The sequence below is a fragment of the Bradyrhizobium nivariense genome (assembly GCF_029846695.2).
In the GTDB taxonomy this organism is placed as follows: domain Bacteria; phylum Pseudomonadota; class Alphaproteobacteria; order Rhizobiales; family Xanthobacteraceae; genus Bradyrhizobium.
Genome location: NZ_JARWCR020000015.1, coordinates 115344 through 156970, shown reverse-complemented (window position 1 = coordinate 156970; position 41627 = coordinate 115344). Strand labels below are relative to the sequence as shown.

Annotated in this window: 39 protein-coding genes (1 of these 39 only partly in view); 25 read left to right on the top strand and 14 right to left on the bottom strand. The window is 64.5% G+C overall.

The window, feature by feature from the left end:
• Positions 1 to 183 precede the first annotated feature (183 nt).
• The 7 genes from QCM77_RS15245 to QCM77_RS15215 form a co-directional block, all read right to left on the bottom strand.
• A complete protein-coding gene (locus tag QCM77_RS15245) occupies positions 184 to 912 on the bottom strand; it encodes an SDR family NAD(P)-dependent oxidoreductase (RefSeq protein ID WP_279659758.1) in 729 nt (242 codons plus the stop codon).
• A 26-nt stretch (positions 913 to 938) separates the two neighbouring features.
• On the bottom strand, positions 939 to 2555 hold the full coding sequence (locus QCM77_RS15240) for an ATP-dependent acyl-CoA ligase (RefSeq protein ID WP_279684112.1): 1617 nt from the start codon (positions 2553 to 2555) through the stop codon (positions 939 to 941).
• Between the two features lie 7 nt (positions 2556 to 2562).
• On the bottom strand, positions 2563 to 3039 hold the full coding sequence (locus QCM77_RS15235; RefSeq protein ID WP_279659760.1) for an aromatic-ring-hydroxylating dioxygenase subunit beta: 477 nt from the start codon (positions 3037 to 3039) through the stop codon (positions 2563 to 2565).
• The gene (locus tag QCM77_RS15230) at positions 3036 to 4376 is read right to left on the bottom strand and encodes an aromatic ring-hydroxylating dioxygenase subunit alpha (RefSeq protein WP_279684111.1); all 1341 of its coding nucleotides are present in this window, start codon (positions 4374 to 4376) and stop codon (positions 3036 to 3038) included. The genes QCM77_RS15235 and QCM77_RS15230 overlap by 4 nt, the downstream gene beginning before the upstream one ends.
• Before the next feature lie 18 nt (positions 4377 to 4394).
• Positions 4395 to 5345 (bottom strand): PDR/VanB family oxidoreductase, encoded by a 951-nt coding sequence (locus QCM77_RS15225; RefSeq protein WP_279684110.1) that lies wholly within the window; start codon positions 5343 to 5345, stop codon positions 4395 to 4397.
• 354 nt (positions 5346 to 5699) lie between these two features.
• Positions 5700 to 7016: an NAD(P)/FAD-dependent oxidoreductase gene (locus QCM77_RS15220; protein ID WP_279684109.1), complete on the bottom strand. Its 1317-nt coding sequence runs from the start codon at positions 7014 to 7016 to the stop codon at positions 5700 to 5702.
• An 11-nt stretch (positions 7017 to 7027) separates the two neighbouring features.
• A complete protein-coding gene (locus QCM77_RS15215) occupies positions 7028 to 7213 on the bottom strand; it encodes a hypothetical protein (protein ID WP_279659764.1) in 186 nt (61 codons plus the stop codon).
• Positions 7214 to 7519: 306 nt separating this feature from the next.
• Here QCM77_RS15215 and QCM77_RS15210 point away from each other — a divergent pair, with 306 nt between their 5' ends.
• The gene (locus QCM77_RS15210; RefSeq protein ID WP_511337197.1) at positions 7520 to 7657 is read left to right on the top strand and encodes a hypothetical protein; all 138 of its coding nucleotides are present in this window, start codon (positions 7520 to 7522) and stop codon (positions 7655 to 7657) included.
• Between the two features lie 37 nt (positions 7658 to 7694).
• Here the strand turns inward: QCM77_RS15210 and QCM77_RS15205 are convergent, their stop codons facing one another.
• Positions 7695 to 8456: a GntR family transcriptional regulator gene (locus QCM77_RS15205; protein WP_279684107.1), complete on the bottom strand. Its 762-nt coding sequence runs from the start codon at positions 8454 to 8456 to the stop codon at positions 7695 to 7697.
• 77 nt (positions 8457 to 8533) lie between these two features.
• Between QCM77_RS15205 and QCM77_RS15200 the strand changes: the two genes are divergently transcribed.
• The 7 genes from QCM77_RS15200 to QCM77_RS15170 are packed head-to-tail and all read left to right on the top strand — an operon-like array spanning position 8534 to position 17180.
• Positions 8534 to 9850 carry a M20 family metallopeptidase gene (locus tag QCM77_RS15200; RefSeq protein WP_279684106.1) on the top strand — a complete coding sequence of 439 codons (1317 nt, stop codon included), beginning with the start codon at positions 8534 to 8536 and terminating at the stop codon, positions 9848 to 9850.
• 18 nt (positions 9851 to 9868) lie between these two features.
• The gene (locus tag QCM77_RS15195) at positions 9869 to 11416 is read left to right on the top strand and encodes an ABC transporter substrate-binding protein (RefSeq protein WP_279684105.1); all 1548 of its coding nucleotides are present in this window, start codon (positions 9869 to 9871) and stop codon (positions 11414 to 11416) included.
• Between the two features lie 15 nt (positions 11417 to 11431).
• Positions 11432 to 12379, top strand: coding sequence for an ABC transporter permease (locus QCM77_RS15190; protein WP_279659769.1), 948 nt, complete (start codon positions 11432 to 11434; stop codon positions 12377 to 12379).
• Positions 12372 to 13202: an ABC transporter permease gene (locus tag QCM77_RS15185; protein WP_279684104.1), complete on the top strand. Its 831-nt coding sequence runs from the start codon at positions 12372 to 12374 to the stop codon at positions 13200 to 13202. Before QCM77_RS15190 ends, QCM77_RS15185 begins: the two co-directional genes overlap by 8 nt.
• Positions 13199 to 14773 carry a nickel ABC transporter ATP-binding protein NikE gene (gene nikE, locus QCM77_RS15180; RefSeq protein WP_279684103.1) on the top strand — a complete coding sequence of 525 codons (1575 nt, stop codon included), beginning with the start codon at positions 13199 to 13201 and terminating at the stop codon, positions 14771 to 14773. The genes QCM77_RS15185 and nikE overlap by 4 nt, the downstream gene beginning before the upstream one ends.
• A gap of 18 nt (positions 14774 to 14791) precedes the next feature.
• Positions 14792 to 16012: a M20 family metallopeptidase gene (locus QCM77_RS15175; protein WP_279684102.1), complete on the top strand. Its 1221-nt coding sequence runs from the start codon at positions 14792 to 14794 to the stop codon at positions 16010 to 16012.
• 46 nt (positions 16013 to 16058) lie between these two features.
• Positions 16059 to 17180 (top strand): M24 family metallopeptidase, encoded by a 1122-nt coding sequence (locus QCM77_RS15170; RefSeq protein ID WP_279659774.1) that lies wholly within the window; start codon positions 16059 to 16061, stop codon positions 17178 to 17180.
• On the opposite strand, the gene QCM77_RS15165 is transcribed toward QCM77_RS15170, so the two are convergent.
• The 6 genes from QCM77_RS15165 to QCM77_RS15140 all read right to left on the bottom strand — a co-directional run bounded on the left by QCM77_RS15165 (position 17171) and on the right by QCM77_RS15140 (position 22493).
• Positions 17171 to 17683 (bottom strand): flavin reductase, encoded by a 513-nt coding sequence (locus tag QCM77_RS15165; protein ID WP_279684101.1) that lies wholly within the window; start codon positions 17681 to 17683, stop codon positions 17171 to 17173. The two genes, QCM77_RS15170 and QCM77_RS15165, sit on opposite strands and share 10 nt — an antisense overlap.
• On the bottom strand, positions 17680 to 18954 hold the full coding sequence (locus tag QCM77_RS15160) for a Zn-dependent hydrolase (RefSeq protein WP_279684100.1): 1275 nt from the start codon (positions 18952 to 18954) through the stop codon (positions 17680 to 17682). The genes QCM77_RS15165 and QCM77_RS15160 overlap by 4 nt, the downstream gene beginning before the upstream one ends.
• A gap of 7 nt (positions 18955 to 18961) precedes the next feature.
• Complete coding sequence (locus QCM77_RS15155; protein WP_279659777.1) at positions 18962 to 19843, bottom strand: alpha/beta fold hydrolase; 882 nt, start codon at positions 19841 to 19843, stop codon at positions 18962 to 18964.
• Between the two features lie 11 nt (positions 19844 to 19854).
• Positions 19855 to 21000: a pyridoxal phosphate-dependent aminotransferase gene (locus QCM77_RS15150; protein WP_279684099.1), complete on the bottom strand. Its 1146-nt coding sequence runs from the start codon at positions 20998 to 21000 to the stop codon at positions 19855 to 19857.
• Between the two features lie 7 nt (positions 21001 to 21007).
• A complete protein-coding gene (locus QCM77_RS15145; RefSeq protein WP_279684098.1) occupies positions 21008 to 21787 on the bottom strand; it encodes an SDR family oxidoreductase in 780 nt (259 codons plus the stop codon).
• Positions 21788 to 21854: 67 nt separating this feature from the next.
• A complete protein-coding gene (locus QCM77_RS15140; protein ID WP_279684097.1) occupies positions 21855 to 22493 on the bottom strand; it encodes a GntR family transcriptional regulator in 639 nt (212 codons plus the stop codon).
• Positions 22494 to 22795: 302 nt separating this feature from the next.
• Between QCM77_RS15140 and QCM77_RS15135 the strand changes: the two genes are divergently transcribed.
• From QCM77_RS15135 to QCM77_RS15055, 17 genes are all read left to right on the top strand, one after another.
• Entirely contained in the window at positions 22796 to 23659 is an 864-nt protein-coding gene (locus QCM77_RS15135; protein ID WP_279684096.1) for an ABC transporter ATP-binding protein, read from the top strand.
• The gene (locus QCM77_RS15130; protein WP_279684095.1) at positions 23656 to 24447 is read left to right on the top strand and encodes a class II aldolase/adducin family protein; all 792 of its coding nucleotides are present in this window, start codon (positions 23656 to 23658) and stop codon (positions 24445 to 24447) included. Before QCM77_RS15135 ends, QCM77_RS15130 begins: the two co-directional genes overlap by 4 nt.
• A gap of 23 nt (positions 24448 to 24470) precedes the next feature.
• On the top strand, positions 24471 to 25487 hold the full coding sequence (locus QCM77_RS15125; RefSeq protein ID WP_279684094.1) for an ABC transporter substrate-binding protein: 1017 nt from the start codon (positions 24471 to 24473) through the stop codon (positions 25485 to 25487).
• The gene (locus tag QCM77_RS15120) at positions 25484 to 26299 is read left to right on the top strand and encodes an ABC transporter permease (protein ID WP_279659784.1); all 816 of its coding nucleotides are present in this window, start codon (positions 25484 to 25486) and stop codon (positions 26297 to 26299) included. Before QCM77_RS15125 ends, QCM77_RS15120 begins: the two co-directional genes overlap by 4 nt.
• Positions 26296 to 27054, top strand: coding sequence for an ABC transporter permease (locus tag QCM77_RS15115; RefSeq protein WP_279659785.1), 759 nt, complete (start codon positions 26296 to 26298; stop codon positions 27052 to 27054). Before QCM77_RS15120 ends, QCM77_RS15115 begins: the two co-directional genes overlap by 4 nt.
• Before the next feature lie 4 nt (positions 27055 to 27058).
• Positions 27059 to 28363: an LLM class flavin-dependent oxidoreductase gene (locus QCM77_RS15110; protein ID WP_279684093.1), complete on the top strand. Its 1305-nt coding sequence runs from the start codon at positions 27059 to 27061 to the stop codon at positions 28361 to 28363.
• 366 nt (positions 28364 to 28729) lie between these two features.
• Positions 28730 to 29980 (top strand): ABC transporter substrate-binding protein, encoded by a 1251-nt coding sequence (locus QCM77_RS15105; RefSeq protein ID WP_279684092.1) that lies wholly within the window; start codon positions 28730 to 28732, stop codon positions 29978 to 29980.
• A 131-nt stretch (positions 29981 to 30111) separates the two neighbouring features.
• Positions 30112 to 30939 carry an AraC family transcriptional regulator gene (locus QCM77_RS15100; protein WP_279659788.1) on the top strand — a complete coding sequence of 276 codons (828 nt, stop codon included), beginning with the start codon at positions 30112 to 30114 and terminating at the stop codon, positions 30937 to 30939.
• A gap of 200 nt (positions 30940 to 31139) precedes the next feature.
• On the top strand, positions 31140 to 32150 hold the full coding sequence (locus QCM77_RS15095) for a branched-chain amino acid ABC transporter permease (protein WP_279659789.1): 1011 nt from the start codon (positions 31140 to 31142) through the stop codon (positions 32148 to 32150).
• A gap of 1 nt (position 32151) precedes the next feature.
• A complete protein-coding gene (locus QCM77_RS15090) occupies positions 32152 to 33249 on the top strand; it encodes a branched-chain amino acid ABC transporter permease (RefSeq protein ID WP_279684091.1) in 1098 nt (365 codons plus the stop codon).
• Positions 33242 to 34024, top strand: coding sequence for an ABC transporter ATP-binding protein (locus tag QCM77_RS15085; protein ID WP_279659791.1), 783 nt, complete (start codon positions 33242 to 33244; stop codon positions 34022 to 34024). Before QCM77_RS15090 ends, QCM77_RS15085 begins: the two co-directional genes overlap by 8 nt.
• Positions 34017 to 36230 (top strand): ABC transporter permease, encoded by a 2214-nt coding sequence (locus tag QCM77_RS15080; protein WP_279684090.1) that lies wholly within the window; start codon positions 34017 to 34019, stop codon positions 36228 to 36230. Before QCM77_RS15085 ends, QCM77_RS15080 begins: the two co-directional genes overlap by 8 nt.
• Before the next feature lie 3 nt (positions 36231 to 36233).
• A complete protein-coding gene (locus QCM77_RS15075) occupies positions 36234 to 37067 on the top strand; it encodes a phosphoenolpyruvate hydrolase family protein (RefSeq protein ID WP_279684089.1) in 834 nt (277 codons plus the stop codon).
• 25 nt (positions 37068 to 37092) lie between these two features.
• Positions 37093 to 39996, top strand: coding sequence for a flotillin family protein (locus tag QCM77_RS15070; protein ID WP_279684088.1), 2904 nt, complete (start codon positions 37093 to 37095; stop codon positions 39994 to 39996).
• 9 nt (positions 39997 to 40005) lie between these two features.
• Entirely contained in the window at positions 40006 to 40443 is a 438-nt protein-coding gene (locus tag QCM77_RS15065) for an SRPBCC family protein (RefSeq protein ID WP_279659795.1), read from the top strand.
• A 5-nt stretch (positions 40444 to 40448) separates the two neighbouring features.
• The gene (locus QCM77_RS15060) at positions 40449 to 40898 is read left to right on the top strand and encodes an SRPBCC family protein (protein ID WP_279684087.1); all 450 of its coding nucleotides are present in this window, start codon (positions 40449 to 40451) and stop codon (positions 40896 to 40898) included.
• A protein-coding gene (locus QCM77_RS15055; RefSeq protein ID WP_279659797.1) for an FAD binding domain-containing protein crosses the window boundary here: on the top strand, positions 40895 to 41627 show its 5' portion. It continues 86 nt past the right edge of the window; 733 of the gene's 819 nt are visible here — the first part of the coding sequence; the start codon lies at positions 40895 to 40897; its stop codon lies beyond the right edge, outside the window. The genes QCM77_RS15060 and QCM77_RS15055 overlap by 4 nt, the downstream gene beginning before the upstream one ends.

The window sequence follows — 41627 nt, the reverse complement described above, 5'->3', positions numbered from 1 at the left end:
CGCCCCGCCACCACCCCCATCGGCCGCGAAAACGGACCTGCCCACTTCGCGCCCGGCGCCTGAGGTCGTTCAAAAAAGCCCGAAATCGAACTTCACTCCCGCACAAGACATTGCGCAAAGCCCTCGCTTGCGGGAGAGGTGAACGAGCCCGCGGCTGGTTGATTCAGCCTAAAACCATTCCGCTTACGGACCGAGACCCACAAGGCTGGTGCCGCCGCAGACATAGAGCACTTGGCCGGTCACGAAATCCGACCGCTCATCGAGGAAGAACTCGATCGCATGGGCCACATCCTCACGCGAGCCGAGCCGCCCGACCGGCACGTTACGTGCCATCCGCTCCAGTTGCTCGGACCCCTTTGGGATGATGCCCCAAAAATTGTCGGTCAGGATCGGTCCCGGCGCCACGACATTCACGGTGATGCCGCTCGAGGCGAGCTCCAGCGCCCAGGTTCGCGCCATGCCATGCACGCCAGCCTTCGTGGCGGAATAGGCCGAGCGCGTCGCCGCGCCCATGGCGGCACGCGAGCTGACGAAAACGATGCGCCCGAACCGGCGCGACCGCATCCCGTCCATCGCAGCCTGGGTCAGCAGCATCGGCGCACCGAGATGCAGTTGCGCCAGCGTCAGAATGTCCTCCGGCTTCGCATCGGGCAGCAGGTTCGGCAGAATGATGCCTGCGTTGTGCACGAGGCAATCGATGGCATGATCCCGGCAGATCTCCTGCGCGACGGTCCGCGTCTCCTCGATGCTCGTCAGGTCCGCGCGATAGGCCGCGAGCAGATCATGGGTCCAGCCTGGCTTGTCGAGGCCCACCGAGACCACGCGCTGCCCCTTGTCGACAAGCGCCCTGGCGAGCGCCTCTCCAATCCCGGAATTGCCCCCGGTGACGAGCGTGGTGCGGATCTGGCTCATGATTGGTCTCCCCCCAGCAGCATGCGTCAGACCTGCCGTCGCTTGAGGTCGCGGAGATCAAAGAACGCACCTTCCCGCATCAGCTTGGCGACATAGTCCTTGAGCCCGCCGCGCTGGATCTTCTCGGTCGCGGTGAGCGGCAGGCTGTCGGCGAAGCAGATCCAGCCCGGCGCCTTGTAGTAGGCCATCTGTTCCAGGCTCCAGCGGACGATGTCTTCGGCGAGCGCCCGGTCGGCACCGGCCTGCTCGGCGATGATGACCGCTGCAACCTCGTCTCCGCGCACCGGATCGGGCGTCGCCGCAACCGCAGCCTGCCGGATCGCGGGATGGCGGTTGAGGACGGATTCGACCTCGACGGCGGCGATGTTCTCGCCGGATCGGCGGATGACGTTCTTCTTGCGATCGACGAAATGCAGGTCGCCGTCCGCATCGCGCGACACGATATCGCCGGTGTGCAGCCATCCGCCGTCCCACGCCTCGGCGGTGGCTTGCGGGTTCTTCAGGTACTCCCGGAAGAAACCGTAGCGCGGGTCAGCGCCGGCCCGCCGCACCAGCAGCTCGCCCGGCGTCCCGACCGGCGCGTCATGTCCGCTATCATCGACGATACGAACGTCAACCTCGGGGGCCGGGCGTCCGAAACAGCTCGTGCCGATCTTGCGCGGCTCGACATTGGCGGCGATCACGCCGCCGCTTCCCGTCTCGGTCATGGCCCAGGCTTCAATCAGCGGAAAGCCGAAGCGCTGCTCGAACGGCGCGTGCAGGAGCTTGTCGACGCCGGCGCCAAATCCAAACCGCACGGTATGGGCCTTGTCCTGCTCGGATGCCGGCGCGCTCATCAGCATCGAGGGCATGACGCCGAGATAGTGCAGGCAGCTGGCGCGGCTGTCCCGCACCGACTGCCACCAGCTGCGCGGATGGAAGCGATCGAGCATGGTCAGGCTGCCGCCGACCGACAGCATCGCCATCAGCGACACCGCCATCGCGTTCATGTGGAACAGCGGCAGCGGCGTGATCATGCGCTCGCCGTCTGGCTTGAGATCGATCAGACCGCCGACGTTGCGATACCAGTTTCCGGAATGCAGGAAGTACTCGTTCGTCAGCACACAGCCCTTGGGCTGCCCGGTCGTCCCCGACGTGTAGAGCAGCGCGCATTCGGTCGTGCCATCGCCCGCGGTCGCCGGCCGTGCGTCGCCGAGCGGCGCGGGAATGTCGTCGCCGTCGGTCACGACCGGGATCGGCCTGCCGGCCTGGCGGGCTGCCATCTCGACCTCGCCGCGCCGCTCGGCGAGCACGAACGCCGCGTTCATCTCGGAATGCGCGATGATGTATTCGAGCTCGCTCATCCGCAAATCCGGATTGATCGGCACGACGGAGACACCGAGCGCGTTCAGCGCGAACCACAGCTCGACAAACGCCGGCCGATTCTGGAGCAACAGCCCGACCCGGTGGCCGTCGCCATAGCCGCGACTGGCGAACGCCGCCCGCCGGTGCTCGACCCGATCGTACATGGTGCGGTAGGAGATTTCGCCGGGCGTGATGCCATAGATGTCAGCCGTCTCCCTCAGAACATTGAGGAAGCTCGCCTGCCCTCGGCGGAGGGCAGTTTCCCGGAAACACTCGTAGACGGTGGTGGCTGCGGTCAAGATCGTCTCACATGAAGAGCTGGATGTTGCCGAACGGCGCGTCGAAATTGACGAGATCGACGCGCTTGAGCTTGATCTTCAGGGCATCGCCGACCCGGACGAAATCGTGCGACGCCCATCCCGAATAACGCTCCAGCATGTCGCCGCGCGTCTCGGTGTAGATGTAGGAGGTCCGCGCCTTGAACACGCCAGCCGCAGCGTCGTACGCGACGATGCGTGGCGCCTGCAGCAGGTGATGGCAGCGGCTCTTCGGCTTCTGGCTGAAGGTGCGCTCGCCTGACAGTCGCTCGACCCGCACCTTCAGCAGCAACAGGTCCTCGTACATCAGCGACGGCTGGAGCACCGGGTCCTGCTGCTGCCATTCCAGTGGCATCCAGTAGCGCCCCTCCGGATGAAACAGATCAAGCCAGGCCTGCCATTGCATCGTGTCGAGGAGCTCGGCTTCCCGATAGATGACGTCCGTGATGGCTTTCTCGTTGATCATTCCGCGGCCTCGACATGCTTGTCCATGTCCATGGTCATGAATTTCGCCCAGGCATGAAACTGGTTTCGCATCTGGCGCTCAGAGGTGCCGTTAATGACGGCAGTCGTGTCCGATTGCTCGCCGGCCTCATAGAGCCGCCGCAAATTGACCCAGTGATTGCCGTTGGACTTCAGCCCTTCCTGCGCCCGCTCATACATCTCAAGGTCGTCGTGGCCGACGATCGAGGTCGGCGCGTTGATGAAGCGGTTGTACATCAACGCGCGCTCGTAGAGCTTGTCGGGCGCGCCGACGAGACGATACACCCAGCTTTCGACCAGCGTCCTGTCGACGGCGATCGGAATGAAATTGCGCAGGATCTGGACCGCACCCTTGACCATGATGTTCGGGAAATAGACCGTGTTGTGCCTGACCTCGCCGAGAATCTCGTGCGCCCGCTTTTCACCATGGGCCGCGACCATCTGGCCGAGATAGCCTTCGATGTCCGAATAGTTCGAATGGATCGAGTTAGCCACGCCCGTGTGGCCATGGCCGTTCGGCCAGATCCTGATGCCGCTTTGCTCGTAGAACTCGTACGGGCTCATGAAGGGACCGTAGAGCTGCACCGCCATCGGCGTCTCCGTGGAATCGCCCTGCTCGCGCTTCCAGACCTTGACCGCAGTGCCGGCCGAGCTCTCATGCGCCACCATCGGATGGCAGGTGTCGGTCTGGTTCTCGACCAGCATCTTCCAGTTGCAGGTATGCATGTAGCGGATCGGCGTCGCGACGACGGCGAGCTTTCCCTCCGGCGAGCGATCGACCATGTTGTCGATCGTCGAGAGGCTTTCGCCGAAATACTCTTCGAAGGACACGCCGTTGTCGTTCAGTCGCGCGAAAATGAAATCGCGATAGATCACGACATTCCCGACTTTCGACAGCCCCTCATTCGCCTGCGTGTCGCCGAAGCCCGTCCCCTCATAACCCTTCTTCAGGGGAATCGCGAGCAGCGAGCCGTCGGTCTTGAACGACCAGGCGTGATAGGGACAGCGGAAGAACTTTCCGGTATTGCCGCAGGGCTCGGAGGCGACCTTCACGCCCTTGTGCGGGCAGCGGTTGTAGAAGACGTGGATGGAGCCGTCGGTGTGGCGGCTCGCCATCACCGGCTGGCGACCGATATTGGCCGTGATGAAATCGCCGGGTTTCGATAGCTGGCTCGCATGCCCGACATAGACCCAGCTATTCGGGAACAGGTGCTCCATCTCGAGCTCGAAGACCTCGGGGTCGACATAGACGTCGCGATGCACCTCGGCGTCGCGCACCAGCGCCGCAATCGCGTGTGCCTTCCTCCCATATTTCGTCATGGCGCCCCTTGCCTCCCGTCAGAGATCCAACACTAGCCGTTGCGATTTCGCGCGTGACACGCAGATCTGCATGATCTTGTTCGACGCCTTCTCGTCTTCGCTGAGAATGACGTCGCGATGGTCGGGCGTGCCCGAGATCACGCCACACTGGCAGATGCCGCAATCGCCGCGCTGGCAGTCGTAGAGCACGTCGAGACCCGCAGCCTCCAGCGCCTGGATGATGGTCTGCCCGGCTGTGACGGTGACGACCTGCCCGGTCGATTTGAGCTCGACCTCGAACGGCTTGTCGGGCGAGGATGGCTGCTCCGCCTTGAAGAGCTCGTAGTGGATGCGGTCCGCCGGGACGCCCGCGGCAAGGGCGGCCGCCTTCACCGCTTCGATCAACCCCGCCGGACCGCAGATATAGATGTGGGAATTTGCGGCCGCATCACCGAGCGCCGCTGCAATGTCCAGACGGGACGCGTCGTCGTCGCAGTGGATGGACAGATCCTTGGCGCAAATCGCCTGAAGATGCGGCAGGAACGCCAATAGTCCTTGTGTGCGGCCCGCGTAGTGCAGGCGAAACGGATTTGCGCGGGCCGTCAGCTCCGCCGCCATCGACAGGATCGGCGTAACGCCGATGCCGCCGGCAAACAACAGCGCGGGCGCTGTCCCCTCATGCAGGTGAAAATTGTTCACCGGCATGCTTGCCTTGACGACATCGCCGATTTTCAGCGCGTGCATGAACTGCGAGCCGCCAGTCGAAACCTCCTCGCGCAGCACCCCCAGCGCCAGCGCACCCTCGGGGTGGCCCGGGAGGGTCATCAGCGAGTACGGCCGGTCTCCTCCATTCGGGAGCGCCACGCGGATATGTGCGCCGGCCTGCCATCGCGGTACGACGCCGTCCTCCACACCAAGCACAAGGCTCCGTATGAACGGTGTCTCCGCGGCATACGACCTCACCTTGAGCTTGAGCGGATGCGCGTCCATTCAGGCATCTCACAAGTTATATGAATTTGCATATTTTTAGACATGTAATAATTGGCTGTCAATCGTCAGTAGGAGGACAGGCTCGGATTGCCGTCCGAGGCACGCCGCATTGCTGCAGGAAGCACCGTCAGTCACGCGTGCTGTAACGCGTACTATCCAGGTCCGGATTTGGGCGCGGATGGTCCAACAGCTCAATAGACGGTGAACGGCCGGCTCAAATCAGACGAGCCGCCGGGCGCCGCCTCGGATGCGCCGGGCGGGAGCCTGGCGAGATAGTCCGAGATAGTCGAGGTCGCGGCTAAGGCTGGAGACAGAAGCGGCCAACTTGATCCTGTTTGGCATGGGTGCGGAAAATCAGGCGGCTCTCTTCAGGCGCTTGAAGCGCTCCATCCGGAACGGGGCAGGATCGACACAGGGGGGCGATCCGGTCACCAGATCAGCCATCAGCGCGCCCGCGCCAGGGCCAATACCAAAACCGTGACCGGAGAAACCTGTCGCGAGATAGAAGCCCGGAACGGAGCTGACCGGCGCGATCACCGGTACAGCATCGGGCGTAACGTCCATGAGACCAGCCCATATCTTGGTGATCTTTGCGTCGCCAAACGCTGGGAAGGCCTCGCGCAGATGGCTGACGCCGCCCTGAACGAAGCGCCGCGACGGATCTGGATCGAGAATGCGGACCTGTTCGAAGGGCGTAACCTCGTCGCTATTCCAGCGTCGAGCCATCGACAACTCACGAAAGAACTGGCCGCCGATGCGAAGCGTCAGTTCATTCCAGCTCTTGATCAGCGTCGGCGTATAGTCGCAGAACAAGCGGAAGCTGTCCGGCGTGATCGGGGCGATGTTTGCGTTGCGTTGAGCGACGGTAAAGCCGCCGTCCATACGGCGACGGAAAGCGAAGTTGCCTGCACCGACGGCAAAATTCGGCACGCCGTCGACCGAGGACAGGCGGACGACGCTGCCAAGGATCTTCAGGACGGGAAGATCGATGCCCAGATTGCCGGCGAAGAGGCGCGACCAGGCTCCTCCCGCCAGAACCACGGACGAACAGCGGATCTCACCGCGTTCGGTCACGCAACCGCTGACCCGGCCCGCCGATCGCTCGATGGAACGGACCGCACAATTGGTGAGGATATGCGCGCCCTTGGCGGCCGCTCCTCGCGCAATCGCCGAAGCCGCGATGAACGGCTCGGCCTTGCCATCGCTCGCCGTGTGCAACGCCGCGCGGAACGGCTTCGCCGCACCGGGAATCAGGGTCTTTAGCGCCTCGCCACTCACAAGGCGGGAATCGAGACCAAGCGGAGTGGCGTGCTTCAACCACGCTTCATACGTCGCAACGTCGGCATCGGTGTCGCAGAGATAGGCGATGCCGGCCTGTCGAAAACCCGTTTCACCGTCGATGCGCGCGTTCATGCCGCGCCAGAGCCGAAGACTCTCGATGGCAAGCGGTAACTCGGCCGGGTCGCGCCCCATCTGGCGCACCCAGCCCCAGTTTCGCGACGATTGCTCCGCCGCGATCAATCCCTTCTCGCATAAGGCAACGCTGACGCCGCGCTCAACCAGCGAGAGCGCCGTCGATACGCCAATGATGCCTCCACCGATAACGACGACGTCCACCTTCGCGGGCAGCTCCTGCGGCGTGACGACGAGGTCGGGAATTATTCTGGACAAATTGTTCTCCTTCAAGACGAGCGCATGGAAGGCATGCGGATCAGATAGCCATAGGGCGCGTAGTCATTCGTCACGCCGACGACGAGCTTGACGCGCGCCTTGACGTTCTCAAGCGTGCCCGCGAGGGCGGCGCTACCAACAAGGAAGGCAGCCAACGCAAGCGCGGAAGCGCCCATGATCCTTTTGAAGCCTGTCATCCTGTTTCTCTGGAAAAATCACGGCCCTCCGGCGCTGTTACGGCAGCGCCGCGTCGGCCACCAGCTTTTGCGAATGCGGAAATCAGGTCGCTCAAAAAACGTGCACCATTCTCAAGCGACCTAATTTTCGTCATTGGAGACACATCTTTCTCAATGTACAAGTTGCGAAGGTCTCTTTTTTCATAATGTGAGATTCGATGTCGGCGATCGCCCAACCGCCGTCCGGTGGAGCCTAAAGCACGATCCGGAAAAGTGCGAAGCGGTTTTCCGAAAAGCGAGCTCATTCCCGGCATCGCCGGAGTTGGATTGCCGATCATGACGCCGGGCGAAAAGCCGGGCGCCGCGCTCAGTTTCACGCTGCTCTGCGCGAAACTGAGGCCAAGCGTCCTCAAACACTACGGCGCCCTCCTGAAGGAGGAAATCGACGCAATCGTCGGTCAGTAGGAAGGATCAGGGGCGCGCGGCACCGGCTCGAAACAGGCTAACGGATCTCGTTCACGTAGTGATGATGCGCAGTCGTGGCGCGGTGCTCGCTCAGGAGCGCAAGCGTACCTGCTTGATCGTACGCCTCCTCCCGGATCACCAGAACGGCGTTCGGCGAAGCCAGCGCAAGTAGACGCCGATCCTCCTTGTCGGCGAGCTCTGCCAGGAGCTTCTCGCGGATCGCTGCAATACGAATGCCGTAGACGTCGAGCAGATGAAGGTAGAGCAGCGCAGGCACCTTCGCCGCCTTGTGCGGGAAATCGGGCACGCGGCGCGCAATGAGCCGTATTCGCGAATGCATCACCGGCACGCGTCCAACACGTCGGATGCGATGAAGACAGAGCAGCGGCTCACCAACGGCTTCCGTGAAGAGCACCGCCTCCTCTGCATCTGCCGGCCGCAACACCACGGACAAGACTTCGGGCGCGGAACGCTCGAGGCTGCCGTCTTCGCCGTGAAGTCGGAAATACTGGAAGAAAAAGCGCAGACTGTGTTGCGGTGCGCGGCCGGTCACGACCGTCCCGGTCTTGCGCCGGCGCACCAGCATGCCGTCGGCCGTCAGGTCGGCGAGCGCCCGGCGGATGGTGCCGACCGCAACTCCGTATCGCGCAGCAAGAGCAACCTCACCGGGAAGCACCGTGCCCGGAGACAGTTCACCCACCAGGATCGCCTCGGCGATCTGCCGCTTGACGTGCTCGTACAACGGAACCGGCAGGCTAGATGGGCCGCTCGCCGCTACTTTTGCCTGTTTACCGGTCACGCCTGCCTCATTCTTTGGAATTGACAGCCATCGGCTTCGCCTATTTCTTTATAGAATATAGAAATGAGCCGCCGCAAATGGTTTCTCTATCGCCTAGCCCAGGACAGGCCGGCTCGACGCTGGCCGATGGTTTCGCCGAGATCGAGCGCACAGCCGAGCGTGCGATCGACGATCTTGCGCGGATGGTGGCAATCGATACGACTTTCCCGCCCGGCGCGGGATACGAGGCGTTTGCCGGCTTGATGGAGGGCGCTGTTGCGGCGCTCGGCCTGGACTGCCAACGCGTCGATGTCCCCGAACATTTGTGGCGCGTGGCGGACGGCCCGGCGCAAGGGCGCAGAACCAATCTCATCGCGCGCCGCCGCTCGGACAAGCCGGTGCTCGGGCTGTATTTTCATGTCGACACCGTGCCGGCAGCGCCCGGCTGGACCGCCAATCCGTTCCAGTTGACGCGCGACGGCGATCGCCTGATCGGCCTCGGCGCCGCCGACATGAAGGGCACCATCGCGGCCGTGCTGCTCGCGCTGCGCGCCGCCGACACGATCGGCCTTCCACTCGGCTACGACCCGATGCTGCTGCTTTGCACCGACGAGGAAGGCGGACTTTATCCCGGCGTGCGCCATCTGGCGGAGCAAGGTTTGCTCGAAGGCCATATTCTCAACTTCAATGGCGCCGCGGCGCCGCGCATCTGGGCCGGCTGCTTTGGCCTCTTCACGCTTCTGCTGCGCGTCCGCGGCAGGACAGTTCACGCAAGCGAAGCCAGGACCGCGGGCTTAGGCGCCAACGCTGTCGAGGTCGCGTTGCCGATCCTCAATGCGCTCGCAGCATTGAAACCAACAATCGCCGCGCGGACGTCCGCCCTGCCTGCGCCGCCGCACGCGACGCATCCGCTCGCAGCCCAGCTTGATATTTCCGCAGCCCATGGCGGCCAATGCGGTGGCCAGATTCCATCGCTCTTTGAAGTTCTCGCCTGTCGGCGCTATGCGCCCGAGGAAGACTTTCAGGCCGCGCGTGCCGAAATCGAGAACGCCGTGCTTGCGGCGGCCCCCGGAGCTGACGTCGAATTGGTTCTCACCGGCCACCTGATGCCGACGTCCGATCCGACAGGCCCGCACTGGCCGCGCTGGCAGGAGGCGCTGTCGGCCGGGTTCGGATACGCACCGGACGATTTCGCCAAATGGGGGGCGACGAGCTGTTCTGATTTCGGCTGGGTGCAACAGACCGGAATGCAGGAGATCCTGCTGACCGGCCTGGTCCGGCCGGAAAGCCGCGTTCACGCGCCCGGCGAATTCACCACGCTCGCCGACATCGTCGCGCTGGCGAAATCGGTCCTTGCCTATCTGTCCGCCGAATTCCGTCCCGCCCTGTCTCCCGAAACACTCGCCGCCCGCTAACTCAAGGAGCACGCATCTATGCTGTCCGTCAGTCGCCGTCTTTTCCTTGCGGGAACCGCGATCGGCCTCGCCGACCTGCCCAGGATCGCCTTCGCCGAAGCTCCGAAGCGCGGCGGCGTGCTCCGGATGTCGGTCGACCAGGCCGCATCGGTCATCCATCCGATGCTGGCGCGGGTGAACCCGGAATATCTTGTCACCGAACTGCTCTACTCCAACCTCACCCGGCTGAAGCCGGACATGACCGTCGAGCCGGACCTCGCGATGTCCTGGGAACCGAATGCGACGCTGACCGAGTGGACTTTCAAGCTGCGCCCGGGCGTGACGTTTCATGACGGTTCGCCACTGACCGCCGACGACGTTGTCGCCACCATCAACGCCCTCCTCGATCCGAAGACCGCCTCCCCCGGCCGGACCAATGTCGGACCGATCAAGGAAGTCGCCGTGATCGATCCGCTGACTGTCAAGTTTACGCTCACAGGCGCCTATGCCGACCTTCCGGTGGCGCTCACCTACCTCAACGCGCGCATCGTTCCGGCCAAGGTCATCGCCGGCGATCTCGCGAGCCTTTCGACCAGCGCCAACGGCACCGGCCCATTCAAGCTGGCAACCTACGAGCCCGATCGCCGGATCGTCGTCGAACGTAACCCCGCTTACTATGATCCGGCGCGGCCCTACCTCGACCGCATCGAACTGCTCGTCTATCCGGACCGCACCGCCGAGGCGTCAGCAATGATTTCCGGTGAGATCGATGTGCTGCTCACGACCACGCCGGGTGAATATGAGCGCCTCGCCAAGGCCGATGGCGTCAAGGCCCTGCGCACCCCATCCGGCCAGTTCCTGAATATCAACCTCGGATGCGACCAGAAGCCGTTCAACGACGTGCGCGTTCGCCAGGCCCTCGCATTGGCGGTCGATCGCGAGGCAACCGTGGGCTTCGTCGCGGGCGGCTATGGCACGCCGGGCAACGACACGCCGTTGAGTTCCGCCTACCACTTCTACAAGAACATTCCGCTGAAGAAGCCCGACATCGCCAAGGCGAAGAAGCTGCTGGCCGACGCGGGCTATCCCAACGGCATCGATTTGACGCTGGTCGCTTCCGACAAGCCGTCAACCCGCACGCAGCTCGGCGTCGCGGTCCGCGAGATGGCAGCCGCAGCCGGCTTCCGTATCAATTTGCAGACCATGCCGCATGCCACCTATCTCGACCAGGTCTGGAAGAAAGGCAATTTCTACGTCGGCTTCTACAACATGCAGCCGACCGCCGACGCCATTTTCAACCTGCTCTACACGTCGAACGCGGCCTGGAACGAGACCCGCTGGAACAACGCGGACTTCGACGCCGTCATCAATGCAGCCCGCGTCGAGACCGATGAAACGAAGCGCACGGCACTCTACGCCAAGGCACAGGACATGATGAACGCCGACGTCCCCTCGGTGATTTCGGCATTCTTCGACCTGCTCGCGGCGCAACGCTCCTACGTCGACGGCTACGCGCTGCACCCGCGCGGATCGGTATTCCGCCTCGACATGGTCTCGCTCGGCGCCGGCGCGCCGAGGCGCGCCTGAGACCGGAGGCACTCGGTGACGCTGGCCTGGTGTGCGCGCCGTTTGATGCTGATGGTCTACACCGTCATCGTGGTCTCGATGCTGGTGTTCGCCATCACGCAGATTTTGCCGGCGGACGCCGCCCAGTCGCTGCTCGGGGAAAACGCGACGCCCGAAGTACTGGCCGCCCTCAGGGCAAGGCTCGGGCTCGGCGATCCGGCCTGGCTGCAATATGCGCGCTGGGCCCGCCACGTCTTCACCGGCGATTTCGGCATCTCGATGCGCACGAGCCTGCCGGTCGGCCCGGAAATGCTGGCGGCGCTGTCGCGCTCGCTCCTGCTTGCCGTGTCGGCCATCCTGGTCACGCTGGCTGTTGCCGTCCCGCTCGGCGTGGTGGCGGCGCTGCGGCAAGGCAGGCTCACCGACACGGGCGTCAGCCTCATTGCCTATCTCGGGGTCTCGCTGCCGGAATTCGTCACCGCGACGCTGCTTGCCCTTCTGCTGGCAGATACATGGCATTGGCTGCCGGCGACCGGCTACGTCTCTCCACTGGAGGATTTCGGCGGCGGCATCCGTCATCTGGCGCTGCCGGTGCTCACTGTCTCGTTGATCCTTGTCGCGCATGTCATGCGCATGATGCGCTCCGAGACGCTCGACGTGCTAAAATCGGACTATATCCGCGCCGCGCGCTTGAAGGGCCTGCCGGAGCGCACCGTGCTGTTTCGCCACGCCCTGCGCAACGCGCTGTTGCCGGTCGTCACAATCATCGCGCTCGACGTCGGTTACCTGCTCGGCGGCATCATCGTTATCGAGGAGATATTCGCCATTCCCGGCATCGGGCGGGCGCTGATGGTCGCCATCACCACGCGTGACCTGCCGTCGATCCAGGCGGGCGCGTTGATCATGGCCGCGACCTATGCCGTCACCAACACATTCGCCGACATGGCCTATGCGTTTCTCGACCGGCGGATCCGCTATGACTGAGCTGTTCATCCGCCTGATGCGAAAACCACAGGGTTGTGTCGGCGTCGTGCTCCTGGCGCTGATCGCGGCCGCCTGCCTGTTCGGACCCGCATTGGCGCCCTATGCGCCGGAAAAGATCGATTTTCTCGGCCGGTTTCGCGCACCCGGCTGGCAGAACTGGCTTGGTGCTGATCAATTCGGCCGCGACATCCTGAGCCGCCTGATGGTCGGCGCGCGTTCGACCGTGCCGCTCGCTTTCATCGCCACCCTCGTCGGCAGCGCAGCCGGAGCGATCATCGGCGTCGGCTCGGCCTATCTCGGCGGACGGACCGATGAGGCCATCATGCGCACCAACGACGCCGTGATGGCGATCCCAGGTCTTCTGATGGCCCTGTTGCTGGTCTCAACGCTCGGCAACGGCGCCGGCAATGCCGTCATTGCCATCGCGGTGGCCTTTGCGCCGGGCATGGCGCGGGTGACCCGCTCGGCCGCGCTCAACGTACGCAATCAGGACTATGTCAAAGCCGCCATCGCGCGTGGTGAGGGAGCGCGCTGGATCATCTTCCGCGAGATGTTGCCGAACGTCATGGCGCCGATCGTGATCGAATCCACCATCCGCGTGTCCTTCGCCGTCATGCTGTTCGCAACGCTGAGCTTTCTCGGCGTCGGCGCCCAGCCGCCCGCATCCGAATGGGGGCTCATGGTGGCGGACGCGCGCCAATACATGCATCAGGCACCATGGGGATTGATCGCGCCCTCGGCCGCGATCGCACTCACCGCCATTGCCTTCAACCTGGTCGGCGATGGTCTTCGCGATGCCCTCAATCCGAAGGACGAGCGGTGACCTCCATACTTTCGATCCAGAATTATACGCTCGACTACATCACGACCGCCGGGCCGGTGCGCGTACTGCACGACATCTCGCTGCAGATCGCGCCGGGCGAGGTGCTGGGCCTCGTCGGCGAATCCGGGTCAGGCAAGAGCTCGCTTGCGTGGGCGCTGATGCGCCATCTACCCGACAACGCTCGCGAAGTCGCAGGCTCGCTGCAGCTGGGCGATGTCGACCTTCAGCGCCTGAGCCCGCGCGAGCTGACCAAGATCCGAGGACGCCGTCTCGGGATGGTGTTTCAGGATCCCTCGACATCGCTCAATCCGACGCTCACCGTCGGAACGCAAATCACGGAAGCTCTGATACGACATCGGAGCCTCGAGCCGCGCGACGCCAGTTCGCTCGCGATCGAGCTGCTCGGTCACGTCGATCTCAACAATCCCGCTGCGGTCATGCGGCGTTATCCGCATGAAATCTCCGGCGGAGAAAAACAGCGCGTCGTCATTGCTACCGCCTTTGGCTGCCGACCCGACGTCATTCTCTTCGATGAGCCGACCACGGCACTCGACGTCATCACCGGCGCGCGCATCCTCGAGTTGTTCGCGCGACTACGCCGGGAGACGGGCGTTGCCGCGCTCTATATTTCCCACGATCTCGCACTTGTGACGCGCGTCGCCGACCGGGTCGCGGTCCTGGAGCGCGGCCGCCTGGTCGAACAAGCGCCGGCGGCCGACATCTTCCGCGCGCCGCGCCATGCCAAAACGCGCGTACTTGTGGACGCCGTGCCGAGACCGGAACGCCGCCTTGTCCATGACAAGCCGCGTGACAAGGTCCTTCTCGCGGCCTCCGAGATCGAAGTCCAATATGGCGGCGGCGGGCTGTTCCGCGACGCGCCGCCGCCGGCCACGAAAAAGATCGGGCTTGAGGTTCGTGGCGGCGAGATCCTCGGTCTCGTCGGCGAATCCGGCTCTGGCAAGTCTTCGATGGCGCGCGCGCTGACCGGGCTTGCACGCTTCTCAGGCACAATCTCCTTCGACGAGCGCGAGATCCACGGCATGCGCGACATGAACGCCGCTTACCGCCGCGACGTGCAGATCATTTTCCAGCATCCGGATTCGTCGCTCAATCCGCGTCATAGGATCGACGAGATCCTGTCGCGTCCTCTCAAGCTCTACGGCGGCCCGCTTGCGGATATTCCCCGCCTGCTCGACCAGGTGCGCCTGCCTGCATCCTACGCCAACCGCTGGCCACATCAGCTTTCAGGCGGCGAGAAGCAACGCATCGCCATCGCGCGAGCTTTCGCCGCGCGGCCGAGACTCGTGATCTGCGACGAGATCACCGCGCCGCTGGACGTCTCCGTGCAGGCCCAGATCATCGAACTGCTGTTGACGCTGCGGGAGGAGACTGGAACCGCCTTTCTTTTCATCACCCACGATCTCAACCTTATCCGTCAGATCGCTCACCGCATCGCGGTGATGCGCCGGGGTGAAGTGGTCGATCTTCTGCCCGTCGAAGATTTCGATGCAGACCACGTTCATCCCTACACCCGCGAACTGATGGCCGCTTCCCCCGTGCCGGTCGGCTGACGACAAGGATTTCCTTCCATGGATCACAACGCCAAAGCCCTTCTCGCCGGGATCGACGTGCCCGCCGCCCTCGATCTCCTGTCACGCATGGTGCAGCACAAGAGTTACTCCAGGTCGGACGGCGAGAAGCAGCTCGCAGCCTTCATGGCTGGCCGCATGCGCGAGATCGGTCTCGAGAGCGAGCTCGCAGCCTTCGGCAGTGAGGGGCGGGTCAACGCCGTTGGCCGCTGGAAGGGCCGCGGCGGCGGCAAGAGCCTGATGTTCAACGGCCATCTCGACACCAACCCGGTGACCGAGGGCTGGACCGTCGACCCCTGGGCAGGCAAGGTCGACGACGCCTTCATCTACGGCATCGGCGTTTCCAACATGAAGGCCGGCGATGCCGCCTATTTCTGCGCGGTCAAGACGCTGATCGACGCCGGTGTCAAACTCAGAGGCGACGTCATCCTCACCTACGTGGTGGGCGAGCTGCAAGGCGGCGTCGGAACCTACTCGCTCGTCGAGCAAGGGCTTCGCGCCGACTATTTCATCAACTCCGAGCCGACCGATCTGAAAGCCATGACCATGCACGCCGCGGCTTTCATGTTCATCATCGAGCTGACCGGCAATACCCGTCATCTGTCCAAGCGCGAAGAGGCGGTCGATGCGATCACGGCCGCGTGCGACCTCATTCCGCGCCTCAATGCCATGAAATTCTCGGGCGCCCTCTCGCCGGAACATGAGCGGATCAATCGCGTCCATGTCGGCGTCGTCCACGGCGCGCTCGGCCGCGAGCTGCACGAATGGCGCACGCCCCAGGTCGCGGATTTCGTGCGGATCAAGGGCTCGGGCCGCTACGCACCGGGCCAGTCCGAAGCCGGGGCCTTGGCCGACATGCGCCGCGGGCTCGACGCGCTTGAAGCACGGTTTCCCGGCCTCAAGGCTGAGATCATGTCGGAGGACCGCTCCGGCGTTCCAACCATGCCGCCATTCGAAGTGGCACGCACGAGCCCGATCGTCGAGGCCGTTAACCGCGCTTATCGCGCAGTACGCGGAGAAGAGCAGCCGACGGGCGCCGTTGCCCCGAGCTGCTTCTACGGCACCGACGCCGGTCATCTGCACTATTTCGGCGGAATGCAAGGCATCGTCTGCGGCCCCGGCGGCCGCTACAACACGATGCCAGATGAACGGGTCGATATCGTCGACTTCGTCGACATGATTCGCATCTACATGCTGGCCATTTTGGAGATTTGCGGATAGCGGGCGCTCGAACGCGCGCACCTGATCCCACGAAGGATGAACGACGATGTTGTTTCCGGTCGACGAATATGAGGCGCGCATTAAGCGCGTGCGCGAGCAGATGGCCGCCCGCGAGCTCGATGTCCTCATCGTCGACCAAAGCGAGTTCCTCGCCTACGTCACAGGCTTCTTGATCTCGGAGAACATGTACCGGGCCTGCCTATTGCCGCGCGATGGCGAGCCGATCATGATACTTCGTGCCGTCGACCTTGGCCCGTTCACCGAGAGCTCGTGGCTGTCGCGCTCCGTTGCCTTCGCCGATTGGGAAGACCCGATCCGGGTGCTCGCCGACACCATCCGTAACCTTGGCTATGCGACAGGCCGCGTCGGGCTCGACGAGGACTCCTATTGCATGCCGCTCTCCCGCTTCAAGCGTCTGTCGGCGCAACTGCTGGACGCGCGCTTTGTCGACTTCTCCGGCGTGATGGCTGAGCTCCGCGCCAGGAAGAGCACGAGGGAGATCGCCGTGCTTCGGCGCGCTGCAGGGATCGGCGACCTCGGCATCGATGCAGCTCTGAAAGCGTCCGGCGAAGGCCGATCGGCCCGCGACACGGCAGCAGCCGTCTATCAGGTCTTCATGCAGGAAGGCGCGGATGCCGCACGGGCGGGGATCATTACCGCCGGTGTCGGCAACGCGTTCCTGCATGGCGGACTGACCAAGCAACCGCTGGCCAAGGGCGATATTCTGCATATGGAGCTGTTGCCCTATATTGACGGCTACAGCGCCCGCCTGATGCGCTCGGCCGTGATCGGAGAAATCGACCCGCGCCGGTCGCATCTCGCCCGGCGGCTCATCGATATCCAGGACCGGCAATTCGAGGCGATCAAGGCTGGAGCCAACGCCGCCGGCGTCGACGCTCTGGCGCGAAAGGCCATGCTCGCCGATGGCCTGCGCCCCGACTACCCCAACATCACCGGCTATTCGCTCGGCTGCTATCCGCTCCATAGCCCGCGCACCAGCGACTTCTCGCACATCTTCCTGCCCACGGCCGATTGGACGCTGGAGGAAGGCATGGTGTTCCACATGTACGTCTCTGCCGACGGCATCGCGATCAGCGAGACAGTGCTCGTCACTGAGACCGGGCATGAGTGTCTGACGCGCTCGCCGCGGCAAGTGTTTCAGGTCTGAAGCTGCTGGCGCGGCTCTAGACTCGCGCGTACAGAGTGGTAGGCGCGGCCAAGATAGATCAGGTTCTCCGTCGGACCAGTCTGCAGCGCCACAACACGGCAGAACAATACATCGTGCGTGCCGACCGTGGTGACATTCGCGATCCGGCAGTCGAAGGCAACCGCACAGTCGGCGAGAACGGGTGCACCGGTTTCGAGCGTCGACCACACCGCCGCCGCGAACCGTTCCCTGGCGGGCGCCTTGCTGCCGAACAACCGCGATAGTGGCTCTTGCTGAGCTGATAGCACATTCACGCACACTATTTTGTTGGCCGTCACGCTTGCATACGCCGAGGATGCTCGGTTCATGCACACCAGGAGCGTCGGCGAATCGTCGGTAACACTGCAGACGGCGGACGCAGTGAAGCCGGCGCGACCTGCGGGACCATCGGTCGTGACGATGCTGACTGCGGCGCCGAGACGTGCCATCGCATCGCGATAATCCTCTCGGACAATCTCCGTCATCCTCCCTCCTCACGCCCCGCAGCGAAGGGCGGCCTGGTGAACGCAACCTCTCGCAGCACTTGCGCCAGGACGGACGCGCCGGCGGCGACATCGGCCGGCTCTGCCCATTCGTCCTCCACATGGCTCGCACCGTCCCGGCAGGGAATGAAGATCATCGCCGCCGGACAGACTTTGGCCAAATGGCGCGCGTCGTGACCGGCGGCCGACAGGATGCCCATGGCCGCAAACTCCTGGTCGCGTGCGGCCTGCGCAATCAACTCGCGCAAGCGCGGATTGAACGCGTTCGAGGGCGCGTCGACCAGCGGCGTCACCGTAACCAGACACGGCGGTGCGTGCTGACCACAGAGCGCCGTGATGCGCACACCCGCCGCGTCAAGTACGGCATTGACCGGATGGCGCAGATCGATGCTGAAACTGACGCGCGACGGCACCACCGAAGGCGCGTTGGGCTGCACGGAGAGGCGCCCGATCGTGAACTTGGTGTCGGTATCGATGGTGCCGATCTCACCATGAAGCGCGGTTGCGATGCGCGCAAAGGCCGCGAGCGCATCCCGCCTCTCCTGCTGCGCCAGCGTTCCTGCGTGTCCCTCCGCACCCTCGACGACCACCTGAAAGGTCTTCTTGCCCTGGATACCGGTGACGACGCCGATCGTGCGGCGGGCCGCCTCCAGCAGCGGTCCCTGCTCGATATGCAATTCGATATAGCTCTCCACGGCAAAGCCGAGCGGCCGGTGCGGCAGATCGGGAAAAGCCTGATGGAGACGATCGAGCGCTTCACCAACGCTGACGCCGTCTGCATCACGCGCGGCGCGGATCGCCGCGATGTCACGTTCGCCCGTAAAGGCTTCCGAGCCCATCATGCCCGGCGCGAAGCGCGAGCCTTCCTCGTTCATCCAGGCGACGACGATGACGTCGCGCGCCGGCCTGTCGCCTTGTTCGGCCAGTGAAACCGTCGCCTCGAGTGCCGCCATCACGCCGGCCGCACCGTCGAATTTGCCACCGGTAGGCTGGCTGTCGAGATGACTGCCGAGCAAGAGCGGCGGCGCGGCGCGATCTTGCCCCGCCAGCGTCAGAAACAGGTTTCCCGCGGCATCCGTCGACGGCGTCAAACCCGCTTCGAGCGCCCAGCCGATGACGCGGCGCCATGCGGCGATCTCGCCATCACTCAGCGCCTGACGGTTGACCCCGCCGGCGGGCGTCGCCCCGATCTCGGCAAGCGCCATCAGACGGGTCCAGAGCCGATCGGCATCGATCAGAGGGCGGGTCGTCATCGATCCGCTACTTCGTGCGCATGATCTGGCCCGGCTGCGCACGCGGATCGCGCGGCAGCCAGCGTCCGGCCTCGACCTGGGCGATGAACTCGGCGAGCAGCGCGTTGAACGCCGCCGGTTCTTCCAGATTGAGGGTGTGGCCGGTCTTGGGGACGACGGAGAGACCGCAGGCCGGAATGGTCTTCTTGAGGAAGATGCCGGGCTGGAGACAATGGTCGTCCTCATCGCCGACGATCACCAGCGTCGGCACCATCATCTTCTTCAAGCCGTCCTCGAGGTCGTAGAATGACGGCCGCCGCGCCTGGACGCCGCGCATGGTATTGGCGGCTCCGCGATCGGAATGGGTGGCGAGGCGATTGGCAAATTCCCGCCAGCCACGCGGATCCTTGTTCTGGAACTGCACCCGGCTCGCGCCGAGGGCGTAGATCTCGGAGAATTCCTTTGCGCCCTGCTTCTCGAAATTGTCGGCGACCTCAAGGGAGACGCCGCGAAAATATTCCTCATGCTCCTTCTCGCAACCGTAGCCGGCGCCCGCCACCGTGAGCGACATGGCGCGCTCGGGCGTACGCAGGCCGAAATGCACTGTGCAGAAGCCGCCCATCGACAGGCCGACAATGTGCGCCTTCTCGATCTTGAGCGCGTCTAGCACGGCAACCGCATCGTCCGCGGCGAGCGCCTGCGAATAGGCCTCCATGCTGTCCGGCACCTCCGACGGCGGATAGCCGCGCGCGGCGTAGGTGATGCAGCGGTGGCGCCGGCTGAAAAAGCGGAGCTGCGGTTCCCAGCTCGCGTGATTGCCGCCGAATTCGTGGATGAAGAGGATCGGTGTCCCCTCGCCCGCCTCCTCCACGTAGAGTTTCACGCCATCCTTTGTCGTGATCATCGTCATCGGCATCGTCCCTAGAATTGCGGCGGCAGGTCGTTGAGCGTGCGCGCCTGCGCAACCATCTCCGGCATCAATGTGCAGAGCTTCTCGACCCAGGACTGAGGCACGGAGGTGCTGATCTTCACGAAGCGGTCGCCGAAACGCTGCGTATGATAAGTGCCCTGGCGGATCATGATGCCCTGCCGGCGATAGCATTCGACCAGCGCCTCGGGACGGATGCCGGCTGCAATGGTCTCCAGCACGAGGAAGTTTCCGTGCGATGGCATGATCGGCAGCGCTAGTCCTTCGATCGCGGCAACCGCCTCCTGGATCATCGCCTTGTTGGCGCGGTCAATGCCGCGGACCTTCTTCATCCATTCGGCCTTGACGGAAAGCCCCGCCTGCGCCGCGCGCTGGGCGATGACGCTCGCGCCGAGGACGCTCGTGGACGTCAGTGCCAGCTCCTCGAACAAATCAGGAGAGGCGACAAGAGCGCCGATCCGCAAGCCGGCAAGGCCGAGCCATTTCGAAAAGCTGGTCGAGACGACCGAGCCTTCCGGAGCCACGTGAAGCGCCGGCGTGTGCCCATCGGCAAAATCGCGGTAGGTGCAGTCGTGCACCAGCAGCGCGCCGCAATCCCGCGCGATCGCTGCAAAGCTCTCGATCTCCTCGCGCGTGTAACGAATGCCGAGCGGATTGTTGGGATCGACCAGGTAGATGATCGCCGTGCGCTCGTCGACATGGGCCTTCAGCGCCTCGGGCGTCAGGCGGTAGTTGCAGGCCGGATCATAGATCGGAATCTCGATCACCTCGGCACCCTGCTGGCGCGCGAACAGGCACGGCCATTTCCAGGTCGGATCGGTGGTCACCAGCGTCGTGCCGGGCTTGCAGCGCGCACGGCAGATCATGGCCAGCGCGTTGACGCCGCCCTCGGTCACCAGCGCCTCTGCACCTGGCGTGCCGAGGTCGGCGACGATCGCGGCGCGTAGCGCCTCGAATCCGAGCGGCGGAGCATAGGCATTGAACTCGCCGGCCTCGATCGAGCGCAGCATCGCCTCGCGCACGGCCGGGTGGCTCTCGACGTGGTTGGTGTTCTGGCCGAGCCAGTAGAGCCCCGGCGTCGCCGAGAGCTCGTCGAAATAGCGGTTGCGGAGGAGCGCCGTGGATCGAGGTTCTGACATCGACGCCTCAGATGACCGAGCCGCGCGCGGCGATGCCGCCGTCGATCGTCACCACGGTGCCGGTGATGTAGCCGGACCTCGGCGAGGACAGGAATGCGACGAGATCGGCGACTTCCTCCGACGTGGCCGGGCGCTTGCCGGGATATTTGTCGAACAGCTCCTCCCAGCGGCCTTCGTCGCCGAGCATATCGATCGACTTGCGCTTCATGATCTTGAGCATGCGGTCGGTGGCTACCGGCCCCGGATTGACCGCGACGACACGCACCCCGTGATCGAGGCTCCTGCCGCCGAGCGCCTTGGTGAAGGACATCAGCGCGGCATTGCCGGTGCTGCCCGCGATGTAGCTTGCATCCCAGTTCTCGCCGGAATTGCCGATGATGTTGATGATGACGCCGTCCTTGCCCTTCATGCGCGGATAATAGAGACGCGACAGCGTGATGTAGCCGAACACTTTGAGGTCGAAGCCGCGCCGCCACGCAGCGTCATCAAGGACCTCGAGCGAACCGGCAGGGATATCGCCGGCATTGTTGATGAGGATGTCGATGTCACCGACCTCGGCTGCGAGCTTCTCCATCGCGGCCGTGCTCGACAGGTCGAGCGCATGAATCGTGATCTTCACCCCAAAGCGGGCTTCCAGTTCCCGCTTGGCCTGGAGCATGGCCTCGCCGTTGCGGGCGGCCAGATGCAGGTGACACCCCTCGGCGGCGAAGAGTTCGGCCACCGCAAGTCCAATTCCTTTCGACGCGCCGGTGATCAAGGCGGTCTTGTTCGTCAGCTTAAGGTCCACTCCGGATCTCCAGGATGCAAACTAGATATACAAGGTCTAGCAATTTGCATACCAAGCGACGGGGAGGTCATTCGAAGGCGGCCAGGAAGTCCAGCAGGTTGTCGCCAAGCAGGTTGACGTGGTCGCGCATGGCGCTGTGCGCACGCTCCGGATCGTGGGCCAGGATCGCCTGCATGATGGCCTCGTGCTCGCGGACAGTATCGGCAATCCGGTTCGGCATGCGCGTCACCCGGCGGCGATACGCCGCCACCTGATTGCGCAGCTTGCGGGTCTGCTCAGCCAGGAAAGTATTGCGCGAGGCCTCATAGATCGCCTCGTGGAATTCCTGGTTGATATCATAGAACACATCGATGTCACCGGCCTCGCCAGAAGCCACAAGACGCTGATGAATCTCTCCAATTTCGTTACCCCAGGCCTGCGAGACGCGCCGCGCGGCAAGCCGGGCGCAGAGCCCTTCGAGCTCCGCCATGACCTGGAACATCTCGATCAGCGCCTGGGCCTTGATGCTGCGAACGGTTGCTCCCTGCCGCCCGCGCAGTTCGACCAGATGGTTGGCGGCCATCAGACGGAACGCCTCCCGCACCGGTGTGCGCGAGACGCCGAAACGCTGGGCGATCTCCTGCTCGTCGAGCCGGCTGCCCGGTTCCAGATGGCCGGCCGCGATCGCGCCCTCGAGCTTCTGGCGGAGGCCTTCGGCGAGCGTCATGCCGGGGCTTGGCGCCAGGGACTCTTGCCCGTTTTTCACGCGTCTGCCTCCGACATGTGCACCAATATCCGCCATCATGTTTCTCCAATGCCAGTATAAGTATACAAAATGGCACCCGTCTTCCAGCGAAACGACCGATTTTGTCTCGGAGGCGCGTGCGACTCCGACCTATTCGTCGTCGACCTCGCAAATCTTATGCCTCATTTACCCGGAAATCGCACTGGCACACGAGTTGCTAAGAGATTTCGACCCGGTCTGCTTTCGTATGCGAATGACCGCCGCCATTATACAAGGACATCCCGGTGCAGGCTGCCCGCCTTCCCAATCCCGGACCGATCACCGAAGCCGCGCAGGCGGACCTGAAGCCTGAGCCGCTGCTTGAACTGCGTGCGCTGACCAAGACCTTCGGCCCCGTCGCAGCGCTGTCGGGCCTTCAGGCGAACATCGCTCCCGGCGAGTTCGTCACCGTCGTCGGCCCGAGCGGCTGCGGCAAGAGCACCCTCTTCAACATCGTCGCCGGACTGGAGGAGCCGGACGCCGGCGGCATCCTGCGCTTCGAGGGCAAGAGCTGCCACGCGGCCGATCTGCTCGGCCGCGTCTCTTTCATGCCGCAGCGCGACCTCTTGTTTCCGTGGCGCAACGTCGTGGACAACGCCATTCTCGCGCTCGAGGTCGAGGGCATGCCGCGCAATCAGGCGCGCGCCAAGGCGCTGAAGATGCTGCCCGAGTTCGGGCTGGCCGGCTTTGAGAAGCAATATCCCAATCAATTGTCGGGCGGCATGCGCCAGCGCGTGGCCTTGATGCGCACGTTCCTGTTCGAACGCGACCTGATGCTGCTGGACGAGCCGTTCGGCGCGCTCGACGCACTGACGCGAGCAATGATGCAGCGCTGGCTGCTCGACGTCTGGCAGAAATACCGCCGCACCATTCTCTTCATCACCCATGACGTCGACGAGGCGATCTTCCTCGGCGACCGCGTGCTCGTCATGACGGCGCGTCCCGGCTCGGTGAAGCTCGAACAGGTCGTCGATCTCCCCCGCCCGCGCCGGCCGGAGATCGTCACCTCCCCCGAATTCGTCCGTCTCAAGCGCACGCTGCTGGATGCGATCGAGGAGGAAAGCATGAAATCGTTCCAATCCTCCATCGCGCAGGAGAAGACGCAGTGAACGCGGTGTCAGCAAGAGAGCCACACGCCGCAGCGCACGGGATCGAGCCAGCCGAATGGGATGCCCGGGTCAAGCTTGCGGCCTGCTATCGCATGGTCGCAAAGCTCGGGATGGACGACCTGATCTACAATCACATCTCCTTGCGCGTCCCCGGCCAGGACGATCAGTTCCTCATCAATCCCTATGGGCTGCTGTTCGACGAGATCATGGCCTCGAGCCTGGTGAAGATCGATACCAACGGCACCAAGCTCGACGACACACCGCACGCCGTCAACGTCGCGGCCTTCGTCATCCATGCCGCGATCCACACCTCGAACCACGACGCGGCCTGCGTGCTGCATACCCATTCCGATGCGAGCGTCGCGGTGTCCGGGCAGGAGAAGGGCCTGTTGCCGCTCAGCCAGTTCGCGATGCGCTTCTACGACAGGCAGGCTTTCCACGACTACGAAGGTGTCGCCATCGATCTCGATGAGCAGGCGCGTCTGGTGCGGGATCTCGGCAAACACAAGGTCATGCTGATGCGCAACCACGGCATCCTCACCGTCGGCCGGACACCCGGTGAGGCCTTCATGCTGCTCTATTACTTCGAGCGCGCCGCCCGGATCCAGCTGCAGATGCAGGCGGCCGCCGCAGCCGGCGCCGTGCTGGTGATGCCGCCCCACGAGGTCTGCGAGAAAGCCGCGCGCCAGTTCTGGGAGTTGCAGGGCGACATCCTCGTGCCCGGCGAACGCGAATGGCCGGCGCTGATGCGCCAGCTCGACCGCACCGATCCGTCCTATCGCAATTGATCTTCACCGCCTGGAGTATGACCATGTTGAGCCGACGCCACGCCTTCTCAGTCCTCTCCGCTATCGCGCTGGCGACCGGCTCGCTTGTAGCGGCTGCGCCTGCAGCCGAGCCGCAGAAGGCGAGCCTGCGCTTGAAATGGCTGCCGCAGGCGCAGTTCGCCGGTTTCTACGTCGCCGCAGCCAAGGGCTACTACAAGGCGGAGGGCATCGACCTCACCATCAATCCCGGCGGGCCCAATCTCCTCACCGAAAATCTGGTCGCAACCGGCGCCGACACATTCGGCCTGTCCGGCGGCACCGACAGCGTGTTCGCCGCCCGCGACAAGGGACTCCCCATCGTCTGCATCGGCGTGTCGCATCAGATCACGCCGTTCATCTTCGTCACCCGCAAGGACGGGCCGGTCAAGACGCTGCAGGATTTCAAGGGCAAGACCGTCACCACCTGGTTCACCGGCGCCAACCATGTGCTGAACGGCATGCTGGCCAAGGAAGGCATCAAGCCGGATGAGCTGAAGATCCAGCCGCAACAGGTGTCAGTGACGCCCTTCGTCGACGGCAGCGTCGATGTGGTCACGGCGACCTATTACAACGAGTTCTACACCATCCAGTCCCGCATGCCGAAGGACAACCTGAAGACCTTCGTCGCCGAGGATTACGGCATCACCTTCCCGCGCGACACGCTGATCGTGGCCGAGGCCACCGCCAAGGAGAAGCCGGAGCTCGTCAAGGCGTTCCTGCGGGCTTCGCTCAAGGGCTGGAAGGATGCCTTTGCCGATCCGAAGGGCGCCGTCGACACCGTGATGGCCACAGCCCCCACGCTCGATCGCGCGCAGCAGGAGTTCATGCTCACCGAGGTGAAGCGTCTGATGACATCAGGCGCGGCGGCGAAGAACGGCATGTTCTGGATCGACGCCGACGCGGTCAAGACCGCCCACGACTTCTTCCTGAAATACGGCGTGATCTCCAAGCCGCTCGATCTCGCCGCTGCCTATGACGCAAGCTTCATCCAGAGCGTCCCGCTGGCGGATCGGCAGCCGTGAACGATCATGCGGCAACGTCGCTCGGGCAGGGCCAGATGGCGACACGGTCAGTCGCGATGCCGACTTCGCTGCTGAAGCTGCTCCGGCTCCTGCTCGGGCTCGCCATCGCGGCGGTGATCTGGGAAGGCGCGGTGCGGCTGTTCGGCATCCGGCCCTACTATCTGCCCCGCCTCAGCACGATCCTGATGGCGATCGCGGCCACACCTCGCGCCTATGTCGATGGCTTTCTGCGCACGCTTGCCGAGACGCTGATCGGTTTTGCCGCCGGCGGCGCGTTCGGCGTGATCACGGGCATCGCATTCTTCCGCATGCGTGCGCTGCGCGAGATGGTATTTCCGATCTTCGTGGTGTCGCAGACCATTCCGGTCATAGCGTTCGGCGCACTGGTGGTGCTGTGGTTCGGCAATACACTGCTCGCCAAGGCGATCATCGCGTTTTATCTGACCTTCTTTCCGGTGACGGTGAATACGCTGCTCGGCCTGGAGACGGTCGATCCCAAGCAGATGGCGCTGATGCGCAGCTTTGGCGCTTCCAATCGCCAGCTTCTGCTGCGCCTGCAGCTTCCGACCGCGTTGCCGCAGATCTTCGTGGCGTTGCGGCTTGCCGCGTCGCTCAGCCTGGTCGGTGCCATCGTCGGCGAATGGTTCGGCGACACCACCGGGCTCGGCGTCCTGCTGCTCCAGGCCATGTTCACCGAGAACGTCGTCGCGATCTGGGCCGCCCTGCTCGCGGCCGCCCTGCTCGGCACCGGCTTCTATGCGGTCGTCGCCGCGGTGGAGCGGCGGCTGATATTCTGGAATGCCGAGCAATGAGCCGCGCGCTCGCCTCCCCTTCGCTCGCCGTCCAGCGCGGCATCCTGGGCGCCGTCCTTCTGATCGCGTGCTGGGAAGGCGCGGCCCGCGGACTGCATTTGCCAGCCTACGTTCTCCCTGCCGTCAGCGACATCGTGGCGGGACTCTGGTCCAAGCGCGCAACGCTGGTCGACGCCGCCGGCTATACCCTCGTCGAAGCGCTCGTGGGCTACGGGCTCGGCTGCCTGATCGGTATCGGCCTTGCCGTCGCCATCGCCTTGGTGCCGGCCCTTCGCACCGCAATCCTGCCCCTCGTGACCGCGATCAACTCTGTGCCCGTGGTCGGCTATTCGCCGCTGATCCTGCTCTGGTTCGGCATCGGCGTCAGCTCGAAGATCGTGATGGTGGCGATGGCGGTGAGCTTCACCATCCTGCTGTCGATGCTGGCCGGCCTCGATCGTGTCGATCGTCGTGCCATCGATCTCATGCGCAGCTTCGGCGCAAGCCGCTTTGGCGTGCTGTGGCGCCTGCGCCTGCCGACCGCCTTGCCGTTGCTGCTTGCCGGCATGCGCGTCTCCACGGTGCGTAGCGTCATCGTGGCGATCGTCACCGAAATGCTCGGCGCGCATGGCGGGCTCGGCTGGGTGATCTACCAGGCCGTGCTTCAGATCGACTTCGTCCAGGTCTGGGCGGCGATCTTCGTGGCGTCCGCGGCCAGCCTCGCCTTCTTCGGCCTGATCGGCTTTCTCGAACGTAAGATCCTGTTCTGGACATGATGCCATGAAACGACAGATGCATCTCGGCCTCTTCATCCTCGGAACCGGCAGCCATGTCGCAGGCTGGCGCTATCCCGGTGCGGTGGACAGTTTTCAGGATTTCGCGGCGATCCAGGAGATCGGCCGCACCGCCGAGCGCGGCAAGTTCGATCTGATCTTCATGGGCGACAATCTCTATGCCGACGCGGCCGCCCATCCTTCCTACACGCTGCGGCTCGAGCCGCTGACCATGCTTGCCGCGCTCGCGACCTCGACCAGCCATATCGGGCTCGGCGCGACCGTCTCCACCACCTACAGCGATCCATTTTCGGTTGCGCGCGTCTTCGCCTCGCTCGATCACATTTCCAAAGGCCGCGCGGCGTGGAACGCGGTGACGACAGCCAATCCGGCGACCGCTGCCAATTTCGGCACCGCCCATCCCGACCACGCCCGCCGCTATGAGATGGCCGGCGAGTTCCTCGACGTCGTCAAGGGCCTGTGGGACGGCTGGGCCGATGACGCCATCGTCGCAGACCGCGCCAGCGGCCTCTACATCGATCCGGCCAAGTTGCGCGCGATCGATCACGACGGCCCGTTCTTCAAGGTGAAGGGTCCGCTTAACATCGGCCGCGTCCCGCAAGGCCACCCTGTCGTGCTGCAGGCCGGCGGCTCCGAGGCCGGCCAGGCGCTCGCCGCGCGCACCGCCGATATCGTGTTCTCGGTGGTGCAGGATATCGACGAAGCCAAGGCCGGCTATGCTTCGCTGAAGAATCGACTGCCGTCGTTCGGACGCAAGGCCGAGGATGTCACGGTGCTGCCCGGCGTGATGCCCGTGGTCGGCCGCACCGACAAGGAGGCGTTCGAGAAGCTCAACGTGCTCCAGAGCTTCATCAGCGGCAGCAATGCGCTCGCCATCCTGTCCGATCGCTTCGGCCGGGACATGTCGGCCTACGATCTCGACGGACCGATTCCAGACATCGCGCCGTCCGACAGTTATCACAGCTTCGCCAGCGTGATGCTCGCCAAGGGCCGCCGCGAGAACATGACGCTGCGCGATCTCTACAATCTCACCGCGGCCGCCCGCGGCCATTGGGTGCTGTGCGGCTCGGCCGAACGCATCGCCGATACGCTACAGCTCTGGTTCGACGAACATGCGGCCGACGGCTTCAACGTGATGCCGCCGTATTTCCACGAAGGGTTCGAGGATTTCGTCCAGCTCGTGGTACCGATTCTGCAGCAGCGTGGATTATTCCGCGCTGATTATCAGGGGACGACGTTGCGCGATCACCTTGGCCTTAAGCGACCAGCGAATCCGTTCTTCGAGACTTGAGCCGAAGACGCCGTCGGGCTCTATTCGGATTCGACATTTGCACCCCGGCCGTCCCTTGATTTGCACCGGACCAGGCTTGTGCTCAAAGCCTCGATGCACGGCCTATTCGGAGGATCTCGGCCCTCACGCACCGCGCGTGCAAATTCGGCAAGCCTGACGCCTGTTGCACCGCGATGGTTAATCGCGACGCAGCATTCAAAATGAGACTGCCCGTTAAGCCGCGCACGGCTCCGATACGTGCACTGCATCCGAGTTCGGTTAGCTTCCCTTCCAAGAACCGTTGACCTTGCCCGAACGCCGCACCGCGCGGCGGACGCGCGAGGGTGCGGTGAAAAACAGCGACAAGAACGCCCAGGGAGGAGAGCAATGTTGAAAGGCAGTCTAGGACTGATCGCGTTGAGCAGCCTGTTACTTTCGGGCACCGCCTTCGCACAGGAGAGGATCAAGGTCGGCGTCACCGCGACCCTCGAAGGCACCTACACCGTGCTCGGCGAGGACGGCATCCGCGGCTTCCAAACGGCGCTCAACGTGCTCGGCAAGAAGGTCGGCGACAAGGAACTCGAATTTGTCATCGCCTCGACCGACGCGACGCCCGACTCCGCCGTGCGCGCCGTGCGCAAGCTGATCGAGCAGGACAAGGTGCAGATCCTGTTGTCGCCGCTGTCCGGAGACGAAGGCATCGCGGTCAAGAATTTTGCAAAGACCCATCCAGAGCTGACCTTCGTCAACGCCGCCTCCGGTGCCCAGGAAACGACCTATGTCGATCCCGCCCCAAACTTCTTCCGCTACAACATGGATGGCGCGCAGTGGCAGGTGGGCCTCGGCAAATACGCCTATGAAACCAAGGGTTATCGCAAGATCGCAACCGTCGGCGAGGACTATTCCTTCATTTACACGCAAGTGTTCGGGCTCGTGCTCGAATTCTGCGGTACCGGCGGTCAGGTCACCAACCGGCAATGGGTGCCGCTCGGCACCAAGGATTTTGCTTCCGTCATCGCCGCGCTGCCCGATGATGTCGATGCCATCTATCTCGGCCTCGGCGGCGCCGACGCCGTCAACTTCCTGAACCAGTATCAGCAGGCCGGCGGCAAGGCCCATCTGATGGGCGGCTCCATCATGATTGACCAGACCATCCTGTCGTCCAAGGGAAACGCCAAGAACGCGCTGATCGGCACGCTGGCCGCGAGCGGCCAGGCCGACACCTGGGAGAACCCGAGCTGGCAGAAGTTCGTGAAGGACTATCAGGACGCCTTCCCGCCCAACAAGCGCTTCCCGAGCCCATCGCTGCTCGCCACCAACTATTACGGCTCGACCATGGCGTTGATCCTGGCGCTGCGTCAGGTCAACGGCGATCTCTCCAACAACCAGGCCAAGTACAAGGAAGCCCTCGCCAAGATCGAACTCGACGCACCCAACGGCAAGATCAAGCTGGACTCCAACCGCCAGGCGATCGGCACCAATTTCGTCACCGAGGTCGTCGACGACGGCAAGGGCGCGCTGTTCTCAAAGGTCGTGAAGGTGATCCCGAACGTCAACCAGACGCTAGGCTACGATCCCGCGGTGTTCGCCAAGATCGGCTTGCCAAGCCGCACGGTACCGGAATGTAAGAAGTACTGACGTAGTCTCGTTCGCGAACGGCGGCTGACCGGGGAGAGATTTGCAAAGAGCGCGACACGTGCGCCCTTGCATTCTCTCCCCGGTTGTTGAACGCTACCAAAAAAACGACAAGAGCTTTTGGGAGAGAAGGCATGAGCCGGGCGCTCGCCGTCTTCCACGGCCGCTTCGGTCGGGCGACGGTCTATCAGTTGAACCGCCCTTTCAACATCCACGCACATCGAGAAGGTCATTTGATCTTCCATGTCGGCGGGCGTTCCGCGTGCATCGATGTCAGCGACGGACGCTACGAACTCACCGAAGGTTCCGTCGTCGCGATCAATCCGTGGGAGCCGCATAATTTCCTGCCGTCCGATCTCGAAGGCGGCGCCGTTTTCTTCGTGCTCTATGTCAATGCGGAGTGGTTCGCGCCCGATGCGCCCGGCGCCGACCGCCTGCGCTTCGGCCGTACCCAGTTCACGCGGTCGGTTGCGCTGGACAAGCATATCAGGCACGCAGCCGCCCTCGTGTGCGGCGCACCCTCGCTCAACAGCCTCGATGGCGAGCTGAGAGGTCTGATCGATATCTGTTACGACGAAAGCTGGCAGCAGGCCGCGACCGCGCGCGATCCGCGCGCAAACGGCTCCGTCACAGATTTTCGCGTGCGCAAGTGCATCAAGATGATGTCGGAGAGTCCCGGCGCCGAGATCGAGCTCGACACTATCGCGCGCGAATCCGGCCTGTCGCGGCCGCATTTCTACCGGCTATTCCGCACCCAGACCGGCGTCACGCCACACCTCTATCTCAACACGCTGATGATGGAGCAGGCGCTGGAGGCGCTGGTGGCGAGCGAAGCGCCGATCGCCGATATCGGCTTCGATCTCGGCTTCTCATCGCAGAGCGGATTCACCCGCTTCTTCGCCGCCAATGTCGGCATGGCGCCGACCGATTATCGCCGCGCGGCCAAGGTTTTGCGCGCCTGACGGCGCGCGAAAAGATACTCACGATCAAGCGCCTTCCCGACAGCCGCATTAGGATGCGCCAAACGCGGTCCCGAAAAGAGGATCGCGCTCGATAGGGAGCGCACGTTCATGGCAGGGCTTGCGGCCGGCAACGGTCTGCGTGCCCCTTCGCCCCGCTTGCGGGGTGAGAGATGGGGTGACGTGACGACGGAGCGGCGATCATGACCCGCTTTGTCGAACGCCATCCCGCCTGGGCACTGATTATCATCATCGTGATCGCGGTGGCGCTTTGGCTGATTTTCGCGGTGTGGCCGCAAGGCCTTGAAGATGCGATCGGCCGCAAGCGCGTCTTCCTCAACGCCGTCTTCAACGGCATCACGCTCGGCGGGCTCTATTTCCTCGTCGCAAGCGGGTTCACGCTGATCTTCGGCCTGATGCGCAACGTCAACCTTGCGCACGGCTCGCTCTATTTGTTCGGCGGCTATGTCGGCTACGCCATCAGCGCCTCGACCGGCTCCTGGATCCTCAGCTTCATCGTCGCCTTCATCCTGACGGCACTGGTCGGCGTCCTGCTTCAGCTCGTCGTCTTCCGTCGCATGGAGGGCCAGGACCTGCGGCAAACCATGGTGACGATCGGGCTCTCGATCGTGTTCGCCGATTTGATGCTGTGGGCCTGCGGCGGCGACTTCTATCAGATCCAGACCCCGAACTGGCTGATCGGACCTGTGGAACTGCCGCTGGTCACCGCGGTCAAATCCTCAGGCGAGCCGGTCTATCTCCGCTATCCGCTGGTCCGGCTCGTGATCTTCGCCGCCTCCGTCGTGATCGGCGTGGCGATGTGGCTGGCGCTCAACCGCACGCGCATCGGCATGATCATCCGCGCCGGCGTCGACGATCGCGACATCCTGGCTGCGACCGGGGTGCGGATTCAGCTCGTCTTCGTGGTGGTGTTTGCGCTCGGCGCCGGGCTTGCCGGCATCGCCGGCGTCGTCGGCGGAACCTTCCAGTCGCTCTCGCCCGGCGAGGATATCCGCTTCCTGCTCGCCTCCCTCGTCGTCGTGATCGTCGGTGGCATGGGCTCGATCCCGGGGGCTGCGCTTGGCGCGCTCATCATCGGCCTCGCCGAGCAGCTCGGCTCGGTCTACATCCCGACCTACGCCATCGTCGTGACCTTTCTGATCATGGTGCTGGTTCTGGCAGTTCGGCCGCAGGGCCTGTTGGCGAGGCGCTGACATGTCCCTCGCTCACGACGCCCGCGTCACGGTTCGTCCCACCGCTGCGGTGCAGCGCCCCAAATTGCGCGGATGGCCGGAGATCGACAATCCTGCAATCTGGATCGTCGCGGCCATTCTGCTGATCATGCCGCTGATCGCCAACGGCTTCTTCCTGATCGAAATCTTTGCGACCACGATGATCCTCGGAATCATGGCGCTGAGTCTGATGTTTCTTGCCGGCTATGGCGGCATGGTCAGCCTGATGCAGCTCACCATCGCGGGCTTCTCCGCCTATATGGTCGCGGTGTTCGGCGTCAGCGGCAACGCCAATATCAGCCTGGGCTGGCCGTGGTGGCTTGCAGTCCCGATGGCGCTCGCGCTCGCGACCATCTTCGGCACGCTCGGCGGCGCGCTCGCCGTGCGCACCGCGGGCATCTACACCATCATGATCACGCTCGCGATCGGCGCGGCGTTCTATTATTTCACCAACCAGAACTGGGCGATCTTCAACGGTCATACCGGCATCAACACCGTTGCCACGCCACATTTCTGGGGCGTCAACTGGCGCGCCGACATTCCCTTCTACTATATCGTGCTCGCGGTAGCCGCACTCTGCTACCTCGCAGTCGACTACATCTCCCGCGCGCCGTTCGGCCTGGCGCTGCAAGGTGTACGCGACAATCCCCGCCGCATGGCGGCACTCGGCTTCAACGTCAATGCGCATCGTGTCGCGGCCTACGCCTTCGCGTCCTTCGTCGCGGCGCTGGCCGGGGTGCTCCAGGTCTGGAATTACCGCCAGATCTCGCCGGGATCCGTGAGCGTTGGAGCCTGCATCGATATCCTCATCATCGCAGTCGTCGGCGGCATCACGCGGCCCATCGGTCCCTTTATCGGCGCGCTGATCTTCGTGCTGCTGCGCACCTTCGCACTCGACTTCCTGGTCAAGCTGGGGCTCGATGGCAACCGCTTCCGGCTCCTGATCGGCCTCGGCTTCCTCGCCATCGTGTTCTGGTCCTCGGACGGCGTCATCGGACTCTGGCAGAGCTGGCGGCACCGCCAACGTTCCGCCGCGGCCCGTTCAAGCGGACGTCACAGCCAGGGATCCGGCCATGGATAGCGTCGCGCAACGCCTCTCTGCCGTCGGCGCCGGCGCGGCGCTGGAGCTTCGCGGCGTGACGCGCCTGTTCGGCGCGCTCGCGGCGCTCACCGATGTCACCATGACCGTCCGCCCCGGCGAACGGCGCGCCGTGCTCGGCTCCAACGGCGCCGGCAAGACCACGCTGTTCAACTGCATCACCGGCGACTTCCCGCCCTCTTCCGGCACCATCCGCTTCTTCGGCGAGGACGTCACGCACTTCCCGCCCTACGAGCGCATCCGCCGCGGCCTGCGCCGGACTTACCAGATCTCCGCGCTGTTCCCCGGCCTCACCGTCCAGGACAATGTCTATCTCGCCTGCCGTGGCGTCTCGCGGGGGCGCTTCTCGTTTCTCCGCCCCGGTCAGAACGACGCGCTGATGCACGCGGCCGACAATCTCGTGCAGGCCGTCCATCTCACGGGCGTGAAGGATCAGCACGTTGCCGAGCTCGCGCATGGCCAGCAGCGCCAGCTCGAGATCGCACTGGCGCTTGCCGGCGCGCCGCGCTTCGTCCTGTTCGATGAACCAGCCGCGGGACTGTCGCCGACCGAGCGGGCCGAGCTGATCGAGATATTGACCTCGCTGCCGGCGCATATCGGCTACATCATCATCGAGCACGACATGGACGTGGCCCTGCGCGTCGTCGAGAGCGTCACGATGATGCACAACGGGCGCATCTTCAAGGAGGGCCGTCCGCAGGAGATCGAGTCCGATCCCGAGGTGCAGGAGCTTTACCTCGGAGGCGGCCATGAATGAGGCCCGCCGTTCCGCCGCCGCGCTCGAGGTCCGCGGCCTCGACGTCTACTACGGCCATTCGCATGCGCTGCAGGGCGTGGACCTGACGCTCGATGCCGGCGTGTTCTCGGTCGTCGGCCGCAACGGCATGGGCAAGACCACGCTGTGCAAGGCCATCATGGGGCTGGCCCCGGTCAGCGGCGGCTCGATCCGCGTCCGCGGCGATGACATCACCCGGCGGCCGGCCGCCCACATAGCCCGACTCGGCGTCGGCTACGTCCCGCAGGGACGGCGGCTGTGGCGTTCGCTCAGCGTCGACGAGCATCTGCAGCTTGCCGCCGGCTTGCGCCGCGGCGCCTGGACGGTCGAGCGCATCTACGAGACGTTTCCGCGGTTGGCCGAGCGCAAGGATCACGGCGGCGGCCAGCTCTCCGGCGGCGAGCAACAGATGCTCGCGATCTCCCGCGCGTTGCTCACCAACCCGCGGCTCCTGATCATGGACGAGCCCACCGAGGGGCTTGCGCCTGTTATCGTCGCCCAGGTCGAGGAGATGCTGCTACAGCTTGGTGAGGACGGCGACATGTCCGTACTTGTGATCGAGCAGAATATCGGCGTGGCTACGGCCGTGTCGCGCAACGTCGCGATCATGGTCAACGGTCGCGTCAACCGCATCATCGATTCGGCGCGGCTCGCCGCCGACCGCGAACTGCAGCGGCGCCTGCTCGGTGTCGGATTGCACGCCGAGCTCGAGCTCGACCTCGACGTGCCGGCGGCGGGTGCGGAGGCGAAGCCTGCCCCGCAGCAAACGCGTCCAGGCGGCCCGATCCGCATCTACATGTCTAACCCGACGCCGCCGACGCGCTGGTCGCAGCCGGTGCCGATCGCTCGCATCGAGGCCGCGGCCCGCACGCTCTCGACACAGGTGATGCGTCTCGACGAGACGGCACGGCGCAGGCGCGAACCGGTCGCGGCGCAAACGCAGGGCCCCCCGGTCGTGCTCGTCGTCGGTACGCTCGACACCAAGGGCACGGAGCTCCGCTTCATCCGCGACATCATCGCCGGGACCGGCCTGCGCACGCGGTTGGTCGATGTCTCCACCAGCGGCAGGCACGCGACCAGCGACGTCTCCGCCCAGGAGATCGCCTTGAACCATGGTCGCGGCGGATCGGCGGTGTTCGGACCCGACCGCGGCGCTGCCGTCACCGCGATGGCCGAGGCCTTCGTCAGCTGGCTGCGGCGCCAGAGCAATGTTGCCGGCGTGATTTCGGCGGGCGGCTCGGGCGCAGCATCACTGGTCGCGCCGGGGATGCGGACCCTTCCTGTCGGGGTGCCGAAGCTGATCATCTCGTCCGTCGCCTCCGGCGACGTCGGGCCCTATGTCGGCCCCGCGGACATCACCATGATGCATTCGGTCGCCGACGTGCAGGGCCTCAACTCGATCTCGCGCGCCGTGCTCGCCAATGGCGCCCATGCGCTAGCCGGCATGGTCAAGGCGCGCCTCGATCAGCATGCACGGAAGGATGGCGGCGACAGCGGATTACCGTCGGTCGGCATCACCATGTTCGGTGTCACCACGCCCGCGGTGCAGAAGATCGCGGCCGACTTGCGCGAGGATTTCGAGTGCCTCGTCTTCCACGCCACCGGCGTTGGCGGCCGCTCGATGGAGAAACTCGTCGATTCCGGACAGCTCGCAGGCATCATCGACATCACGACTACGGAGGTCGGCGATCTCCTGATGGGCGGCGTGTTCCCGGCCACCGACGACCGCTTTGGCGCCATCATCCGCAGCCGGGTGCCTTATGTCGGCTCGGTGGGCGCGCTGGACATGGTGAATTTCGGCGCCCCCGAGACCATCCCGGAGCGCTACCGCGGCAGGAAATTCCACGTCCACAACCCGCAGGTCACCCTGATGCGGACCACGGCGGAGGAGAACGAGCGCATGGGGCACTGGGTCGCAGATCGGCTCAACCGGATGGACGGCCCGGTGCGCTTCTTCCTGCCCGAGGGCGGCGTGTCCGCGCTCGACGCGCGAGCACAGCCATTCTGGGATCCGGACGCCGATGCGGCGCTGTTCCGCACGCTGGAGCGGAACGTGCGGCAGACTGCCAACCGTCAGCTCATCCGCGTCCCCAAGAACATCAACGATCCCGAGTTCGCCTCCACCATTGTCAGCGCGTTCCGAACATTGTTCGGCCGCGCCGGGGCGCGCCGGAGACTAGCGAGGTGACCGATGGCCCGGTTTGAACGCGCTGCACTGTTGAAACGGTTCCGCGACATGGCAAGGCGCGGCGAGCCCATCGTCGGCGGCGGCGCCGGCACCGGCCTGTCGGCCAAGTGCGAGGAGGCTGGCGGGCTCGACCTCATCGTCATCTACAATTCCGGTCGCTACCGCATGGCCGGCCGCGGCTCGCTCGCGGGATTGATGGCCTACGGTGACGCCAACGCCATCGTGCTGGAGATGGCCAGCGAAGTGCTGCCCGTTGTGACCAGGACGCCAGTGCTCGCCGGCGTCAATGGTACGGATCCATTCCGCGACATGGATCTTTTCCTGGACCAGTTGAAGGCGCTCGGCTTCGCCGGCGTGCAGAACTTTCCGACCGTCGGACTTATCGACGGTGTGTTCCGCGCCAATCTCGAAGAGACCGGCATGTCCTATGCGCTGGAGATCGACATGATCGCAAAGGCGCGCGAGAAGGACCTGCTGACGACGCCCTACGTCTTCAGCGAGAAGGAAGCCGCCGCGATGGCGATCGCGGGCGCGGATATCATCGTCTGTCATCTAGGCCTGACGACCGGGGGCACCATCGGCGCGCAGACCGCGCTCAAGCTGAAGGATTGCCCGGCGCACATCGACACCTGGGCCTCCGCCGCGCTCAGCGTCAATCCGGACATTCTGGTGCTCGCCCATGGCGGCCCGATCGCCGATCCGGACGACGCCGATTTCATCATGAGGAACACGCACAACTGCCACGGCTTCTACGGCGCCTCCTCGATGGAACGGCTGCCGGTCGAGCGGGCGCTGACGGATCAGGTGCGCAAATTCAAGGCGATCGGCGCGCGATAGCGCCGAAAGGTCGAGGGAGGGAAACATGTCAGGGACTCTGGTCGGTGAATTGATCCTCTGGCTCATCGTCGCCGTCGTGGTGATCGTGGTCGGCGTCTACATCGTGAACTGGCTCTATCACCGCTCGTCCAAGGAGACCTCATTCGTTCGGACCGGCCTGCTCGGCGAGCGCGTTGTGATCAACGGCGGCGCCTTCGTGCTGCCGTTCATCCACGACTACACGCCGGTCAACATGAACGTGCAGCCGATGGGCATCGTGCGCTCGCGGCAGGACGCCGTGATCACCCGAGACCGCATGCGCGTCGACATCGAGGCCGATTTCTATGTCCGGGTCCAGGCGACCCGCGAAGCCGTGTCTATCGCGGCCGCCACGCTCGGCCGCCGCACCATGGAGCCCGAACAGCTCCACGCCCTCCTCGCCGGCAAATTCATCTCAGCCATTCGTTCGGTTGCCTCGGAGATGACCCTAGAGCAGATGCACGAGCAACGCGGTGAGTACGTCGCCCGCCTCAAGGCGAACGCGGCAGAGGCTCTCGCCCAGAACGGACTGGAGCTGGAATCAGTCGCCATCACCGATCTCGACCAGACCGATCTCGAATTCTTCAATCCCTCGAACCGCTTCGACGCCGAAGGTCTAACCCGCCTGATGGAGGACATCGAGGCCAAGCGCAAGCTGCGCAACGACATCGAGCAGGATTCGATGATCAAGATCCGCTCCCGCAACCTGGAGGCCGAACGGCAGGCCCTCGAGATCGAGCGCGAGAGCGAGACGGCCCGCCTCGAACAGGAGCGTGACATCGAGATGCGCCGCGCCCTGCAACGCACCGAGGTCGCGCGTGAGCGGGCGCTGCGCGAGACCGAATCCGAGCAGGCGCAGATTTCCGCCCGTGAAACCATCGAGAAGGCGCGCATCGCCAACGACCAGGCGATCGCCGAAGCCCGCATCGCCTCGGAGCGTGAGACCCGCCAGCGGGAGATCGAGCGCACCCGCACCATCGAGGAGAAGGAGCTGCTCGCACGGGAGGAAATCGAGAAGACCCGGATCGCCAACCAGCGCTCGATCGATACCAGCCGCATCGCCTCTGAGCGCGAGGTGCGCCAGCGCGAAATCGAGCGGATGCGGACCATCGAGGAAGCCGAGATCGCCGCCCGCGAGGCGATCGAGAAAGCGCGTATCCAGCAGGATCGCGTGGTGACCGACGCCCGCATCGCCAACGAAGAGGAGACCCGGCGCCGCGAGATCGAGCGGACCCGCGCCGTAGACGAAGCCGAGATCGCCGCCCGCGAGGCGACCGAAAAGGCCCGCATCGCCCAGACCATGATTGTCAATGTCGAGCGCATCGCATCTGATGAGCGCACCCGCGCGCTGGAGATCCAGCAGGTGCGTAACATCCAGGAAGCCGAGATCGAGGCGCAGCGCGCGGTCGAGACGGCGCGCATCGCCCGCGAGCACAGGCTCGCCGCCGAGCGCATCGCGGCCGAGCAGAATACCCGGCAGTTGGAGATCGGACGCAACCAGACGCTGGAAGTCGCAGAGGTCACGGCGCGCGAAGCCACGGAAGCCGCCCGCATCGCCCAGGAAGAACGCGTTCGCTCCCTGGAAATCGCCCGCAACCGCGCCGTCGAGGAAGCCGACATTGCCTCACGCGAAGCCATCGAGGCCGCGCGGATCGCGCAGGAGAAGTCCGTTGCAGCCGAGCGTATCCAGGCCGAGCGTGACACGCGCGCACTCGAGATCGAGCGCACAGCCGTGCTCGAGGCCGCCGAGTTGAAGCGGCGCGACGCCATCGAGCGCCAGCGCATCGGCGTCGATCTCGCGCTCGAAGCCGAGCGGATCACGTCCTCCAGGAAGCGCGAGGTACTCAATATCGAGCACAAGAAGGCGATCGAGATCGCGGATGAGGACCGCGTCATTGCGCTCTCGACCAAGAGGTCCGAGCGCATCGACGCCGACCGCCAGGTCAGGCAGGCCGAGATCGTCGCGCGCAAGGAGATCGAGACCACGGACGTCTCGCGCGAGCAAGCGCTGGAGGCGGCTCGGATCGAACGCCGCCGTTCGATCGAACAACTCGAAGTCGCCCGCGTCCAGTCGCTCCAGGAAGCCGAGATTGCCGCGCGCGAAGAGGTCGAGCGCTCTCGCATTGCCTCCGATCGCGGCCTGGACGAGGCCCGTATCGGCCGCGAACGCGAACTGCGCAAGCTTGAAATCAATCGCGAGAGGGAGGTCGAGACCGTTCTGATGGAGAAAGCGATTGCCATTCACCTGAAGTCGTTGGAGGAATCCGCGGCCAAAGCCTCGGCCGAGGAAGCGCGGGTGCATGCCACCGAAGCCACCGAGCGCGTCATCACCGCGCGCGAGAGCGAGATCGCGAAGCGCCGGAAGACCGTGGAGATCCTGATCGCCGAGAAGCAGGCCGAGGAAACGCGAATTGCCGCGGAAGCCGAGCGGATCCGCGCCGCGGTCGAGGCCGAGGCGCAGCGCATGCTCAACGAGGCCGAGAACGTGCTGACCGACCAGGCGCGCTACTCGCTGTTCCGTAGAAAGCTCCTCGACCGCATCGAGGGCATCGTGCGCGAGAGCGTCAAGCCGATGGAGAAGATCGAGGGCATCCGCATCCTCCAGGTCGACGGCCTCAACGGCAACGGCCATGGCGGCAACGGCGGCCGCAGCGCCACCGACGAGGTGATCGACTCGGCGCTGCGTTACCGCGTCCAGGCGCCGCTGATCGATTCGCTTCTGGCGGACATCGGCGTCGAAGGCGGCAGCCTCGCCAAGATGCCAGGCCTGATCCGGGAAGCTCGCGACATGCAGGGCATCAAGGACTCCGCGCGCAAGGGCGGCGGCGGTGGCGAGAAGCCGGCCGCTGCGCCCTCGCCTTCAGCCGACGGCGAGCCGCCCGCCGAGCGCAGCCCCCGGAAGAAGGGCTGAGGTCGCACCATGGCCCGCGTCTACGTCTCAACCGTCGTCAACGCGCGCAACGACCGCGTCTGGGCGCGGGTGCGCGATTTCAACGGTCTGCCGAACTGGCATCCCGCGATTGCGGAAAGCCGCATCGAGGGCGGCGAACCCTCCGACAAGATCGGCTGCGTCAGGGATTTTCGTCTGCGCAACGGCGATCGTATCCGGGAAAAGCTGCTCGGCCTGTCCGATTACGACATGTTCTGCACCTACTCGATCCTCGAATCCCCGATGGGGGTCGAGAACTACGTCGCGACGCTGCGGCTGACGCCGGTCACGGATGGCGACCAGACCTTCATGGAGTGGACCGCCGAGTTCGACTGCGCCCCCGAACGCGAGACGGAGCTGGTCGGCAATATCGGCGGCGGCGTGTTCCAGGGCGGCTTCGACGCCCTCAAGCGCCAGTTCGGAGGGTGAGCGCCGTGCCGCATGTCGTCAAGAGCACGATCCTGGATGCGCCGACCGGCTCCGTATGGGCCGTGCTGCGCGATTTCAACGGGCATGATCGCTGGCATCCGGCGGTCGCGGCCTCCACGATCGAGCGCGCGCAGCCCTCAGACAAGATCGGCTGTGTCAGGCGCTTCAAGCTGCAGGACGGCTCGGAGCTGCGCGAGCAATTGCTGACGCTGTCGGATCTGGAGCAGACCTTCAGCTATTGCCTGCTCGATACGCCGGTTCCGATGTTCAACTACGTAGCCCACGTCCGTCTGCTGCCCGTGACCGACGGCGACCGTACCTTCTGGCACTGGGAATCCCGCTTCTCGACGCGGCCGGAGGACAAGGACCGCATCACCCACATGGTCTCGGAAGACATCTACCAAGCGGGATTCGAAGCGATCCGTCGGCATCTCAAGGAGGCCGTGTCAACATGACTGTGACGGTGAAGACCTTCACGAGCTCGAGCGAGGCCGCTGCCGCGCTGTCGTCCGATCGCAACGCGCGCTATCTCGGCGGCGGCACGCTCGTGATGCGCGCACTGAACGAAGGCGACATCTCGATCTCGACCGTCGTGCGCGCCAATGACCATGCCTTGACGCGCATCGACCCATCCGGCCCGCGGATCACACTGGGTGCTGGCGTGACTTTCGCCAGGATTCTAGGCGAGCGCGACCTCGCTTTCCTGCACGCTCCTGCCCGCTCGATTGGTGGCCCGGCGGTGCGCAACATGGGTACGGTGGGTGGCAATCTGTTCGCACCCAATCCCTATGGCGATTTCACTGTCGCCCTGCTTGCGCTCGACGCCACGGTGGCCCTGCAAGGCGGCTTTGGATCGCGCGACATTCCAATTGAGGAGTTCTTGCAGTCGCGCGAGAGGCAGGCGGGCACGCTCGTGATGTCGGTGTCGTGCACGCGACCGACAAGCGCGGAGGCTTTCCGCTACCGCAAGATCGCACGGATCAAGCCCAAGGGCGGCTCGGTCATCACGCTCGCCGCACACCTGCCTATCAGTGGCGGACGGATCGCCGGGGCGCGAATTGCGTTGGGATCGATGGCGCCGACGCAAATTCGTGCGCGGGCGGCCGAACGCGCTTTGGAAGGCCGCTCGCTCGATGCCGCGACCGTTGCGGCCGCAGCCTCTGCAGCCGCGGAAGGAACATCGC

Bases quoted from the DNA above. Each gene is read 5' to 3' on its own strand.
- QCM77_RS15245 (WP_279659758.1), bottom strand. From the start codon at position 912: ATGAGCCAGATCCGCACCACGCTCGTCACCGGGGGCAATTCCGGGATT.
- QCM77_RS15235 (WP_279659760.1), bottom strand. From the start codon at position 3,039: ATGATCAACGAGAAAGCCATCACGGACGTCATCTATCGGGAAGCCGAG.
- QCM77_RS15230 (WP_279684111.1), bottom strand. From the start codon at position 4,376: ATGACGAAATATGGGAGGAAGGCACACGCGATTGCGGCGCTGGTGCGC.
- QCM77_RS15225 (WP_279684110.1), bottom strand. From the start codon at position 5,345: ATGGACGCGCATCCGCTCAAGCTCAAGGTGAGGTCGTATGCCGCGGAG.
- QCM77_RS15215 (WP_279659764.1), bottom strand. From the start codon at position 7,213: ATGACAGGCTTCAAAAGGATCATGGGCGCTTCCGCGCTTGCGTTGGCT.
- QCM77_RS15200 (WP_279684106.1), top strand. From the start codon at position 8,534: ATGGTTTCTCTATCGCCTAGCCCAGGACAGGCCGGCTCGACGCTGGCC.
- QCM77_RS15195 (WP_279684105.1), top strand. From the start codon at position 9,869: ATGCTGTCCGTCAGTCGCCGTCTTTTCCTTGCGGGAACCGCGATCGGC.
- QCM77_RS15185 (WP_279684104.1), top strand. From the start codon at position 12,372: ATGACTGAGCTGTTCATCCGCCTGATGCGAAAACCACAGGGTTGTGTC.
- QCM77_RS15175 (WP_279684102.1), top strand. From the start codon at position 14,792: ATGGATCACAACGCCAAAGCCCTTCTCGCCGGGATCGACGTGCCCGCC.
- QCM77_RS15170 (WP_279659774.1), top strand. From the start codon at position 16,059: ATGTTGTTTCCGGTCGACGAATATGAGGCGCGCATTAAGCGCGTGCGC.
- QCM77_RS15165 (WP_279684101.1), bottom strand. From the start codon at position 17,683: ATGACGGAGATTGTCCGAGAGGATTATCGCGATGCGATGGCACGTCTC.
- QCM77_RS15160 (WP_279684100.1), bottom strand. From the start codon at position 18,954: ATGACGACCCGCCCTCTGATCGATGCCGATCGGCTCTGGACCCGTCTG.
- QCM77_RS15155 (WP_279659777.1), bottom strand. From the start codon at position 19,843: ATGACGATGATCACGACAAAGGATGGCGTGAAACTCTACGTGGAGGAG.
- QCM77_RS15150 (WP_279684099.1), bottom strand. From the start codon at position 21,000: ATGTCAGAACCTCGATCCACGGCGCTCCTCCGCAACCGCTATTTCGAC.
- QCM77_RS15140 (WP_279684097.1), bottom strand. From the start codon at position 22,493: ATGACGCTCGCCGAAGGCCTCCGCCAGAAGCTCGAGGGCGCGATCGCG.
- QCM77_RS15125 (WP_279684094.1), top strand. From the start codon at position 24,471: ATGTTGAGCCGACGCCACGCCTTCTCAGTCCTCTCCGCTATCGCGCTG.
- QCM77_RS15115 (WP_279659785.1), top strand. From the start codon at position 26,296: ATGAGCCGCGCGCTCGCCTCCCCTTCGCTCGCCGTCCAGCGCGGCATC.
- QCM77_RS15110 (WP_279684093.1), top strand. From the start codon at position 27,059: ATGAAACGACAGATGCATCTCGGCCTCTTCATCCTCGGAACCGGCAGC.
- QCM77_RS15105 (WP_279684092.1), top strand. From the start codon at position 28,730: ATGTTGAAAGGCAGTCTAGGACTGATCGCGTTGAGCAGCCTGTTACTT.
- QCM77_RS15100 (WP_279659788.1), top strand. From the start codon at position 30,112: ATGAGCCGGGCGCTCGCCGTCTTCCACGGCCGCTTCGGTCGGGCGACG.
- QCM77_RS15095 (WP_279659789.1), top strand. From the start codon at position 31,140: ATGACCCGCTTTGTCGAACGCCATCCCGCCTGGGCACTGATTATCATC.
- QCM77_RS15090 (WP_279684091.1), top strand. From the start codon at position 32,152: ATGTCCCTCGCTCACGACGCCCGCGTCACGGTTCGTCCCACCGCTGCG.
- QCM77_RS15085 (WP_279659791.1), top strand. From the start codon at position 33,242: ATGGATAGCGTCGCGCAACGCCTCTCTGCCGTCGGCGCCGGCGCGGCG.
- QCM77_RS15080 (WP_279684090.1), top strand. From the start codon at position 34,017: ATGAATGAGGCCCGCCGTTCCGCCGCCGCGCTCGAGGTCCGCGGCCTC.
- QCM77_RS15075 (WP_279684089.1), top strand. From the start codon at position 36,234: ATGGCCCGGTTTGAACGCGCTGCACTGTTGAAACGGTTCCGCGACATG.
- QCM77_RS15070 (WP_279684088.1), top strand. From the start codon at position 37,093: ATGTCAGGGACTCTGGTCGGTGAATTGATCCTCTGGCTCATCGTCGCC.
- QCM77_RS15065 (WP_279659795.1), top strand. From the start codon at position 40,006: ATGGCCCGCGTCTACGTCTCAACCGTCGTCAACGCGCGCAACGACCGC.